Origin of the sequence: Helicobacter vulpis (assembly GCF_003660395.1) — a bacterium.
GTDB lineage: Bacteria > Campylobacterota > Campylobacteria > Campylobacterales > Helicobacteraceae > Helicobacter > Helicobacter vulpis.
Map to the genome: position 1 here is coordinate 1 of NZ_QXQT01000012.1, position 57,671 is coordinate 57,671.

At 47.7% G+C, this 57,671-nt stretch carries 55 protein-coding genes and 2 pseudogenes (1 of these 57 running past the window's edge); 14 read left to right on the forward strand and 43 right to left on the reverse strand.

Features of this window, described 5'->3' with window-relative positions; all coding sequences use genetic code 11:
• The 5 genes from EAO38_RS05125 to EAO38_RS05145 all read right to left on the reverse strand — a co-directional run.
• The coding region (locus EAO38_RS05125; protein ID WP_205588353.1) for a hypothetical protein at nt 1-241 on the reverse strand (241 nt) is incomplete at its 3' end.
• Between the two features lie 8 nt (nt 242-249).
• Nucleotides 250-1,314 carry a microcin C ABC transporter permease YejB gene (locus EAO38_RS05130; RefSeq protein ID WP_121021748.1) on the reverse strand — a complete coding sequence of 355 codons (1,065 nt, stop codon included), beginning with the start codon at nt 1,312-1,314 and terminating at the stop codon, nt 250-252.
• Nucleotides 1,315-3,063 carry an extracellular solute-binding protein gene (locus EAO38_RS05135; protein WP_121021750.1) on the reverse strand — a complete coding sequence of 583 codons (1,749 nt, stop codon included), beginning with the start codon at nt 3,061-3,063 and terminating at the stop codon, nt 1,315-1,317.
• A gap of 43 nt (nt 3,064-3,106) precedes the next feature.
• On the reverse strand, nt 3,107-4,087 hold the full coding sequence (trpS, locus tag EAO38_RS05140) for a tryptophan--tRNA ligase (protein ID WP_121021752.1): 981 nt from the start codon (nt 4,085-4,087) through the stop codon (nt 3,107-3,109).
• A complete protein-coding gene (locus EAO38_RS05145; protein ID WP_235852528.1) occupies nt 4,084-4,806 on the reverse strand; it encodes a methyltransferase domain-containing protein in 723 nt (240 codons plus the stop codon). The genes trpS and EAO38_RS05145 overlap by 4 nt, the downstream gene beginning before the upstream one ends.
• A gap of 55 nt (nt 4,807-4,861) precedes the next feature.
• Between EAO38_RS05145 and secG the strand changes: the two are divergent.
• The 4 genes and pseudogenes from secG to EAO38_RS05165 all read left to right on the forward strand — a co-directional run.
• Nucleotides 4,862-5,269 (forward strand): annotated as a pseudogene (gene secG, locus EAO38_RS05150) (preprotein translocase subunit SecG); the annotation flags it as partial.
• Between the two features lie 11 nt (nt 5,270-5,280).
• The gene (gene frr / locus EAO38_RS05155) at nt 5,281-5,838 is read left to right on the forward strand and encodes a ribosome recycling factor (protein WP_104751789.1); all 558 of its coding nucleotides are present in this window, start codon (nt 5,281-5,283) and stop codon (nt 5,836-5,838) included.
• Nucleotides 5,838-6,455, forward strand: a complete 618-nt coding sequence (gene pyrE / locus EAO38_RS05160; RefSeq protein WP_121021756.1) for an orotate phosphoribosyltransferase — start codon at nt 5,838-5,840, stop codon at nt 6,453-6,455. Before frr ends, pyrE begins: the two co-directional genes overlap by 1 nt.
• Nucleotides 6,445-6,867 (forward strand): RDD family protein, encoded by a 423-nt coding sequence (locus tag EAO38_RS05165; protein ID WP_121021759.1) that lies wholly within the window; start codon nt 6,445-6,447, stop codon nt 6,865-6,867. Before pyrE ends, EAO38_RS05165 begins: the two co-directional genes overlap by 11 nt.
• Here EAO38_RS05165 and EAO38_RS05170 read toward each other — a convergent pair.
• The 9 genes from EAO38_RS05170 to alaS form a co-directional block, all read right to left on the reverse strand.
• A complete protein-coding gene (locus EAO38_RS05170; protein ID WP_121021761.1) occupies nt 6,864-7,730 on the reverse strand; it encodes a rod shape-determining protein MreC in 867 nt (288 codons plus the stop codon). The genes EAO38_RS05165 and EAO38_RS05170 overlap by 4 nt on opposite strands.
• Nucleotides 7,731-7,737: 7 nt before the next feature.
• On the reverse strand, nt 7,738-8,775 hold the full coding sequence (locus EAO38_RS05175) for a rod shape-determining protein (RefSeq protein WP_120945904.1): 1,038 nt from the start codon (nt 8,773-8,775) through the stop codon (nt 7,738-7,740).
• 13 nt (nt 8,776-8,788) lie between these two features.
• Nucleotides 8,789-10,141, reverse strand: coding sequence for an ATP-dependent protease ATP-binding subunit ClpX (gene clpX, locus EAO38_RS05180; RefSeq protein WP_121021763.1), 1,353 nt, complete (start codon nt 10,139-10,141; stop codon nt 8,789-8,791).
• On the reverse strand, nt 10,138-10,938 hold the full coding sequence (lpxA, locus tag EAO38_RS05185) for an acyl-ACP--UDP-N-acetylglucosamine O-acyltransferase (protein ID WP_121021765.1): 801 nt from the start codon (nt 10,936-10,938) through the stop codon (nt 10,138-10,140). Before lpxA ends, clpX begins: the two co-directional genes overlap by 4 nt.
• Entirely contained in the window at nt 10,935-11,432 is a 498-nt protein-coding gene (gene fabZ / locus EAO38_RS05190; protein WP_121021767.1) for a 3-hydroxyacyl-ACP dehydratase FabZ, read from the reverse strand. The genes lpxA and fabZ overlap by 4 nt, the downstream gene beginning before the upstream one ends.
• Before the next feature lie 65 nt (nt 11,433-11,497).
• The gene (locus tag EAO38_RS05195) at nt 11,498-12,043 is read right to left on the reverse strand and encodes a YbhB/YbcL family Raf kinase inhibitor-like protein (RefSeq protein ID WP_121021844.1); all 546 of its coding nucleotides are present in this window, start codon (nt 12,041-12,043) and stop codon (nt 11,498-11,500) included.
• Between the two features lie 89 nt (nt 12,044-12,132).
• Nucleotides 12,133-13,089: an NAD(P)-binding domain-containing protein gene (locus tag EAO38_RS05200; RefSeq protein WP_121021769.1), complete on the reverse strand. Its 957-nt coding sequence runs from the start codon at nt 13,087-13,089 to the stop codon at nt 12,133-12,135.
• Between the two features lies 1 nt (nt 13,090).
• Complete coding sequence (ccoS, locus tag EAO38_RS05205; RefSeq protein WP_121021771.1) at nt 13,091-13,288, reverse strand: cbb3-type cytochrome oxidase assembly protein CcoS; 198 nt, start codon at nt 13,286-13,288, stop codon at nt 13,091-13,093.
• Nucleotides 13,288-15,909, reverse strand: a complete 2,622-nt coding sequence (gene alaS, locus EAO38_RS05210; RefSeq protein ID WP_121021773.1) for an alanine--tRNA ligase — start codon at nt 15,907-15,909, stop codon at nt 13,288-13,290. The genes ccoS and alaS overlap by 1 nt, the downstream gene beginning before the upstream one ends.
• Nucleotides 15,910-16,039: 130 nt before the next feature.
• Between alaS and EAO38_RS05215 the strand changes: the two genes are divergently transcribed.
• A complete protein-coding gene (locus EAO38_RS05215) occupies nt 16,040-16,399 on the forward strand; it encodes a hypothetical protein (protein ID WP_121021775.1) in 360 nt (119 codons plus the stop codon).
• On the opposite strand, the gene EAO38_RS05220 is transcribed toward EAO38_RS05215, so the two are convergent.
• From EAO38_RS05220 to EAO38_RS05245, 6 genes are read right to left on the reverse strand one after another with little or no spacing between them, the layout of a single operon-like run.
• On the reverse strand, nt 16,382-16,708 hold the full coding sequence (locus tag EAO38_RS05220; protein ID WP_121021777.1) for an SEL1-like repeat protein: 327 nt from the start codon (nt 16,706-16,708) through the stop codon (nt 16,382-16,384). The two genes, EAO38_RS05215 and EAO38_RS05220, sit on opposite strands and share 18 nt — an antisense overlap.
• A 9-nt stretch (nt 16,709-16,717) precedes the next feature.
• Complete coding sequence (locus EAO38_RS05225) at nt 16,718-17,215, reverse strand: SEL1-like repeat protein (RefSeq protein WP_121021779.1); 498 nt, start codon at nt 17,213-17,215, stop codon at nt 16,718-16,720.
• 35 nt (nt 17,216-17,250) lie between these two features.
• Nucleotides 17,251-18,534, reverse strand: coding sequence for an RNA polymerase factor sigma-54 (locus EAO38_RS05230; RefSeq protein ID WP_121021781.1), 1,284 nt, complete (start codon nt 18,532-18,534; stop codon nt 17,251-17,253).
• The gene (gene lptB, locus EAO38_RS05235) at nt 18,534-19,256 is read right to left on the reverse strand and encodes an LPS export ABC transporter ATP-binding protein (protein ID WP_104751568.1); all 723 of its coding nucleotides are present in this window, start codon (nt 19,254-19,256) and stop codon (nt 18,534-18,536) included. The genes EAO38_RS05230 and lptB overlap by 1 nt, the downstream gene beginning before the upstream one ends.
• Nucleotides 19,249-19,674: a tRNA (adenosine(37)-N6)-threonylcarbamoyltransferase complex ATPase subunit type 1 TsaE gene (gene tsaE / locus EAO38_RS05240; protein ID WP_121021783.1), complete on the reverse strand. Its 426-nt coding sequence runs from the start codon at nt 19,672-19,674 to the stop codon at nt 19,249-19,251. Before tsaE ends, lptB begins: the two co-directional genes overlap by 8 nt.
• Complete coding sequence (locus EAO38_RS05245) at nt 19,671-21,098, reverse strand: DNA polymerase III subunit gamma/tau (protein WP_121021785.1); 1,428 nt, start codon at nt 21,096-21,098, stop codon at nt 19,671-19,673. The genes tsaE and EAO38_RS05245 overlap by 4 nt, the downstream gene beginning before the upstream one ends.
• 99 nt (nt 21,099-21,197) lie before the next feature.
• Between EAO38_RS05245 and ggt the strand changes: the two genes are divergently transcribed.
• The 3 genes from ggt to coaE are packed head-to-tail and all read left to right on the forward strand — an operon-like array spanning nt 21,198 to nt 24,189.
• Complete coding sequence (ggt, locus tag EAO38_RS05250) at nt 21,198-22,880, forward strand: gamma-glutamyltransferase (RefSeq protein WP_121021787.1); 1,683 nt, start codon at nt 21,198-21,200, stop codon at nt 22,878-22,880.
• Nucleotides 22,880-23,599 (forward strand): spermine/spermidine synthase domain-containing protein, encoded by a 720-nt coding sequence (locus EAO38_RS05255; RefSeq protein WP_121021789.1) that lies wholly within the window; start codon nt 22,880-22,882, stop codon nt 23,597-23,599. The genes ggt and EAO38_RS05255 overlap by 1 nt, the downstream gene beginning before the upstream one ends.
• Entirely contained in the window at nt 23,596-24,189 is a 594-nt protein-coding gene (gene coaE, locus EAO38_RS05260) for a dephospho-CoA kinase (RefSeq protein WP_121021846.1), read from the forward strand. Before EAO38_RS05255 ends, coaE begins: the two co-directional genes overlap by 4 nt.
• 136 nt (nt 24,190-24,325) lie before the next feature.
• Here the strand turns inward: coaE and coaBC are convergent, their stop codons facing one another.
• From coaBC to EAO38_RS05285, 5 genes are read right to left on the reverse strand one after another with little or no spacing between them, the layout of a single operon-like run.
• Nucleotides 24,326-25,585: a bifunctional phosphopantothenoylcysteine decarboxylase/phosphopantothenate--cysteine ligase CoaBC gene (gene coaBC, locus EAO38_RS05265; protein WP_121021791.1), complete on the reverse strand. Its 1,260-nt coding sequence runs from the start codon at nt 25,583-25,585 to the stop codon at nt 24,326-24,328.
• Nucleotides 25,578-26,582, reverse strand: coding sequence for a UDP-N-acetylglucosamine 4,6-dehydratase (inverting) (gene pseB, locus EAO38_RS05270; protein WP_121021793.1), 1,005 nt, complete (start codon nt 26,580-26,582; stop codon nt 25,578-25,580). The genes coaBC and pseB overlap by 8 nt, the downstream gene beginning before the upstream one ends.
• Before the next feature lie 3 nt (nt 26,583-26,585).
• A complete protein-coding gene (locus EAO38_RS05275) occupies nt 26,586-27,668 on the reverse strand; it encodes a phospholipase A (protein WP_121021796.1) in 1,083 nt (360 codons plus the stop codon).
• Nucleotides 27,661-28,995, reverse strand: a complete 1,335-nt coding sequence (locus EAO38_RS05280; RefSeq protein WP_121021798.1) for a sodium-dependent transporter — start codon at nt 28,993-28,995, stop codon at nt 27,661-27,663. The genes EAO38_RS05275 and EAO38_RS05280 overlap by 8 nt, the downstream gene beginning before the upstream one ends.
• 1 nt (nt 28,996) lies before the next feature.
• Nucleotides 28,997-30,331 carry a sodium-dependent transporter gene (locus tag EAO38_RS05285; protein WP_121021800.1) on the reverse strand — a complete coding sequence of 445 codons (1,335 nt, stop codon included), beginning with the start codon at nt 30,329-30,331 and terminating at the stop codon, nt 28,997-28,999.
• Between the two features lie 107 nt (nt 30,332-30,438).
• Here EAO38_RS05285 and EAO38_RS05290 point away from each other — a divergent pair, with 107 nt between their 5' ends.
• Nucleotides 30,439-30,825 (forward strand): YbgC/FadM family acyl-CoA thioesterase, encoded by a 387-nt coding sequence (locus EAO38_RS05290; protein WP_121021802.1) that lies wholly within the window; start codon nt 30,439-30,441, stop codon nt 30,823-30,825.
• Here the strand turns inward: EAO38_RS05290 and EAO38_RS05295 are convergent.
• From EAO38_RS05295 to rplI, 10 genes are all read right to left on the reverse strand, one after another.
• Entirely contained in the window at nt 30,822-32,537 is a 1,716-nt protein-coding gene (locus EAO38_RS05295) for a disulfide bond formation protein B (RefSeq protein ID WP_121021804.1), read from the reverse strand. The genes EAO38_RS05290 and EAO38_RS05295 overlap by 4 nt on opposite strands.
• A gap of 8 nt (nt 32,538-32,545) precedes the next feature.
• Nucleotides 32,546-32,710, reverse strand: a complete 165-nt coding sequence (locus EAO38_RS08905) for a hypothetical protein (RefSeq protein ID WP_162982689.1) — start codon at nt 32,708-32,710, stop codon at nt 32,546-32,548.
• Nucleotides 32,711-33,443: 733 nt separating this feature from the next.
• Entirely contained in the window at nt 33,444-34,640 is a 1,197-nt protein-coding gene (locus tag EAO38_RS05310; RefSeq protein ID WP_121021810.1) for a TRM11 family methyltransferase, read from the reverse strand.
• Complete coding sequence (locus EAO38_RS05315) at nt 34,637-35,386, reverse strand: BsaWI family type II restriction enzyme (protein WP_121021812.1); 750 nt, start codon at nt 35,384-35,386, stop codon at nt 34,637-34,639. Before EAO38_RS05315 ends, EAO38_RS05310 begins: the two co-directional genes overlap by 4 nt.
• 64 nt (nt 35,387-35,450) lie before the next feature.
• Nucleotides 35,451-35,669 (reverse strand): ATP-binding protein, encoded by a 219-nt coding sequence (locus tag EAO38_RS05320; protein ID WP_121021814.1) that lies wholly within the window; start codon nt 35,667-35,669, stop codon nt 35,451-35,453.
• A gap of 98 nt (nt 35,670-35,767) precedes the next feature.
• On the reverse strand, nt 35,768-36,775 hold the full coding sequence (locus tag EAO38_RS05325; protein WP_205588354.1) for a L,D-transpeptidase family protein: 1,008 nt from the start codon (nt 36,773-36,775) through the stop codon (nt 35,768-35,770).
• Between the two features lie 31 nt (nt 36,776-36,806).
• Nucleotides 36,807-37,700, reverse strand: coding sequence for a GTPase Era (gene era, locus EAO38_RS05330; RefSeq protein ID WP_121021816.1), 894 nt, complete (start codon nt 37,698-37,700; stop codon nt 36,807-36,809).
• Nucleotides 37,700-39,016, reverse strand: coding sequence for an HslU--HslV peptidase ATPase subunit (hslU, locus tag EAO38_RS05335; protein ID WP_328588088.1), 1,317 nt, complete (start codon nt 39,014-39,016; stop codon nt 37,700-37,702). Before hslU ends, era begins: the two co-directional genes overlap by 1 nt.
• A 20-nt stretch (nt 39,017-39,036) precedes the next feature.
• On the reverse strand, nt 39,037-39,579 hold the full coding sequence (gene hslV / locus EAO38_RS05340; protein WP_121021850.1) for an ATP-dependent protease subunit HslV: 543 nt from the start codon (nt 39,577-39,579) through the stop codon (nt 39,037-39,039).
• Nucleotides 39,579-40,025: a 50S ribosomal protein L9 gene (rplI, locus tag EAO38_RS05345; protein ID WP_121021852.1), complete on the reverse strand. Its 447-nt coding sequence runs from the start codon at nt 40,023-40,025 to the stop codon at nt 39,579-39,581. The genes hslV and rplI overlap by 1 nt, the downstream gene beginning before the upstream one ends.
• A gap of 124 nt (nt 40,026-40,149) precedes the next feature.
• Here rplI and EAO38_RS05350 point away from each other — a divergent pair, with 124 nt between their 5' ends.
• Genes EAO38_RS05350 through EAO38_RS05360 form a run of 3 tightly spaced genes read left to right on the forward strand, consistent with a single transcriptional unit; the run spans nt 40,150 to nt 41,886 of the window.
• Nucleotides 40,150-41,037, forward strand: coding sequence for a class 1 fructose-bisphosphatase (locus EAO38_RS05350; RefSeq protein ID WP_121021822.1), 888 nt, complete (start codon nt 40,150-40,152; stop codon nt 41,035-41,037).
• Entirely contained in the window at nt 41,024-41,212 is a 189-nt protein-coding gene (locus EAO38_RS05355; protein WP_121021824.1) for a hypothetical protein, read from the forward strand. Before EAO38_RS05350 ends, EAO38_RS05355 begins: the two co-directional genes overlap by 14 nt.
• An 8-nt stretch (nt 41,213-41,220) precedes the next feature.
• On the forward strand, nt 41,221-41,886 hold the full coding sequence (locus EAO38_RS05360) for an outer membrane protein (RefSeq protein ID WP_121021826.1): 666 nt from the start codon (nt 41,221-41,223) through the stop codon (nt 41,884-41,886).
• Here the strand turns inward: EAO38_RS05360 and EAO38_RS05365 are convergent.
• The 6 genes from EAO38_RS05365 to rho all read right to left on the reverse strand — a co-directional run bounded on the left by EAO38_RS05365 (nt 41,883) and on the right by rho (nt 49,156).
• Nucleotides 41,883-42,734, reverse strand: a complete 852-nt coding sequence (locus EAO38_RS05365; protein WP_235852529.1) for a phosphoethanolamine transferase — start codon at nt 42,732-42,734, stop codon at nt 41,883-41,885. The two genes, EAO38_RS05360 and EAO38_RS05365, sit on opposite strands and share 4 nt — an antisense overlap.
• Nucleotides 42,731-43,558 carry a sulfatase-like hydrolase/transferase gene (locus tag EAO38_RS05370; RefSeq protein ID WP_121021828.1) on the reverse strand — a complete coding sequence of 276 codons (828 nt, stop codon included), beginning with the start codon at nt 43,556-43,558 and terminating at the stop codon, nt 42,731-42,733. The genes EAO38_RS05365 and EAO38_RS05370 overlap by 4 nt, the downstream gene beginning before the upstream one ends.
• A gap of 94 nt (nt 43,559-43,652) precedes the next feature.
• Nucleotides 43,653-44,654: a DNA adenine methylase gene (locus EAO38_RS05375; protein ID WP_121021830.1), complete on the reverse strand. Its 1,002-nt coding sequence runs from the start codon at nt 44,652-44,654 to the stop codon at nt 43,653-43,655.
• A gap of 57 nt (nt 44,655-44,711) precedes the next feature.
• The gene (gene gyrB / locus EAO38_RS05380) at nt 44,712-47,015 is read right to left on the reverse strand and encodes a DNA topoisomerase (ATP-hydrolyzing) subunit B (RefSeq protein ID WP_121021832.1); all 2,304 of its coding nucleotides are present in this window, start codon (nt 47,013-47,015) and stop codon (nt 44,712-44,714) included.
• A 78-nt stretch (nt 47,016-47,093) separates the two neighbouring features.
• A complete protein-coding gene (murI, locus tag EAO38_RS05385; protein ID WP_121021834.1) occupies nt 47,094-47,855 on the reverse strand; it encodes a glutamate racemase in 762 nt (253 codons plus the stop codon).
• The gene (rho, locus tag EAO38_RS05390; RefSeq protein ID WP_121021836.1) at nt 47,855-49,156 is read right to left on the reverse strand and encodes a transcription termination factor Rho; all 1,302 of its coding nucleotides are present in this window, start codon (nt 49,154-49,156) and stop codon (nt 47,855-47,857) included. The genes murI and rho overlap by 1 nt, the downstream gene beginning before the upstream one ends.
• A 130-nt stretch (nt 49,157-49,286) precedes the next feature.
• Here rho and EAO38_RS05395 point away from each other — a divergent pair, with 130 nt between their 5' ends.
• Entirely contained in the window at nt 49,287-50,504 is a 1,218-nt protein-coding gene (locus EAO38_RS05395) for an SLC5/6 family protein (protein WP_121021838.1), read from the forward strand.
• Here the strand turns inward: EAO38_RS05395 and EAO38_RS09510 are convergent.
• Both EAO38_RS09510 and EAO38_RS09210 read right to left on the reverse strand, forming a co-directional pair.
• A pseudogene (locus EAO38_RS09510) lies at nt 50,501-52,560 on the reverse strand (methyl-accepting chemotaxis protein). The gene EAO38_RS05395 and the pseudogene EAO38_RS09510 overlap by 4 nt on opposite strands.
• A gap of 109 nt (nt 52,561-52,669) precedes the next feature.
• Entirely contained in the window at nt 52,670-56,263 is a 3,594-nt protein-coding gene (locus EAO38_RS09210; protein ID WP_235852531.1) for an AAA family ATPase, read from the reverse strand.
• 379 nt (nt 56,264-56,642) lie between these two features.
• Here EAO38_RS09210 and EAO38_RS05415 point away from each other — a divergent pair, with 379 nt between their 5' ends.
• Nucleotides 56,643-57,671, forward strand: partial view of a methyl-accepting chemotaxis protein gene (locus tag EAO38_RS05415; protein ID WP_162982690.1) — the 5' portion only. The gene runs 645 nt beyond the window's last position; the window shows 1,029 of its 1,674 coding nt (coding positions 1-1,029); the start codon lies at nt 56,643-56,645; its stop codon lies beyond the right edge, outside the window.

Genomic DNA, 57,671 nt, shown 5'->3' on the forward strand with positions numbered 1-57,671 from the left:
GAGTTGTGGCGTGGCGACTTGGGGGGGGCTGTGGCGTGGTGGGTTCTAAACTCTGTGTTTCTGTCTTTGTGTGTGTTTCTGTCTTTGTGTCTAGGGGTATGGGGGCTTTGGGGGGAGGAGTTTGTTCTGCGTGGATCTGTACTGTGGGGCGCATTTTAAAAAACACCCCCACATACACCCCCAATGCCACAAGCACCCACAAGCACGCCAAGCCATAGAGTTTGAGCACCCTAAAACCCATTAAAGCTCCTATCTCTTTTCAAAATCAATTCTAGGATCAACAAGACTATAAGTCAGATCACTCACCAAATTCACCACCAAGCCCAATAGTGTAAAGATATACAAAGAGGCAAAGACCACCGGGTAATCCCGATTGACAATGCTCTCAAAGCCTAGCAAGCCTAGCCCATCTAGACTAAAGATGATCTCAATGAGCAAGCTCCCGCTAAAGAACACGCCCAAAAACGCGCTAGGGAAGCCTGCGATCACTAAGAGCATCGCGTTTCTAAAGACATGCCCATAGAAAATACGCCCCTCAGAACACCCCTTTGCGCGCGCGCACAGAATGTAGAGCTTGCCCATTTCATCTAAAAAGGAGTTTTTCACCAAGAGCGTCAAGGTGGCAAACCCCCCAATGCTCATGCACAACACCGGCAAAGCGATATGCCATAAATAATCTTTGATCTTGCCAAAGACGCTTAAACTTGCAAAATCCTCGCTCACCAGCCCCTTTAAGGGGAAGATCTGCCAATAAGTCCCTGAAGCAAAGAGCACGATGAGGATAATGGCAAATAAGAAGGAGGGGATGGCGTTTGCCACAATCACGGCGACACTGCTAGCGACATCAAAATGCGAATTATTATGGCGGGCTTTGTAAATGCCTAGGGGGATGGAGATAAGGTAAATGAGCAAGGTACTAAAGAAGCCTAGCGAAATGGAGACGGGGAGTTTTTCTTTGATGAGATCGATCACGCCAATTTGGCGGTAAAAACTCTGCCCAAAGTCAAAGACCAAGTATTTTTTGAGCATCTCCACATAGCGCGTCCAAAGGGGTTTGTCAAAGCCATAGAGCTTAGTCAGCTCAGCATAGAGGGCAGAATCCATGCCCTGCCCCCCCTTGTAACGGCTTTCGCTCAATTGTCTATCCTTGAGCGAGGTGCTGTTGGTTTCTTGATTGTTGATCCCACTGAGCCTAGCCATCATCTGCTCCACAGGTCCGCCCGGAGCGCTTTGGATGATGAAAAAATTGATGGTGATGATGCCTAACAAGGTGGGGATGATGAGCCAAAGGCGTTTGAGGATGTAGCGCGCCATTTAACGCTCCTTTTGCAGAGTTTTATCCCACCACAGCGTGGGCGAAAAACCATAGGGGGGTGAGATTTTGGGCATGCCCACCTTATCCCAAAAGGCGATACGAAAGCTCGAGCCATAGAATTGGGGCACGACATAAAACCCCCATAAGAGCACGCGATCGAGCGCGCGCACATAGGCGATTTGACTCTCCCGATTGGGCGCGCTAATCACCCCCTTGATGAGCTGATCGATCACCGGGTTAGAAATCCCAGAATAATTGCGACTCCCTGCTTGGTTGGCGCTCTTACTGCCCCAAAAATAGCGTTGCTCATTGCCCGGGAACAAAGATTCTCCAATCACCCCTGCAATCATGTCGTAGTCAAACTTTTTAACCCGGTTGGCGTATTGACTCAAATCCACCCTTTGCACACGCATTTCAATCCCCAAGATCTTGAGATCACGCGCGTACGCTAGGGCGAGGCGTTCAAACCCCGGGCTATTGAGCAAAATGGTGAAGGTGAAGGGTTGTTTGGTTTTGGCGTTGATGAGGCGGTTATGAGACACCACATAGCCCGCTTCTTTTAAGAGTTTTTGGGCGTATTTGAGATTTTCACGCAGATTCTGCCCGAGTTTGGGCGCGCCATCTGTGCGGGGCACGATATAGGGACTGGTGAAAATTCTAGGGTTATAAGCTTCTAACTGGGTTTTGTAGCGATCTAAAATTTGAAGTTCCATGCCCTGGGGCAGCCCACTGGAGGCAAAGACAGAGTTGCTAAAATAGCTAGGCGAGCGGGTGTATTGGGAGAAGAAGAGATTGCGATTAGCCCATTCAAAATCAAAGGCGTAAAAAAGCGCTTCGCGCACCCGCAAGTCTTTAAAAAGGGGTCTACGGGTGTTGATAAAAAAGCCCTGCATGCCTGCGGGCAGCTCGTGTTTCAAGAGTACCTTGTGGATCTTGCCCTGTTCAATGCCCTTGCCCACATAGCCCCGCGCCCACACCTTCGCCGTGCTTTCATAGCGCCAATCATAAGCCCCGCTTAAAAACGCCTGCAAGGCTACCGAGTCGTCTTTATAGTATTCATAGACGAGGCGATCAAAATTGTATTGCCCCTTGATGGGGGGCAGATCGCGCGCCCAATAGTTTTTATTGCGCACATAGGTGATGCGCTTGCCCACATCAAAGGATTCAACCATGTAAGGACCGCTAGACACCGGGACCAGCAAGGAGGTTTTCTCAAAGTCATGTTTTTCAAAGAAATGTTTGGGGATCACCTGTAATTGCCCCAAAATCAAGGGCAGTTCGGTGTTGGTGTTGGTTTTAAAGGTGAATTTGATGTGGTACTTGTCTAGGACAATGGCTTGCTTCACATCTTCATAATACTGCCTAAATACCGGGTTGCTCTTGGTGATGGTGTCAAAGCTGTATTTGACATCTTGGGCGGTGATAGACACGCCATCGCTAAATTTAGCCCGGGGATCAATGCCAAAGATCACATAGCTACGATCGGGAGCGACTTCAATGTCATTGGCGATCAGAGCGTATTCGCTAAAGGGTTCGTCCAAACTTTGGGTGAGCAAGGTGTCATAGACCAACTCCAAGCCACTCGCCTTATTGCCCTTGAGGGTGAAGGGATTGAGAGTGTCAAAAGTGCCAATGGCATGGCTTCTTAGCACCCCGCCCTTAGGGGCATCAGGGTTGGCATAATCAAAATGGGTGAAGTGCTGGGCGTATTTTACATGCCCCCCCAAAGAGATATAGGCGCGCCCCATAGAGGCAAGCACACAAGCAAGATCCCCAAAATGCCGCGCGCGTTCATAGCAAGCCCATTAAGGTTTTGGCGTGTTGGTAGGTTTGCGCGGCGATGGGCTGGATCGCCTCTAAGCCCTCTTGCAAGATGGATGCAACATACCCTCTTTGTGCTTGTAAGCGCGTATACGCCTCTCTAATTGGCTTAAAAGTTTCTGCCACAACTTCTATCAACGCCTTTTTAAAATCCCCATAGCCCTTCCCTTCAAACTGGGCTTCTACCTGTGCGCTCTCTTGTTGACTCAACAGGGCATAGATATTTAAAAGATTGTAAACCCCGGGGCGGGTGGGATCAAAGCGCAGAGTGCCTATTGAATCTGTGGTCGCCTTTTTGATTTTCTTGGCAATCAAGTCCGGCTCATCCAAGAGAAAGAGCGCGTGCAAAGCCCCCGGGTGCGACTTGCTCATCTTGACTGAGGGGTCGTCTAAGCCCATCACCCGCGCGCCCACATCGCCAATCAAGGGCTTGGGCACTTTAAAGCACTCCCCAAAATCCCGATTGAATTTGAGCGCGATATGGCGCGTGAGCTCTAGATGTTGCTTTTGATCTGCCCCCACCGGTACGCAATCTGTTTGGTAGAGTAAAATATCTGCTGCCATGAGCACGGGATAGGTGAAAAGTCCGGCTAGGGGGCTTTTCTCTTTAGTGCTCTTGTCCTTAAATTGGGTCATGCGCGCTAAATCTCCCATAGACACGCCACAACTGAGCAACCAGCACAGCGCCCCGTGCTCATTGACCTGACTTTGCATGAAGAGTTTGGATCGCTTAGGGTCAATCCCGCATGCCAACAATAGGGTTGCCATTTGCAAGCTTTGTTCTTGCAAGGCACTAGGGTTTTGGGGGGTGGTGAGCGCATGCGCATTCACCACGCAAAAAATGCTTTCATAGCGATCCTGCCAATCTACCCATTGCTTAATCGCCCCTAGATAATTGCCCAAATGCATCCCCCCTGTGGGTTGAATCCCTGAAAACACGCGCTCTTTCATGCCAGTCCTTTCTGCAAATGTCCTACCAAAAACACCACCTCATAACTCAAAGATTCATAGGGGGCTTGAAAGCGCAAGGCTTTAGCCCGTTTAAAATCCAGCCCCCCGCCCAACAAGCCCGCGTATTTGAGCTGGGCTAAAAAGGGCGCGCGCCCATCAAAGATCTGTTGAAAGCGCTCCACCCATAGACGCTTTTCAAAGCCTTCAAAACGCGCCTTTAAGATGTCTAAGACTTCTTCACACCCCCTTAGAGGCGAGTTTGTGCCTAAAAAGGTGTGCACCTCCTGCAAGCTCGCGCGCGTGTGGATGGCTAGGGCGATGTGGGTACAAGCGCGCGCCAACTTGGCACAAAGCCCGTCTAAATCCCGCGCCCATTGCAATGCTGAGGCGCTCACAAGCAAGCTACAGGGCAGAGTCTCCCAAGTTTCAAAATCTTGACAAATCAGGCGCACGCGATCCACCCTAGCGCACGCGCGCGGGTGTTCTTGCAACATCTCTAAGGCGCGATCCACCCCGATAAACTCGCCCACATGGATCTCAAAAAAGGGGAGGGCGTTGAGCACACTCCCCTGCCCACAACCCAAATCCACCATGCGCGCACAGCACTGGGGCGCGCACTCCTGTAAGAGGCGCGCGGCGATGCGTTGTTGCACCCCTGCATGGCGTGCATAGCTCTTTGCCCTTTTGCCAAAAGAATAAGGTTCGATCTCTCTTTGCACAGACGCATTTTAGTAAAAATTTGCTAAGATTGGCGTTTATGTTGATGGAGAATGTATGAGTAGCGTGTTGTTGGTGTTACAGATTGTCCTAGCTGTGGTGATTGTGATTGTGGTACTCTTGCAAAAGAGCTCAAGCATCGGGCTAGGGGCTTATAGTGGAAGCAATGAATCCCTCTTTGGAGCTAAGGGGCCGGCGAGCTTTTTAGCCAAGCTCACGATGGTTTTGGGCTTTTTATTTCTGAGCAACACCATCGCGTTGGGCTATCTTTACAATAAAGAGTACAATATCAGCGTGTTGGACAGCACGCCTAAAAACTCTCTAGTGCCCCTTGTGCCTCCCAGTGCACCCAGCACGCCTAGCACGCCCTCTAACCCCTTGAGCACCCCCCCGGCCAACCCTTTAAGCAACCCCTTACTCCAGAACGCGCCCACGCAAAACCCCCTCATCCCTAAAACCAACCCCTAAGGATCAGCATGTTAGATGGCATTTACAAACAAACCAGCGCGCAAATGCATAAGAGCTTGCAAGCGCTTTTAAAGGACTTCACCACCCTGCGTAGCGGCAAGGTGTCTATCAACTTAGTAGAAAATGTGCGCGTGGATTACTATGGCACACCCACCCCGCTCAACCAAGTTGGCTCCGTGATCGCCAGCGATGCGAGCACTTTGAGCATCACCCCTTGGGAGAAGAACCTTTTAAAAGACATTGAACGGGCGTTGCAAGAAGCCAATTTGGGCGTGAATCCCAATAATGATGGTGAGAGTGTGAAACTCTTCTTCCCTCCCATGACCTCTGAACAACGCAAGGAGATCGCCAAAGACGCTAAGGGCATGGGCGAAAAGGCGAAGGTGGCGGTACGCAATATCCGCCAAGACGCTAATAACCAGATCAAAAAGCTAGAAAAAGACAAAGAAATCAGCGAAGATCAGAGCAAAAAGGCGCTCGCTGAGGTGCAAAAGATCACCGACACAGCCATTAAAAAGATTGAAGACGCGCTCAAAGCTAAAGAAGAGGAGATTTTAAAACTCTAATGGATATTTTGCGCATATACCAAGATTGTGGCGCGCTCTTAGAGGGGCATTTTCTACTCAGCAGCGGGAATCACTCCAATTTTTACTTACAATCGGCTAAAGTCTTAGAAGAGCCTAAATTAGCCGCACAACTCGCCCAAGCCCTAGCCCAAGAGATCATGGGTGCGGGTATGCGCGTTGATGGCGTGTGTTCTCCGGCTTTGGGGGGGATTTTAGCCGGTTATGAGCTCGCGCGCGCGCTCAACACGCGCTTTATTTTCACCGAGCGCGTGAATGGGGCGATGACCCTTAGGCGCGGGTTTGAAGTCAGTCCCCAAGAAAAAATCCTCATCTGTGAGGACATCATCACCACGGGAGGTTCAGCCCTAGAAGCGGCTCATTGTGTGCAGGCGTTGGGCGCTCAGGTGATCGCCTTTGCCAGTTTGGCAAATCGGGGTTTTTGTGCGCGCACCAACGCCCCCGCCCCCACCAACACAGGGCATGCCTGCAAATTGCCCCCGGACATCCCCTTCTTTTCTTTAGCAGATTTTAATTTTGCCATGTACAAACCCGCGCATTGCCCTTTATGCGCCACCAGCGCGCCAGTCAAGCCGGGTAGCCGTGGGAATGAAAAATAACGCCCTAGAAACTTTCTCTTCTTTGCATGCGCGCGCGCGCTTAAAAGCCCTGTTGGTGGATATTTTCATGCTCTATACCCCCTTGCTTTACTTTAGCGCCTATGTGATCTTGGGCTCGGCGCAGAGTTTTAGAACCCATCAAGGCGTGATCTTTGCCTGTGTGGGGGTTTATGGGTTGATCAGCGCGCTCTTTGTGGCTGTAAGTGGGCAAACCCCCGGGTGGCGCTATGTGGGCTTAAAGCTTGTGGATTCTAAGAGTGGGGGTAGAGTGGGCTTTTGGCGGGCGTGGGGGCGTTTTGGGCTGTGGCTGGTGGTGGCTAGCACGCTTGTGGGGCTCTTCACACCCTTTTTCACGCGCCATAAACGCCTCTTGCACGATGTACTTTGTAGGACGGCGCTCACACAGGTTTAAGGCATGGTAACTAAGGTGGTGTAAAAGATCATGCCTGTTAAGTGCTTGATATTGAGCAAGGCTTTCTTGTAAGCGTAGTGATTTTCTACACTGGCGATGGTGCCCACAAAGATGCCCGCGCTAAAGATCCCATCTAAACCGCTGGTGAGCACCACATCGCCCTGTTTGACAGGGGCATAGGCGGGCAAATAGTCCACATAGGTTTTGAAATTTTGGTTGGTGATAAAGCCATAATAGATCTTCCCCCCACTTTGGATCATCACGCTATAAGTGGTGCGCGCGTCTCCATGCAAGAGTCCGATAAAACGCCCTTCTTTTTGCACGGCAATCCCGATGGCGCGATCAAAGGCCACCATGCCTAAAATCTTATCTTTAGGATAGGGTGTTTGGACATCTAAAAGCAATTCATAGGTGTTGTTGAGTTGTGCAAAGCCATAGACACGCGTGAGTGTGTAGATGGGGGGGGTGTAAAGAGTGGGGGGGGTGAGTTCTGAATCGGACGCGCAGGTGGGGGGAGAGTAAGTGGCAAAGGGGGTACTCGCATTAGGGGTTTTAGGAGGATTGGGTAAAGAGGCTTGCAAGTTGGCTAGATCGTGTACCTCTAGGGCCAAAGCTTGGTTGCGCGCGTTCAAATCGGCATAAGAAAACTGCAAACGCCGGTAGGATTCTAGCTCTTGTTGGTAGCGCGCGATGGTGTTTGCCTGATCAAAATGGCGTTGGTAGGCAGAGACCAAAGCGTCCTTGAGATTTAAAAAAGTGATCTTAACTTTGTCGCTGACAAAACTGCGCGACCCCCTAATATCTAGCACCCATAGCGCACACACGATCAAAATAAAAATGAGCACCGTGCGCTTGCTAATCATCCGCGCGCTACAAATCTCCCAAACTGCTCAATAGATCTAAATCCTCAATGGCGCGGCTAGTGCCCCTTGCCACTGCTAAAAGCGGTTCTTCACCCACAAAAACGGGCAATTTTACAATATTGCTCAGATATTTATCCAGCCCTCTGATGAGCGCCCCCCCACCGGTGAGCACCACGCCATTTTCTACAATGTCGCCGGCTAAATCGGGCTTGACCTCTTCTAAAACCGCTTTGAGCGCGTTGCTGATTTCACGAATCTGCTCCTTGATCGCCTCGCGCACATCCTCACTGCTCAAAGTGATGGTGTTTAAAATCCCGCTCACCTGATCGCGCCCGCTGACCTCCATTGTCAAGGGGGGGTTGAGCTCAATGGCTGAACCGATGGCGATCTTAATCTCTTCGCCCGTGCGCTCCCCAATTTGCAAGTTATAGGTTTTGCGTACATAATCCACAATGCTCGCGTCTAATTTATTCCCCGCCACGCGGATACTCTTGCTCACCACCAGCCCGCCTAGACTGATCACCCCAATTTCTGTTGTGCCCCCGCCGATGTCCACAATCAAGCTCCCCTGGGGGTCCTTCACGGGCAGGCCCGCCCCAATGGCAGCAGCCATGGGCTCTTCAATCAAGAAGACCTCGCGCGCGCCAGCACTCATGGCACTTTCTTTAACCGCCTTGCGCTCTACACTGGTCAAGCCATAGGGCACACAAACCATGATGCGGGGGCGAATCAAAGCCTTTCGTTGGTGGGCTTTCTCAATGAAATAGCGAATCATTTTCTCGGTGATGTCAAAATCTGCGATCACGCCATCTTTCATGGGGCGGATCGCCTGCACCCCAGCGGGGGTTTTGCCAATCATCTCCTTAGCCTCGCTCCCCACAGCGAGCACCTCCTCCATGCGATCGTATTTGTTCAACTTGACCGCTACAATGGAGGGTTCATTGATGATGATTCCCTGTCCTTTGACAGAGACCACAGTGTTGGCTGTCCCTAAATCAATGGCAACATCATGCGAGAAAACACCGATGAGTTTATCCAGTATCATAGACTTCTTTCTGTTAAGATGGCATGGGTAAAGGTTTATTTTTCTTGATATACAAGGGTTTTTCTTGTTGCAAGACGCATTCTTTAGTGATGATCACTTGATAATCTTTGAGGCTGGGCAGATCGAACATCACATCCATGCTAAAGCTTTCAATGATGGATCGCAGTCCTCGCGCGCCCACCTTGCGTTTGATGGCCAAATTGGCGATTTCTTCAATCGCGTTGGGTTCAAAGATCAATTCCACACCATCCATTTTAAACAACTGTTGGTATTGTTTGATGAGCGCGTTTTTGGGTTTGAGCAGAATGTCCACCATCGCCTCTTTAGAAATGGGTTTGAGCGTGGAGATGACGGGCAAACGCCCGATGAGCTCAGGGATCAAGCCATAACTGATGAGATCCTCGGGGCCCACCAAGTGTAGAATATCCTCTAATTGCTCCTTGGTTTTCTTCTCATTGCCAAAGCCTAGCACATTGCTATGGATTCGGCGTTTGATGATGTCAATAATACCATCAAACGCGCCGCCACAAATGAAGAGAATGTTGGTCGTGTCAATTTGGACAAAGTTTTCATTGGGGTGTTTGCGTCCGCCCTTAGGGCTGACATTCACCACACTCCCCTCAATGATCTTTAAAAGGGCTTGTTGCACCCCCTCCCCGGACACATCGCGCGTGATGGAGCGGTTCTCTGAGAGACGGGCGATTTTATCGATCTCATCAATGAAGACGATCCCGCGCTGGGCGCGTTCCACATCGCCATCGCTAGCCTGCAGTAGGCGCGTCAAGATGTTTTCTACATCTTCACCCACATAGCCCGCTTCTGTCAAGCTAGTCGCATCGCTGATTGCAATAGGAATGTTCAAGAAACGCGCTAAAGTTTGTGCCATCAAGGTCTTGCCACTGCCTGTAGGCCCCACAAGCAAGATATTAGACTTGGAGATTTCCACATCGTCTAAAGAGTTTTCAGCACTAAAGTCGGTGTTTTTGGTGTGTTGCTTTTGTCTTTGCTTTTCTTGGTGGTTTAGGCGCTTGTAGTGGTTGTACACAGCCACACTGAAAACCTTTTTAGCCTCTTCTTGCCCCACCACATAGTTATCCAAGCATTCCTTCAGCACGCTAGGAGAGGGTACAAGGGTTGCACCCACACTCTTGGTGGCCTTGGGCAATGTGTTCTCAATGAGCTCTAGACGGCCACCCTCTAGAACACCAGAATGTAAATCTGGATGGAGCTCCTTGTAAAGGTATTCAATGCAATACTCACACACATGAGTGTCCTTCCCAGATTTCTTAGAAGAAAACACTAGGCGGCGTTGGTAACCTAATGTACTCTCGGGTTTGTTACAAAAACTGCAATAACGGGTGTTCATGCATTCTCCTGAGTCAAATGTGCGGCTTTAAAGGCGACCCCGCGCTCACTCTCTAAGATGAAGCCACAAATCTTTTGGGCATGGGGGTTGTCTGGATGTTCTGCTAATAATTTCTTCGCATTGTCGCGGATGGAAGTGTTTTCACAGGCAAAGAGTTTTTTATAAAGGGCGTTGATGAAGTCAATTTCATGGCTTTGCAAGAGCTGGCGCATGCGGTGGCGGTTGATCCCCTTGATAAAAGCGCGATTGCCCTCTACAATGCAATAGGGGGGCACATCCTTACCCAGCGCGCTAGCCCCGGCCACCATGCAACCCCTAGCAATGCGCACAAATTGGTGGATAGCAGTAAGTCCGCCAATGTTGACATGATCGCCAATTTCAATATGCCCAGCCAAAGTAACCCCATTGGCTAAAATGCAATAATTTCCAATCTGGCAATCATGGGCGACATGCACATAGGCCATCAAGAGGTTATCATTGCCAATCCGTGTTATACCCCCCCCGCCTTGAGTGCCTGGATTAATCATGCAGTACTCGCGAATTAGATTGCGTTCCCCAATGAGCAACTGGGTTTGTTCGCCATGGTATTTCAAATCTTGAGGGATTGTACCCAAGGTGGCGTAAGGAAAGACAACCGTGTGTCTTTTAATGGTGGTACGCCCTAGCACGGTAACATTATTGTAAAGTTCCACGTCCTCTTCCAAAGTTACATCAGGCCCCACAACACAAAAATGTCCAACATGCGCGCCCGGAGCGATGCAGGCCTTGGGGTCGACAATGGCCGTGCTCGCGATCATGCCAGTTCTCCTGCGCCCCTTTTGCCACTCTCTCTATCTACAATCATTGCCTTGAGCTCTGCCTCCGCTGCAATTTTATCACCCACCTTAGCCACTCCGCCCACCTGCCAAATCATGCCCTTGTGTTTGAGCACTTCTAAATGGTAGTGGAGTTGATCGCCCGGGATAACAGGATTTCTAAATTTCACGCGATCGATGGTCATAAAGTACACCAGCTTGGTGCGCGCCACCTCCGGATTGACTCCAAATAAGCTTGCAAAGGCCAAAAGCCCGCCCGCCTGTGCCATGCCCTCTACGATGAGCACGCCCGGGTAAATGGGCTTGCTGGGGAAATGCCCTGTAAAAACCTCTTCGTTATAGGTGATGTTCTTATAAGCGTGCACCTGTTTATAAGTCTGCAAGCGCACCACGCGATCCACGAGCAAAAACGGGTAGCGATGGGGTAGAATCTGGGCGATGGCATGGATGTCCATGTCTAACACACAATCTTGCATTCTAAGGCCTTTGCGCGAAATTCAGATGAATTTTTAACTCTACCATGCGCAAGTTTAAAACTCCATTAGTGGCGCATTTTAGGGTATTTGAACTCCACACGCCCCAAGCCTAAGATATGCCCTCTAATGGCATCATGGAGATCCCCAATGAAGAAGGGGGGTTTTAAATCCACATGCGCCACATCTAGGGCATAGACTTGGATCAAGTAATGGTGATCACCATTGGGAGGCATGGGTCCAATATAGGTGCTATTGGCCAAATTAGAAGCATGTTTTTCCTCTGGACTCAAAGAGGAGCGCCAATATCCTTCTGTGAGCGAGTTAACCCCTTGGGCAATATGCTTGTTTTCCACAGAAGCGTTTTCAGCCAGCTTGGTGCCCGTGATATTGCCCACCACCCAGTGGATAAAGGACTTGCCCACCACAAAGGCCGCATCGTCATCCACGATTTCTAGGGCATAACCCTTGGCCCCGGGCACTGCCTCCCAACTGATTTCAGGCGATCGTTTGGGCAGACCATGCTCTAAGAATTGCGCTTGCGCATTGCCTCCAAATTTGAGGTCTAAAAATCCTTGATCATCGGTGTGCACAAAAACTTTAAAAAATTGCATCTGTTCTCCTTGCTGTTGTGTTGTTTGGCGTGGCTGGGAGCTTGCCACCCCCATCAAGACACAGGCTAGAAAAAGGGCTTTGAGTACACTCAAGCCAATCGCCCTTTGAGTACCTGAGCCACTTCAAAGCCCGCGTTGAGCCCTATACCAATACTGGCTCCAGATTTATAGACAATATCGCCCACGATGTACAGATTGGCAATACTGCTCTCATGCTCGGGGCTCACAAGGGGTAAATTGCTCTCGCCCAGCGCCACTTTACATTTTTTGAGAAACTCTAGGGGAGTCGATCCCCCAATAGCAAACAAGACGCGATCGTAGAATCCATACGATCCATCCTTGAAATGCACCTGCACCTTCCCCTCAACCCCACTCAAGCCTTCAATATCCACGCCCAATTTTTGACTCAAATTTTTGCTAAAGGCCTCTTCTAGGTTTTTCAAATTATCTTCATTCACACGGCTAAAGGTACTTTGGCGGTAGTTAAGAGTGGTGTTGTTGTTATTGGCCAGCGCGATGGCGTATTCCACGGCTGAATTCCCTCCGCCCACCACCAAGACCTCTTCTTTTTCCTTACAATCGTTGATGGTGTAAACCACCTGACGCATCACCTCTACAGGGATGGGATAAGAGGGGCGGTTGGGTTGCCCCATTTTGCCAATGGCGATCACCACACTTTTAGCTTTAAACACCTGATTGGACCCGCTCACCACTTCAAAGATGTCTTCTTTCTTTAACACGCTTTCAATCCCCATGTTGTAGGCGGCCTCAATATGGTGCTCTTGCAAGGCTTTTTCCATGACCTCTAGCGCGCCCTCTTTATCGGTGTCGCTAAAGGGGATATGCCCCTTGATGTCCACAACCTGTTTGCGATAATCTTTATCTACGCGCTTATTGGCCTTATAATACTTGCGTATCATCCCGCAGCTCTGCGCCTCTTTCTCACATAACAACACTTTGGGGATTCCATTGAGCTTACACTCTACGGCGGTGGCGATCCCACTAGGTCCTGCACCCACTATCACTACATCGTAAATCTCACCCATGCTATCCTTTCTTTTTAGACTTGAGTTCTTCTTGTTTGGCGGTGCGCAGATCGCTAGGGCTATCGTAGAGCAAAACCTCTAACATCTTTTTCTCATCGTTAAATTGTTTGCCTTTAAGTCCCCATAAAAAGATCAACAAGCCCACTAAACCTAACACTAGCGAAACAAAGAGCATCAGAAAGAGCGTGTTGGTGTGCATTAGCCGGCCATAAACTCTAAAGTACTTTGCTTGAGTGCTTCAACAAGGTTTTGAATTTCTTCGGGGGCAAGCATAGCCTGAGATTTACACACCAGTAGAGAAACAAAATCGCGCTTCCCCCCGCCCTTATTCTCATAGCCCAGCCCCTCAAGGCGGTGTTTCAAATGCGCTAGCAAGGCTAGCATGTCCTCACTCCCCACCGACTTAAGCGACAACTCTAAGCCGTGTTTTTGGGGATTGGGGCAGAGAAACAGCGCGACCAAGTTTTTTTGTTGTTTTTTATGCGCATCCACGAGTGCGAAAAACTCTTTGAGATGTTCCTTTTGGGCGTGCAAAAGGGCAAGTTGCTTATCTTGAATGGGATACCACTGCACAAGGTGGGTGCAATCCTGCTTGGAGGTGGGGCGTTGGGCTTTAGTGTCTAAGCCCTTGAGAATGTCATGGGTTTTTAATTTTTGGCGCGCTTGTCTGAGTGTGGCGCGCTCTTGGGCGATGAATTGGTAATACGCTTTTCCACACACCGCCTCAATGCGCCTCACCCCCGCGCTCACGCTCAAACTCTTGGTAATGGCAAAGCCTCCAATATGCGCGCTATCACGCACATGCACCCCCCCGCATGCCTCTAGGCTGTCTGCAATGCGCACCACGCGCACCTCTTCTAAATACTTGTCTTCAAACAACATCACCGCCCCGCTTTGTTTGGCGGCCTCCGCTTCCATGTGCTGGACATGCGTGCTGGATCCCATGCTAACTTGGGCGTTCACGAAAGCCTCAATCGCGTCTATTTCTGCATCGCTTAAGGCACGGTAAAAACTAAAGTCAAAGCGTAGGCGTTGGGCTTCTATATGGCTTCCCTTTTGCTGGATTTGGGCAATCTTGCCTTCAGCGCGCGCAGCTTCACCCAAAACTTTTCTAAGGGCTAGATGTAAAAGATGGGTCGCGCTGTGGTGTTTGGCGATCTCAGCACGCTCGATCACCTGCGCAATCACACCATCCCCTATGCGCGCGGGCGCGACAAATTCTACAAAACTGATATTGATCGCCCCCACCTTTTGCGTGTCTAGCACATGGGCTAGGGGATTGTGTTGCAAATCTAACAACACGCCCTTATCCCCGATGGGCCCCCCGCCTTGAGGATAAAAAGGGGTTTTATCCAAGACGACATAGGCTTTTGTGCCTGCGTGCACCTCCTTAGAATAGACTAATTCTCCTTGTACATCGGGCGCATAGAGCGCGTTAATCTTGGCATGCAATCTTTCATGCGTGTAGCCCTCAAAGGTATTGGGTTCTAGCATGCTCAAATCCAACGCCCTTAATCCCTCTTTTGTGCTTGTTTGTTTGAAATGTTGCGAGCGTTGTTTTTGCTCCTGCATGCACGCCTCATAGCCGGCTAGATCAACTTCAATCCCCTTATCTCTGAGCATGTCCATGGTCAAATCCAAGGGGAAACCATAGGTGTCATAAAGCTTGAACGCCACCGCGCCGCTAAAAATTTCATTGCTCTGCGCGAGCGCGCTCTCAAAAAGGTGCATGCCCTTCTCTAGGGTGTCCAAAAACAACTCTTCCTCTGCCTTGCATTCGGCTTGTAAACTCTGCTGGTGTTCTTGTAAAATGGGGTAATCGTGCATGGAGGCGCACACACTCCCTAGAATTTTATAGAAAAAGGGTTGGTTAAGTTCGTGCCCCTTGGCATGCTCGAGCAGGTAGCCATGCCTTAGTGCGCGGCGCAAAATCCGCCTGAGCACATAGCCCCGCCCTGTGTTGTCAAAATACACCCCCATAGCTAGCAAAAACGCCACGCTCCTAGCGTGATCGGCGAGCACTCTAAAGGATTCTTTATGCGCGCTATAGGGCAGGTCAAAAACCTCTTCAATACACGCCATCAAGGGCTTGAATAAAGAAGAATCAAAATTGTTTTGCACCCCTTCTAACAGGGCTTGCACCCTCTCTAGCCCCATGCCCGTATCAATGCAGGGCTGGCTTAAAGGGGTGAGCACCCCTTCTTTAGAGCGATCGTATTGCATGAACACCAAATTCCAAATCTCTAAAAAGCGATCCCCCTCGCCCCCAAAATAATCCTGATCAGAATGGAAAGCCTGCGCGCCTTGATCGATGTAGATCTCACTGCAATACCCACAAGGTCCTGTATCTGCCATCTGCCAAAAATTATCCTTATCGCCCATTGTCTTGATATGGCTCTTGGGTACAAATTTTTGCCATAGCTGGTAGGCTTGCGCGTCCTTTTCATGCACGCTAATATAAATGTCTTTGTTTTGAAAGCCTAGAGTTTTATGCACAAAACTATAGGCATAGGCGATCGCCTCCTCTTTGAAATAGTCAAAGAAAGAGAAATTCCCCAACATCTCAAAAAGGGTATGGTGGCGGTTGGTGTAGCCCACATTCTCTAAATCATTGTGTTTGCCCCCTGCGCGCATACACAGCTGGGCGCTTGTGGCGCGGGGCGCGAAGGGCGCGACCTTGCCTAAAAAAATGTCTTTGAATTGCACCATGCCCGCATTGGTGAAGAGCAAGCTGGAATCATCGGGCACAAGGCTAGAACTGGGTACGCGCACATGGTTTAGGTGTTCAAAATGTTGCAAAAAAGCATTCTTAATGTCCATAGTTTCTCCACGATCGTATGGGCGCATTATAGCATATTGCTTTGGGGTTGTGGTTAGGTGTTGGTTGTTTTTTTTCGATTAAGGTAGAGTGGCTTGAGGCTAAACTCGAGCTAAACTCAAAGGAGATTGTATGGATTTGTTGATCCGAAATATCAAACAAGACGATTTAGGAAGTTTTCAGGAACTCGCGACTCGCTTAGGGGTTTCATTGGAAGTGTTGCCTGTGCATGCCCCCGGCGATCACACGCATGCCCCTCGCAACCACTTGGAGGTTTTTGCGAGCACGCCCACAGATGGCGCGACAATCGCCCTCTTGGAGGGTTCTCAGCAAGAACCCAGTGCCTATGGGCAGCCCCCTAGAGTGTGCAATTCCTATTACAACCCTCTTAATACCCACCAGCGGGACCACAGGGCGCATGACGAATGCGAGCGCGAGCGCACTCATCGTTACAAAAGAGACCACAATGGCACATCAGAGCCATTTCTCTAGGAGGCGCATCGCCTCTAGGTGTTTTTCTTCATCGCCCTCATACACCTGGTAATGTTTGATTGCCTCTGTGTAAAGGGCTTGGGCTTTGGGGGTGTCTTGGGGCACGCCCAAACCCTCCTCATAAGCCTTTCCTAACGCGTAAAACTCGTAACCAAAATCTGTTTCTCCTAGCGCGATGCGTTTGAAGTACCCAAAGGCATCCAGATAGGCACGCACTAGGTGGGGCGCGCCCAACGGGGCGCTTTGGTTATAGTGGTTAAAAAGGGTGAGGAGAGCGTCATCGCTCAAGTTGGCTAGTCTATCTGGCATACATGTCCTTTAATATGAAATCTTCTTGGGTTTCTTGGGTGCGCGCTTCTTGAAATACAGGCGCAACGCCCTGCCCATCATCGCGGACTTGCTCTCCTGCAGTTTGCCTTTATACTCTAGAGCCTTCTGCGTGTCTTGAGGCACGCCCCATGTACCCATCTCATAGGCATAAATCAGTTTATTGAGCGCATTAATATAAATCCATTGGGTGATGGGGCTGTGTTGTACAATTCCTTCATAGCAATCCAAAGCCTTGCGTTCGTCTTGGCACACCCCCTCCCCTCTCTCATACATTTGGGCTAGGCGATAAAACACCTTTCCATGAGCGCAATGCCCCAAGATGATTTGTTTGTAAAACTGGAAAGCCTTCAAATAGCCCTGCAACCTATGGGGGGCGAGTTGATCGCAGGAAGTGGCGTTGTACAGATTAAACATTTCCAAGAGGGCATCATCGCTCAGGTTATGGTGGTTGGCACGCGTTCTACTGCTGTGCTGTGTGAATGCCATATGCGTCCTTTAGGAGTATTCTAGCACGCCTAGGCTTAATGCTTGGCGCGCATGCCATAGAGTTTTTTGCGCTCCGAAGAGCTGGCGATATTTAAAAGCTTGCGGTATTTGGTGATGGTACGCCGCACCATTTTGAGGTGAAATTTAGCCTCTACGAGTTCTAAGATTTTGAGATCGCTCAAGGGTTTGATCGGATCTTCAGCTTTGATACACCCCAAAATAAAATCCTTGATCGACGCGTTGGAGATGTCGCCCTCTAGAGCGGTGGTAAAGAAACTCTTGATGGGGAAAATCCCGCGCGTACACTCTAAATACTTGTTGGAAATGGCTCTAGAGATTGTGCTAGGCGAATAGCCAAATTCATTAGCAATGTCCACCAAGCGCATGGGCTTGATCTCCTTGCCCTTGAAGAAATCATACTGGTATTCTACCAACATCAGCCCGATCTTTAAGATTGTCTGTTGGCGCATTTGCAAGGCATCCACTAAATCCCGCGCCTCTTTGAGTTTTTCTTTGAGGTAATCGTTGGATTCTTTGATTTTGGGCTCTTCAATGATCACTTTAGGGTAGTAACTATCGTTGAGTTGTACCGAAATTTCACCCTGCTCTTCGAGCACTAAAATATCGGGGATCACGAGGGGCGAGGGGTCGTGAAAATCCAAGGCGGGAGGGTTTTTAAAAGAAGTGATAATTTTCATCGCTTGGGCATAACCCGGGGTGTGGCTATGTTCTTTGTGCTGTTCTAAATTGTCCAAAATTTTGGCGCACAGCTCATAGGTCTGTGTATCCAACTCGCTATGTTGGACAAGCTGAAAAAAAAAGCTCTCCTGTACATCGCGCGCGCCCACACCCGGGGGGTCTAGGTAGGCAAAGCGCTGGCGCACCTTTTCATAGTCTTGCGCCTCCACACCCAGCCCCCCAGCCAGCGCGTGCACATCGCCTTCAAAATAGCCTTCATGATTGAGGTTCTCAATGATGTCTTGGGCAATCTGCAAAGACATCTCTGTGGGAAAAAGAGGGGGGAGGAGTTGTTGGTTGAGTGTTTCATAAAGGGTGGATTTACGCACGCTCAAACTCTCAATCTTGTCGCTCATGGCGTTTTTAAGGCTGGGCGCGTTGGGGCGGGGGGGTTTGTGGAATTGGCATGCGCTAAAATCTGTGCTCAACGCGCTTTGTACATGCACGCAAGGGTTGTCTTGCGCGTAAGTTTGCAGGGTTTCTTCTATTTCTAAGGGGCCGCTCTGCAAAATAGGTAGCCAGCTCTTGAGCGTGGCTGAAAGCTTGCCTTTGGGGGTGGGGGTGGGGCGTAAAATAGCCATCATGCCTTAAAATGCTCGCCCAAATAGTGTTTTCTGACCAATTCGTTGTCATAAATTTGATCGCTGCTGCCACTAGCTAGCAGAGTGCCACTCTTGATCACATACGCGCGGTGGCACACGCTCAAGGTTTCACGCACATTGTGATCGGTGATGAGCACCCCAATATTCATCTCTACCAGCCTCTCGATAATCTTTTGAATATCTAACACCGCGATAGGGTCTACCCCAGCAAAGGGTTCATCAAGCAAGATAAATTTAGGGCTTTTGATCAAGGCTCTAGCGATCTCCACACGCCGCCGCTCTCCCCCGCTCAAAGACATGCCCTTGCGCTTTTGAATCGCTTGGATATTAAAGGCTTCTAGCATCTCTTCAATGCGTTGCATCGCCTCTTTGGAGCTTTTAAAGGTGGTTTGGGCAGCCAACATCAAATTATCCAACACGCTTAAATCTCTAAAAATGCTCGATTCTTGGGGCAGATACCCAATGCCTAGATTGGATCGCTTGTGCAAGGGGTAATTGGAGAGATCGATCTCATTGAGCGCTACACTCCCTCCGCTAGGGCGCAACAACCCGCAAATCATATAAAAGGTCGTGGTTTTGCCCGCTCCATTGGGTCCTAGCAAGCCCACCACCTGCCCGCTTTGCACCTCTAAAGACACATCGTGTACAATCATGGTCTTTTTGATCTGTTTGCTCAAGTGAATCGCGCTGAGTTTATCCATCACTAAACCTATAAATGCGCGCCTCTTGATGGGCTTGCAATTCAAGCGTGAGCACACTAAAGCCTAGTTTGATTAACATCTCTTTAAGCGCGTCAGAACCCCACTCTACAAAATGCACCCCCTTGCATTCTAAAGACTCCAACACGCCCATTTCTAAGAGCTCGTGGATCTCTTTGAGATAAAAATCGTAGTGGTAAATGCAAAAGTCCTCAGCCGGGTAGGTGTGCATCACGCTGAAAGTGGGCGAGGTGGCTTGTGGGGCGCGGTGGGCTTGGCAAAAGCGTTGCACTAAAGTGGTTTTACCACTGCCCAACTCCCCTTGTAAGAGAATGACGATGGGTAAAGTGTGGCATCTCACCCAGCCATCTAGGCGATCCAAGATGGGGGTTAAATGCGCTAAATGCGCCACAATGCTCATGATTTTTCTACCTTGATCTGCACAATCCCTAAATGTTCTTGTACCGCCCCTACAATATCTTGCTCTCCTTGTGCCAATTGTGCGGGCGCGCTAGGGGGTGCGATCTTGACTGCTTGAATCTCCACCCCACTCCCATAAATTTCTTGCACACTCTGGAGGATGATGGGATAGTGTGTTTTCAAAACCTCCCTAGTGTCGGGAGGCGCGTCCGATTGCCATTGTAGGATTTTGTTCTGAAAATTATGAAAGCGTATGTGCTTTTCAAAGAGCGCGCCTAATTCTTGTTGGTGCGCATAGAGTTTAGCGATGAGCTGGCTAAACAACTCTTTGGGAGTGGGGTTTGTCTGGGTTGCTTTTGGCGTGGGCAATTGGGGGGTTGGGGGTTGCAGGGTGCGCTCTGTGGAGGCTTTAGAGGGGGCTTGAGGAGTTTGTGTTGCCTGCATTTTGAGCGCGCTCAAGGCGAGCACAAAATCCCCATCTGCACCCGTGTATAAGAGACTCTTGGCTTGGGCTAAAATGCCCATCCAGCGATCCAGTAGAGGAATGGAAAATCTCTCTTCTAAGAGCGCGTCTTTGAGAAAGATCGCCATTTCCTCTAAGATCATTTGAGGATCGTAGCTACTCAGTGTTTGCAAAAGCGCGCGCACGCGTGCCGGATCGCTCTCTATGGCTTGAAAAAAATCATTCAAGACCTTGCTATCCACCATGCCTAGCATTTGCGCGGTGGCTTCTAGGGTTAAATTGGCGTTGCAGTAACTGATCGCCTGTTCTGTGAGCGTGAGGGTGTCGCGCAAACTCCCCTGTGCGCTTCTAGCCAACATCTCCAACACCCCCTCTTGGTAGATCACCCCTTCGGCTTCTAAGACTTTTTGCAAATGCGCCACAATGGCTTTAGGCGCGATCTTTTTAAAACGAAAATGCTGGGTGCGGCTTAAAATCGTGGCGGGTAATTTGAGCGCATCGGTGGTGGCTAAGATGAATTTCACATGCGCGGGGGGCTCTTCTAAAGTCTTTAAAAGCGCGTTAAAGGCTTCTTTAGTGAGCATGTGGGCTTCATCAATGATAAAGATTTTAAAAGCGCCCATACCGGGTTTATACTTGGTCTGTTCGATGAGTTCGCGCACATCCTCAATACGCCGATGAGACGCGCCGTCCATTTCAACAATGTCCATGTGTTTGTTCTGCAAAGCGTCTACACAATTGATACAAACATCGCAAGGGGTGCTAGTGGGGGCTTTGCTACACTGCAAGGCGCGCGCAAAAATGCGTGCGCTGGAGGTCTTGCCAGAGCCTCTAAGTCCGCTAAATAGATACGCATGCGCCAAACGCCCCTGTTCTAAAGCCAAGCTGAGGGTCTGGGACACGCTTTCTTGCCCCACCAAATCCTTAAAATGCTGGGGGCGGTATTTGAGAGCCAAGACCACAAGCGTCCTTTGTCAGTTTGGCATATTATAGCCTAATTGTGCTGGCTGTAAGTCTAGTCATGTTAAAATCGCCCATTACATTATGTTAGGAGTTTTTTTATGTTCAAAATAAAGCATGCGTTCGTAGCGCTGTGGGTGAGTGTGGGGTTTGCTAGTAGTGCCATTGCAGCGAGCTTGCCTCCCATTAAAGGCAAGGCACTAGCCCTCTCTAGCCACCCTCTAGCCGATAAAATCGCCCAGCGCGTGTTAGATGAAGGCGGAAATGCCATTGATGCAGCCGTGGCGATGGGTTATGCGCTAGCAGTGGTGCACCCGGCTGCGGGCAATTTGGGCGGAGGGGGCTTTGCGGTGATTCACTTGGCTAATGGGGAGAATATCACTTTGGATTTTAGAGAAAAAGCCCCTTTGAAAGCCACTAGAAACATGTACCTAGATAAAGAGGGTAAGGTGATCCCCAAGTTGAGCACAGATGGCTATTTGGCTGCCGGGGTGCCCGGCACTGTAGCAGGATTGGATGCGATGTTGAAAAAATACGGCACACGCAAGCTATCTAGCTTGATTCAACCCGCCATCGATCTCGCCCAAAGGGGTTTTAGACTCACCCAAAGACAGGGGGAGACCATGCTAGATGCCAAACCCCGTTTTGCCAAATACGCCAGTAGCCGTAAATACTTTTTGAAAAGGGGCATGGTGGCTTATAGTGCGGGGGATCTTTTGGTGCAAAAAGATTTGGCTAAAACCCTAACTTTGATCAAAAACGAGGGCGCAAAAGCGTTCTATAAGGGCGCGATCGCAGATTTGATCGCAGCAGACATGAAGAAGAACGGAGGGATCATCACTAAAGAAGATCTAGCCCAGTACAAAGTCGTGTGGCGTAAACCCATTGAGGGCAGTTATAGGGGCTATAAGATCATTTCTATGGCACCTCCTAGCTCAGGGGGTACGCACATTATCCAAATCCTCAACACCATGGAGAACGCCGACATTGGCGCGCTAGGCTTTGGCTCTAGCCAAACAATCCACATCATGGCAGAAGCGATGCGCCAAGCCTATGCGGATCGCTCGGTTTTTATGGGAGATCCCGATTTTATCACTGTCCCCACTGAAAAGCTCACCAGCAAGGCATATGCCAAGAAAATCTATGAAAACATCTTGCCCAACAAAGCCACAGATAGCGCGAAAGTGCGCCCGGGGCTAGGGCAGATCCATGAAGGCAAGAACACCACGCATTATTCTGTTGCGGACAAATGGGGCAATGCGGTGAGTATCACCTACACCGTGAATGACTATTATGGCAGCGCAGCAGCCATCAATGGGGCGGGCTTCTTGCTCAATAATGAAATGGACGATTTTTCTATCAAACCGGGCGTGCCCAATCTCTATGGTTTGATTGGGGGCGATGCCAACGCCATTGAGCCGGGCAAACGCCCCTTGAGCTCCATGTCGCCCACCATTGTGCTCAAACACAATAAGGTCTTTATGGTGGTGGGCAGTCCCGGAGGCGCGCGCATTATCACTACAGTGTTGCAAGTGATTAGCAATGTGATCGATCATGGCATGAACATTTCTCAAGCTGTGAGCGCGCCGCGTTTCCACATGCAATGGTTGCCCGATGAAATCCGCACAGAACCCTTTGGCATGGTCAAAGATGTGCAACAGAATTTAGAGAAAATGGGCTATAAGATCGTAATCAAGCCCGTTATGGGCGATGTGAACGCCATCGTGGTTGACAACAAAGCCCACGTTATGTATGGGGCACAAGACCCGCGTAAAGAGTTTTAATGACACACCATTTAGAAATTGTTGGAACAGATTGTGCCCAAATGGGCATTGTGCGCAATAACACGCAAGAGTGGATGTTTTTTCAAAGTTATCCTTTTATCCAAAGCGAGTTATTAGCACATGTGAGCGCGTGCGTACACCCCAGCCCTAAGCGCGCCCTCATCACCGGAGGGTTTGACACCCAAATTGCCTTTGAGTTGCTCAAGTATGAGGGCTTGCATGTGGATTTTGTGCAAGAAGATCGCGCGATGTTGGAGAATCTGCATGCCTTTTTGCCCCAATTTGCAGAAACCAAATCCCATGCCCGCTTCAAGCTCTATGATAAAATCCTCGATCTAGACTTGCAACCCTATGACATCATCATTTCTCTAAGCACCCCCAATGCCCACCAAGTGGACGGCTTGCAACGCATGGTAAACCCTAAGGGGTTGATGTTGTTAAGTGTCCCTAACCCCTTGTTGGAACAAGAAGCTTTCAAGGGCGCGCTGACGAGCTTGCAGGGTTGCGCACAAATCCTCATGCCCTTTAACACTCCTTATGCCCCCACTCCTCAAGTTTATCTCTTTGCTTCTAAGTGCTACCACCCTCTAGCTGACATGTTGCTCCAAAAGATTGACATGCTCGATGGCTTGCGCTATTACAACGCCGAAATCCACCACGCCGCCTTTGCCCAGCCCCAGTGGCTTAAGGGGGCGTGCGCGCGTCTGCTCAAAAATTGAGCTTAAAACACGCCTTTGTGCTCACCGGGGGGATTGGCACGGGCAAGAGCACGGCGGCTAATCTCTTGAGTTTGCATGGCTATAGCGTGTTAGATGCCGATAAGATCGCCCATGAACTCTTTGACACGCATAACGCACAAATCGCCCATCTCTTCGCTGAGGTGGCGACTCATAACACTATCACCCGCCAAGCCCTAGCCCCCCTTATCTTTAGTGACTCAAACGCACGCGCCAAGCTGGAAGCCTTGATCCACCCCAAAGTGCGCGCGCGTCTGCTAGAACAAGCCCAACAGCTAGAAGCCCACCACCAACCCTATTTCTTAGACATTCCCCTCTTCTATGAAATTGAGGGGGTGAAAAGCTATGGGATTTCTCAGGTGGTACTGATCTATGCGCCTAGAAATTTGCAAATTACCCGCCTACAAGCGCGCGATCATTTAAGCCTAGAACAAATAGAGCAGCGCCTCAACGCCCAAATGGACATTGAGATCAAAAAATCTTTGAGTCCCTTTGTGTTGGACAATTCTAAGGATTTAAAACATTTGCAAGCGGAGATAGACAGATTGCTAGCCCAGATCAAGGGGAGTTAATACGTTAATAAGGCAATGCCTGTTCTGGCAAAATTGGGGCTTTTGTAGCAAAAATAAACCTATAAGAAAATTTGTATAACTTTGTAGAATTTTATATGGTTTATCTTGCTGTTTCTAGCCCCATTAAACAACGCCATCAAGGATCGCCCTGTATTTGTTCCTGCACAAAGTCCAAAATTTCAAAACTCAAGCGGAGTTTGTCGGTGCGCGCGCTGTGGCGACACGCCCGCGCGCTCAAAAAGTACATCTGGTTTTCTAGCGCCCCAAAGGGGCTTTGCTCTAAGGTATTCAGACACACCACAGCGCACCCCTTCCCCCCCTCTTGCACACTCTCTAAGAGTTTTTGGGCGTTGTGCAAGCCTTGATCTAGATTTTCTTCTGCCTTGAAGGCGACTTTATGATACCCCTGCAGGGCGCATAAAATGTCTACATTTTGCACACACTCCAAAGACCAGCGCGCGCCTAGCGCGTGTTTCTTGAGTTTGCCCGCATGGGTTTGAGCGGGTTTGTAATCGCTAATGGCAGCGAGCATGAATAAAAAAGGGGGATTTTGGAGGTTTTGCCTAGCTTGCAAGGCTTTTAAATATTCTTGCGCGCTTTTAAGGGCGATGGATTCTATGCTAGCGGGCAAGGCTAGGGGAAAGACGCTAGAAATCAAGCGCACCCGCGCGCCCTTGAAGTAAAGCACCAAAGCTAGCGCGCTAGCCTGCAAGCCGCTAGAATGATTGGAGATACAACGCACCGCATCAATATTCTCCACACTCCCCCCCCCTGTAACCACAGCTTCCTTGTCCTGCCAAAAGGGCGTGCGCTCCAACGCGCGCACCCCTGCACACACGATCTCTAAAACTTGCGCCATCGCGCCCTTGCCTGTGGTGTTGCACGCGAGCAAATCCACCCTAGGCTCTACAATCTCACAGCCCAAAGCCTTTAGACGCTTTAAGTTCTCTTGAGTGGGGGGAGCTAGCCACATCTGGGTATTCATGCTAGGGGCTAGAATTTTGGGCGCACAACTAGCTAGAAATGTGCTACACAGCACATTGTCTGCCAAACCACAGGCAAGTTTAGCTAAGGTGTTCGCACTAGCCGGGGCGACCACCACCAAATCCGCCCATGTGGCGTAGCTGATGTGATTTGCACACAGCCCCTCTTGCAAATTCCAACGCTCACTGCTGGGCGTGAGCACGCTTGCCTGACTCAACGCTTCAAAACTCAAAGGCTGGACAAATTGGCACGCGCCCGCGCTCATCACCACGCGCACTTGCGCGCCCATTTTCATAAAAGCGCGCACCAAGTCCAAAGACTTATAGACCGCAATAGACCCGCTCACCAATAATAAAATCCGTTTGCCCTGTAGGGGTGTGGTGGCATAAAGCCAATCTAAAGTCTCAAGCATGGCGATCCAAGCCTGCGATCATGTTTAAAAGAGTGGGCGCGTCTAGTTTGTCTGGATTGTCTAGGCTATTGTAACTAAAGCCCTCAGACACCTCCACCCCACATTCTCCTAATAGGGTTTTGCGATAATCTATAGGGGTTTGAAAGGAGATAGCCGGCTCTAAAATGTAGAAATGCGCAAATTCTAGGGCTTTGTCATCAGAGCTAATCATCACTTCGTGCAATTTCTCCCCGGGGCGCACCCCTATAATCTCTAAGGGCAAGTGGGGGGCAAGGGCTTTAGCCAACTGCACAATCTCCATGCTAGGGATTTTGGGCACGAAGATCTCCCCCCCGTGCATGCGCTCCAAACTCTTGAGCACGAAATTCACCCCCTTTTCTAGGGTGATCCAAAAACGGGTCATGCGCGTGTCGGTGATGGGGATACTCTGCGCGCCCTGTGCCACAAGCGATTTAAAAAAGGGCACCACACTCCCCCTACTCCCCACGACATTCCCATAACGCACCACGCTAAATTTTGTGCGCGCCTTGCCCTTCATGTTGTTAGCGCTGGTAAAGAGTTTGTCGCTGCAGAGTTTGGTCGCGCCATAGAGGTTGATCGGGTTGCTCGCTTTATCCGTGCTCAAAGCAATGACATGCCCTACTTGCGCCTGTAAGCACGCCTCAATCACATAGCTCCCGCCTAGGATATTGGTTTTGATGCACTCTAGGGGGTTGTATTCGGCAATGGGGACATGTTTGAGCGCGGCGGCATGGATACAGACATCTACCCCCTGCATCGCCGCGCAGAGTCGATCTTTATCGCGCACATCGCCTAGAAAAAAGCGCATTCTAGGGTCGTTATAGCGTTGCGCCATTTGGTATTGTTTGAGCTCATCACGGCTATAGATGATCACTTTTTTAGGGTTGTGCGCGCACAAAAGCGCGCGCGTGCACGCCTTCCCAAAACTCCCCGTGCCCCCGGTGATGAGCACGCTTTTATGATCCAAAAACCCCATGAACTACCTTATGTTAGGGACTAAGCCGAATGCCATCCCAAAGCGGTTAGAAAACACATCGTATTCGTAGAGCCCATCGCCATAACCGTTAAAATACTGCATATAAAAGCCTACAAAGGGATTGATTCTAAAAGTATAGGCCAAACGCACCGCGCCATGCCAACGCTTGTATCTCCAATACTGCGTGAAGAGATCGTAGATGCGCATTTCAAAGTGGTGTCTCCCACGCCGGTACTCCATAAAGGCGTTCCCATAACCCATATAGGCGATCAAATTGGGGTTGGATTGGTTATAGGGGATATAGGGCCAGTAGGCGACATTGAGTTTAAAACCCCCCTTTTGCCACACCAGGTGAAAAACCGGGCGTTGCCCCGCGCTCACTGAGCGACAACCCCCATCAAGCCCCCCCTGCTGAACAATTATTTGCTTATTCTCTTCTGTAATGTGAACGGGTGTTCCAGGAAAGGCATCAGTGGGATTCCCATTGCGGAAGGGCTGGTAACACTGCCTGCCTCCAATGCCATTGGAAATATGTTGCCAACCGATCCAAAATTCGCTCAGCGTACCCAATTTGCCATGCCAAATAGGGAGCTTGAGGGGGTAAATGTAGATGAGCTCGGGCATGTAGTTGACCATGCGCATGGGCGCGCTCTGGGGGTTGTTGTAAATTTGAAACCAGTTGGTTTGGGTGTAGGCTAAATAGAGCGTGCCTGCGGTGAAGAGAAAACGCCTGAATGCTGGGACTTTGAAGCTGACTTGGAATTTAAACTCCGTGCTTTGGTAGCGGTTGATGTCGGGGTGGTACCATTGGTAAATGGGTGTGAAGCTATGGTAATAGGGCATGAAATAAGTGCCCCTATAGTCCATGATCTCTAGGTATTTCTTGGCAAATTCTAAAAAGGGGTGGGATTTTTTGGGTTTTGTAGGGGCGATCTCCCAAGCGTCCCTAAGGCTGTAAAAGTCCGGCTTATAGAAACTCTCATAGGGGGTGTCTGAGATATAGCCCCTGTTTTTGAGCTGAAAAGAGCTCAATTCTGTGCCCTTAAGCAGGAGGGAGGTACATAGAATTAAAAGAACGCTACGCATTTTTGAAAAACGGCAGTAGCAAAATGAGGAGCACCACCACAGGCGCGACAAAACGCACGCCAAAAAACCACACCAAAAAAGCAGGACGGCTTAAAAAGCGTGCGCTGGCCTTGTAGATACGTTTTTTGCGCATAAACCAACCCAAGAAAATCAGAGAGAATAACCCCCCCAAGGGCATCAATACCGAAGAAGTGATGAAATCCGCCCAGTCAAAGACGCTTTTATGGAAGAAAGTGAGGGCTTTAGAATAGTCCTTGTGGATGGAGAGAATCACCAACAAACCCAAAAGAAAAATCCCCAAGCCCACCAAGTAGGACGCTTTAAAGCGACTCCATTTTAGGCGGTGCATCAAATAGAGAATGGCTGGCTCTATGAGAGAAACCGTGGAGGTGATCCCTGCAAAGATCAAGGCTAAAAAGAATAAAAAGGCGATGAAAGACCCGGTTGCGCCCATGCTATGGAAGATCAAGGGCAAGGAGATAAAGACCAACCCCACGCCCTGGGAAGGTTCGCCATGGAAATTGAAGATAAAGGTGAAGATCATCAAGCCCGCTATTAAAGAAATCCCAATGCCGGGCAAGACAACCCAAAGCGAACTCCCTAGGAGATTTTCATTGGAGCGCGTGAAGGCCGCATAAGTGGTGATCGTGCCCACCCCCAAACTCAAAGAAAAGAACATCTGCCCCAGGGCTTTTAAGAGCACTTTAAAGGTGATCTTGCTCGTATCAAAGCTAAACATATACGCAAGCGCTTGAGAAAAACTAGGCAAGGTCATGGCATAAAGGAGCAGGCCAATAAAGACCAAAAACAACAAGGGCATGAGCCACAAACTGAGCCGCTCGATCCCCTCTTTAATCCCCTTAGAGACAATCCACACCGTGAGCCACAGCCACAGACTAAAGCCAGCCACTTCCCACACCAGATCGCTTGAGCTCAAGGTCTCAAAGGTTTTTTGCGCCACTTCTAGGGAGGGGGGTAAATGGAAACTCACCTTGAGCAAGTAATAGAGAATCCAACCCAATACCACGGCATAAAAGGACATGATAATGGGCCCACTCAAGAGCAAAAACGCGCTCCAAGCCCATACTTTCTTATGTTCAGTGTTGAGGTGCTCATAGCAAGAAACCACATCCTTGCGCCCCAAATTGCCAATGATCATATCCACCAAGAGCATGGCCACTCCCAAAGTAAGGGTGAGCCCCAAATAGAGCAGAACAAAGGCCCCTCCCCCATTGCTCCCAGCCATGTAGGGGAAACGCCAAATATGCCCCAGCCCAATGGAGCTTCCCAGAGTGGCTAAAATAAAGCCTAGTCTAGAAAAACCCATACTAATCCTGTAGGATTTTCACAGCCCAGATCACCAAAATCACGACAGGCGCGATGAATTTGAGCAAAAACACCCACACGGAAAACATCCACTTGTTTAAAAAGTGCAGGCTCACCGCGTAAAGTTTGGTTCTGCTCACCACCCAACCCACAAAGAGCACAGAAACCAGCCCCCAAAAAGGCATTAAAATGGAGGTAGAGAAAAAATCTGCTAAATCAAAGAGATTTTTCCCAAAGAAGGTCAAATACGCGCCGTACTTGGCGTTCAACGAAAACACCAGCACCACACCCACGACAAAAACAACTCCCGTAAGTGCCCATGTCGCTTTGAAGCGCGAATAATTCTTATCCACCAAGTACTGCACGGGCGGTTCTAAGAGAGCGATGGTAGAAGTTAGCCCTGCAAAGGCTAGAGCGCATAGAAACAAGACAGAAACCACGCTCCCCATCACCCCCATTTTTGAAAACACTACGGGCAGAGACACAAAGATAAGCCCGGCCCCTTGAGAGGGGTTAGCCCCGTATTCAAAGACAAAGGTAAAGATCATCAAACCTGCCATCAAGGAAATGGCAATCCCGGGCAAGACAATCCAGATTGCGCTTTTGAGCAAATCTTGCCTATAATGCGTAGAAGAGGCGTAGGCGATATTGATCCCTATGCCTAAACTCAGCGCAAAGAAAACCTGCCCGAGCGCGCTCACAAAAACTTTTTGGTTGAACTCAGCCAAGCGAATCCCAAACATGAAATCTAGGGCTTTGTGGAAAGAGCTTTGAGTTGAGGCATAGATGAGCAAGCCAATAAAGATAATGAACAACAAGGGCATTAAGATGAAATTGAGCTTTTCAATCCCATCTTTGACCCCCCTAGAGACCACCCACGCGCTCAGCAAGAGCACCACAGCCAGCCCAATAACCTGCGTCCCAATCGAATCGCTCAAAAGGGTGGTGAGAATTTGTTCAGACGCTTTGACATCGGTGGGCAGATTGAAACTCACCACCGCTAAATAATAAAATACCCAGCCCAACACAATGCCATAAAAAGTTAAAATGATGGGGCCCGTAAAGAGCATTAGTCCGGCATAACGCCAAGTTTTGCGCTCCGGGTGGGGGTCTAACTCCACAAAGGCGCAGGCGATATCTTTTTGCGTGCTCTGGCCTATCACCATTTCTGCAATCAACATGACGAGCCCTATGGTGAGTGAGAGGATCAAGAAGAGGATCACAAAGCCACCCCCGCCACTGGTGCCGGCCATGTAGGGAAAACGCCAGATGTGTCCTAATCCTATGGAACTCCCTAAAGCGGCCAAAACAAAGCCTAACTTGGAGAAGTTGTTCACTTAAGGCTCCTTTCTATTGGAATAAAAAAAACTGCATGCTAGCATAGTAAGAATTAATATTTACTTTATTTAGATAAAATTCTGCCTTTTATACTATTTGGATCACTATGCGTTACCGGGTTTATTACGAAGACACAGATTGTGGTGGAATCGTCTACCACGCCAATTATTTTAAATATTGCGAACGGGCTAGAAGTGAGGTTTTCTTTGCAAACCATCTTAGCCCCCACGATCAACAGGGCTTTTTTGTGGTGCAATCTCTGCAGGCGCAATTTTTGGCCCCGGGCAAATTGGGCGACACTTTAGAGGTTTTTACAAGATTAAAAGAACTTAAAAAAGTGAGCGTGATCTTGGAGCAAGAGGTGTTAAGAGTTGCCCCCCAAAGCACGCGCCTCTTTTGCATGCAGGTCAAACTAGGCTTTATCTCCCAAACCACCCACACCCCCGCGCCCATTAGCCCAAATTTTGTATCTCTGCTAAAGAGCTTGCTTTAGCAGCCTTGAGAGCGCAATTGGGGGGCTTTTGGGGCTTGGTTCACAAGGGGGGTCATGTTGGGGGCAAAGGCGCTTAAATCTAGGGTGTAAAAGGCATTTTGCCCCCCTTCATAGCCCACCACCACCAACGCATCGTCCACTAAAGCGAGCGCGCTAGGGTTGTGAATTTGGCTAGGCAGACCATAGGCATCTAGTATCTGTGCGCTAGCTGGGTCGATCACAAGCAAGGTGTTAAAGGCCTTACTCAGGGCCAATAATTTGCCTTGATAGAGGGCTAGTCCGGTGATGTAAAACTCGCCCAAGCTGCGCTGAGGCTTTAGGGGGGTGTTTTGGGTGGCTTGCACCGCGCGCTCAAAGTCCAAGCCCAAATCTTGATCCAACATGCCCACCAGGATCAAATCCTTATAGCGGGCATTGGGCACACTGAGCATGTAAGTGCGCACCCCATCGCTGCGTGCGCTGAGGACATAGTGTGCAGAAGCCCGGCTCGTGCGTAGGCGGTTGCGCCCTAATTCTTCAAAGCGATCCGCTCCCTGCAAAAATTGCGCAAAATTATCCCCGCTCTTGGGATTGTAACGCACATCCGCACTGCTCTTATTTTGCCCCATCACTCTAATCACATTGCCCACCATGTTCACGCCCACAAAATTCTCTATCGTGGCAGAATAGTATTTGTCTAGCACGAAATGCGCCAAGATTTGATCTAGGTTCTTATTGACCACATAAAAGCCCTCTTTTTGCGTACCGATAAGGAAGGTATTTTTCAATAGCGCATTATCCCCGGCAAAAGTGTCGGGAGAAAAATAAAAATTGCTAACCTTAGGGGCTGGGGTACAACCATCAGAGACAACGCGCATGGCTAGGGGGTTGCTAGGCGTGCTAATGGGGGGCGTGCTAGGCGCGTTTAAGAATAAAAGATCGCTAATGGGGGCGTTTAGGGCCAAAGAGTTGCTCTTTTGGGATTGTAGGGGGAGTGTTTTATGGATTTGCAGGGGGGCGTTATGATAATCACGATCCCATGCGTGTTTGTCATCGGCTAAAATGGGAGGTTCTATGATTCTCTTGCCCCAAGCTCTAGGAAAGCCCATGTGCTTCCAGTTTTGTGTACTCCACACATTTTCTTTTAAATGCCAAGAAAAGCGGATGGGATCGCCCTGTCCTAGATAGGGAAAGGGACCTGTGGAGATGAAGGCTTGTACCATGTTGGTGATGGCAATCCCCCCCACGATGAGAAAGGCCCAAGTGTTGGCCTTGCTCAAGTCGCGATAGGCGCGCCTGCTCCCTGCATAACCCCCCTCTTGAGCCAAGATCTCAAAACTGGGCGCAAAGAGCAACAAACCCCCTAGTACCAACACCACCGCCCAAAAGACGACATGCGCCCAAAATTGCGTGTGCAATCCCAAAATAGAGAGCGCAAAGCCCTGCCCCACATCTTCTAGCGCGTGGTTACCATAATGGTAAAAACTTTGATACAAGCCCCCGGCCACCACCAAGAGCAGAATCGCTAGGTATTTGGGTTTCAGGCCATAGCGCAAGACAAACAGCCCGGCCAAGCCCACATACACCATGCTTTGGCGCTCCGCCCAACACTGGATACAGGGCGAATCCCCATAAATAAAGCCCAGTACAAGATTGCCAATCCCCACGGGCAAAGAAACGATGCCTATAATGGCCAAAGAAAAGAGGAAGTAAAATTTACGGGTTTGCTGCATAACCCCCCCTACAAATTCACATTGGGGAAGAAATTAGAGGTGTGGGCGACAAACATCACCAGCTCTACCAACCACGCCACCACAAAGATCCCAAAAGCTAACCTCTCATACGCTGGTTTGAAAAACAGCAGACAGACCACTACAAAAACCGCCCCAAAACCTAGAAACTCCAACGCATGCCCCTTTAAACATCATTGCTTAAAACTCCCCTGAGAACACGGAGTATAGCACAAAAAACACGCGATAAAGATCGAAGTGGCATGCTAACTAGCAAGGAAAACCCGTATGCCTAGAGTATTTGAAAAAAGCGATAGAATTTGGGAATAAAGATGCGGTTTTAGCGTTAGAGAAGCTAGAAAAGTTACACTAACGGGGCGCATACGTTTAGACATTTTAAAATGGGGTTTGTTGTTAGGTTATGTTGCTATTAGGTGTCCTAAAAACTGAATCTGGGGGCACCCCATCAATTGATCTAATGGAGGCAGGCATTGTTTTTGCGAATAAAGACTACAAGAAAGCCCTGCAGCTCTACCACGCTCTGAATAAAGCGCGTAGTGTAGAGGTAGCTGAGACATTGGGAAATTTTTATTTAAATGGAGATACGGAGCTAAGATACGATTATCTCAAAGTCAATCTTACTACGAGCGGGCTGTCTTAAATTTTATGGGTTCCACTCCCCAAGTTTACATGATGAGGAATGGTTGTGCAATTTTTAGCAAACGCCGTTTGTATTTCTTTCATGCGCCCAAGCAGATCGCAGATTTGCATTAAAGCTTTATTGTTCTTGATTTTGTTAAAGAGGGCTTTGATTTGGGCGAGGTTTAAACACGTGGGGTTAGTCCCCTGCAAAGAAAAGCCCTTTTGCTCTTGTTATTTGCCCCCCTGCTCTAACTCTACTAACGCTTTTTACTTTTTTTGGCACACAACGATTTTCTCTGTATCCATTGTTTTGCTCTTAAGTCCGGTGCGGTTGGTGGGCGAATTTTTAAGGGGCATGGATTTATTAGAAATTTTGCGCTCAAGCGTACTCAAGTGTTTGCACCCGCACGCACACAACACTTCTACAATAAAACGATCTGTGGGCAATATAAAGTTTTTAACACGCCGATTCCCCACCACAAAAAAGATCAAAGCTTTGTGAGCTAGGGAGGGCATAATATTTTGAATGCTACGCTCTAGGTCATCATAAAAACTTGAAACTTCTAAAGCCCGTCTTGCATCCAATTTTGCGATTTCTTGGATCACATTTCCAACACCCCCCTTGGTGTAAAGTGTTTTAGCTTTCAAGCCTCCCAAGAGTTGAGAATCTAATTTCCGCGCGTTTTCAAAGCCTAACCACTCGTTAATGAAGGCGCTAAATTGCCCATAAGCCACAGTGGTTTTAGAATCTCCATAGGGCGGGCTAGTGAGCAGAGTATCAAAAGTCCGCTGGCTTGCTTGAAAACCAGAGTTGCAGAGATCAAAGACGATATTTTTTGTATGGCGTTGGTAAAAACGCAAATAGTGCTTAGTAATGGTTTCTATCTTGTGGTAAAAAACTCCATAGGTGTTGGGCTTGTAGTTTTGGTAGTCTTTCATTCTAAAAAGCTTAAATTCATTGTTACGCGTGTAACTGACTTCCCTTAAGGTTTCACTAAAGGCTAGCAAAAAAAGAGTTTTGGCTTCGCTTTGCACCCGGCTAATATGATAAAAAATGTTGCTTAAATCTTGTTGCGCTTGTTCTTCTATCCAAAAATGGGCATTTGTGATGGGAGCATTTTCAATTCTAAAACGCTGTGTCATCGACTCCAATAAGCGTTCTTTTTTATCTAAAAGCTCCGTTTTGTCTATGTAACTCAATTTTGCCCTGCTGATAAGAATGGCTAAAGGATTGAGATCAAAACCGCTTAGGTCCTTGATCCCATATTCTAAAGCACTGATAAAACTACTCCCGCTCCCACAATAAGGGTCTAGTAGATTGGTTTTTTGCGCTCCAAACTCTTGGAGTAATTCTAAACCAATTTGGGGCAACATCGTTGCCGGGTATTTATGCAAATTGGGGTAAAAAGAGGCATAACTTTGTCCTACAAAATCGTATTTTTGATTATAGACGCTCGCGATCATAGTCGCTTTTCAACGTATGTTATGAGATAGCTCAAAGGTTTAATAAAATCTCTATCATAAATGGGCTTTCCAATAAAAGCGCAATCAAAAAACTTAAACATGCCTCTTTGCTGGGGGCGATCAATTTCATTATAAAAGTTGATGGTTGCAAAACACACTAAGGGCATAATGGGAGGGTTATACACAATGTCGTACTTTTCTTTCAGCTTAGAGTCTGAGTTAGCGATCTCCATCAAGAGTTTCCATTTATAAGTTTGTGCCACTCTTTCACGCAAAGAAGTTTTAAGGGATAAAATGAGGCAATTTTTCAACTCACCCACAGAGTCAAGGCTATAAACCACTAAATCCACATCGGGCTTTTGAGTCTTCTCTCCTATTTGGATTTGAAATAGCTCTTGAAAATGGGGGACTTGTGCGGGCTTTGCGCTGATAAAAATATGGGGCGCAATCGCTCCCCCTATTTTATTCTTGAGAAAAGTATAAATAATCAGACTTGAAAAAGCATTCCCGGCAATACTCTTTCTAGCCTGGTTAGCGTCTCTAATTTCTCCATCACTGACCCGCTTTTCAATCAAGGCATTCACAGCAGATCTGGACTCCATCATATAGTGGTGGAGACAATCAAAAATCCCAAACCATGTCATTTTTGTGGAGTCTATATCCTTATTAATCAGCTCTAAGATAGGCTGTAAGTAATACTTAGATTCTATCTCTTTTAATGTTTTGATTTCTTCTTTGTTAAGCATTTTGGCAGTTTAGCGTAAATTTTCAAAAATAACCGGTGTTGCGCACTAAGCGGTTTTGTTTGAGTTACCCGATGTCAAGGGGACCAAAAATATCTTCAGGTGTGCCAAAGGCAAGGCTGACTTTTCTAGCGATCATGGATTTTGCCGTGCCGGGCGGTCCATATAAAAAGATCGCTTTGCCTGCAAATATCGCTAACAACACTAAGCGCGCGCATTTCTCGCGCTCAAAGAGATTGTTCTCTAGATGGGTGATCAAGGCTTTCACTCCACCCTTATAATCCATGGGACTCCTTGCAATAAATATCCCCACACCCCCAGCAATTGTAGGTCTATGCTGATCTCAATCTGTTAGGAATGAAGCCATGCACATCCCCAAAAGGGCTATTTTTCCATAATGATGTGCATCTGGTTGTCTTTGAGTTCTACGTAGAGTTCTTTAAGGCCTTGAGAGGAGTAAGAGAGCTTGTTCTTTTTATAGGCCTTGTAGTCTTGGTTGAACGCCACTCTAAAAAGGCGGCGGTGTTCTGTGTTGGGGTAGGGGGTGATATTCACTCCTGAGAAGCGGATTGTCTTGGTTTCGTTTTTGGTAAAAACGCGGGTCTTAAACTTCTCATAGGTCTTAAAATTCATTCCGCTGGCGTGCTTAAAATCCGGACTATAAAAATTCATATAGCCCACGAGATCGTTATTAGCCCATGCGCTCCGCCAACTGTAAAGCGCGCTTAAAATCGTGGCCAATTCATCCTTAGTGGCGTATTTGAGTGCGCCCTCATAGACGATGAGCAGGGCTTTCTTTCCCTTAATGCGTTGTTCGTAATCTTTCAAGATCGCATTTTCAATGGCCACACAGCCCTTTGTGTTGAGTTCATCGCGTTTTCCACTCAAGGGCAAGCCATGAATCCAGATCCCATGTCCGGTACGTTTAAAGGCGATGTCTAGAGGGTTGGGGTAATTGGTCTCTAGGGCAAAGGGGCCATAGTAAGCACTCAAACCCGTGAGTTTTTTGAGGATCTGATAAACCCCAATGGGGGTTGCTTTATCGCCCTCGCTTTTCTTATCCCCCCCCTTAGAGCCCACAAGCGCTTTAGTTTGATTGACCTTGACGATCTTCTCACCCTCTAAGGCATAGAGCGCGAGCTTGGGGTCGGCCTTGTCAATCACAAAGAGATAGTCCATGTTTTCGTAATAGCCAAAGCTGATGTCGCGGTTCTCTAGCACATCTTCCCAAAACTCCCTTTGGGTCAAATAAGATTGCAAGAGTCGCTCAATGGAATCGATCCCCTTTTCTTGATAGGCTTTTACAAATCCCATTAAGGTATCTGCATGCAAACCCATCATGCCTATAAAAACAAACGACAACGCCCCCGACCATACCTTCTTGACGCGCATCCAACACCTCTTAAATATTACAAAACTAGAGCTATTCTACCACATAACCCATGTTTTTAAGTTGATCTTTTTCTCGACTCCAATTTTTGCACACCACCACTTCTAAGCGCAAAAACACCTTTTTTCCTCCAAAGGTTTCCATTTTCAAGCGGGCCTGTTTACCAATCTTTTTAATCACCCATGCCCCCTTGCCCACTACCATTTTTTGCTGGCTTGTCTTTTCTACGACAATTTTGGCTTCGATGCGATCTAAGCGCGCTTCTTCTTGAAAATGGGTGAGGATCACATCGCTCACATAGGGTATCTCTTCACTCAAGTGTATAAAAAGTTGTTCGCGAATCATTTCCCTATAGAGCTCCTTAGTCTGCGTGTCGCTAAGGAGTTGTTGATCGTAGTAAAAGGGTGCTGAGGGCAAGAGTTTAGCGATCTCTTCTAGCAGAACATCTAGGTTTTTCTGCTTGAGTGCGCTCAAGGGTACTAATGCCTTAAAAATATCGTTGTAGACCTGATAGGGTTGGATTTTGGCCAAGAGTTGGGGGGGGCTAAGAGTGTCTATCTTATTAAGAGCTATGATGTGGGGTTTAGAACCATAGTGCGCTAAAAAATCTCTATAGGCTTGCACATCTGTACGCGCGCTAGCCACAAACACCGCTAGGTCGCACTCTTGCAAAGCGCGCACGCTTTGCAATTGCATAGCCTGATCGAGAAGTTTTTTAGGGGATGCCAATCCGGGGGTATCTAAAAATACCAACTGGCAATCTACCCCCTGCTTATCTCTAAAGGGTACAATGGCCTTTAAAGTCTTGCGTGTGGCATGTGCCTTGTGCGAGACTAGAGCGATTTTCTCTCCTAAGAGCGCGTTGATCAAGGTGCTTTTGCCCGCATTGGGCAAGCCTACAAGCGCGATAAAACCGGCTCGAGTCATTAGAGAATAAAGCGCGCCAAATCTACATTATCCACGAGATTCTGCAATTTTTGACTCACCTGTTCTTTAGTGATCACCACGCTTTGTCCCTTGTAATTAGACGCGTTGAAGCTGAGGTCTTCTAATACCTTTTCAATGGTGGTGTGCAAACGGCGCGCTCCGATATCCTCCGTGTTTTGATTGGCTAAGTAAGAGAGTTTAGCCAGCTCGCGCAACGCCTCCGGCTCAAAGCCCAAATGTACCCCCTCCACTTCTAAGAGTGCTTGGTATTGGCGGATAATCGAACTTTTTGTGCGCGTGAGAATGGCATACATGATTTCCTCAGAGAGGCTTTCTAATTCCACGCGCAAGGGGAAACGCCCTTGTAGTTCTGGGATCAAATCGCTAGGCTTGCTCAAATGGAAAGCCCCAGCAGCGATAAAGAGAATGTGATCGGTAGCCACGGGCCCGTATTTGGTGTTCACCACGCTCCCCTCTACAATGGGAAGCAAATCGCGCTGTACTCCCTCTTTGCTAGGGTCTTGCCGCGCACCCTCCTTGACCCCCACAGCGATCTTATCAATCTCATCAATGAAGATCACTCCCGATTGCGCAGCGCGTTGCACCCCTTCCATTTGTACCCCCTCCTTATCTAAGATTGTTTGTGAGACATCATGACGCAGGGCTTCCTTAGCTTCCTTGATGGTCATCTCCTTACTGACTTTTTGTTCCTCTCTGTTAAGTACTTTGATGATGCTTTCTTGCACCTTGATGATTTCTGGGGGAACATTGAAATCCCCCTCCACCTGTCTTTTATGTAACTCAATTTCGATCTTGACATGATCTAAGGCCGTGCTTCTGACCTTTTCCTTAGTTTTTGCAAAATTCAACGCGTATTCTTCCTTTTTGACCTCACTCACCCCGTTAGGCAAGGGAGGTAATAACTTCTTGGTGATTTTCTCTACAATCAATTCTTCAATTTTCTCTTTATTCTTTTCCTTGTGTTCACTTTCCACGAGGTTAATGCTAGTGGCCACCAAATCGCGCACCATCGATTCCACATCGCGCCCCACAAAACCCACCTCAGTGTACTTGCTCGCCTCCACTTTGATAAAAGGCAAACCCATCATCTTGGCCATGCGTCTTGCAATCTCTGTCTTGCCCACCCCAGTTGAGCCAATCATCAAAATATTCTTGGGCATCACCTCCTCTTGGAGCTCCTTACTGAGTTGCAAACGCCGCCAGCGGTTGCGCAACGCGATGGCGATCATTTTCTTGGCATCTTGCTGTTCTATAATGTAGTCGTCCAAATAGGCGACAATCTCTTGGGGAGTCATGTTTAGTTTATCCGCGTGCATTAGAGCTCCAAGATTTTAATGTGTTGGTTGGTGTAGATACATAGCTCTCCAGCGATCTCAAGCGATTTTTCTACAAGACTCTTTGGGGGTAAGTGGGCGCATTGATCGAGAGCGCGCGCCGCACTCAGGGCATAATTCCCTCCGCTCCCAATAGCGGCGATCTTGCCATCTTCAGGTTCGACCACATCGCCCGTCCCGCTTAAAATGAAAATGGCCTGTTTGTTGAGTACGATCATCATCGCCTCCAAACGGCGTAGAAACTTATCCTTGCGCCATTCTTTACTAAAGTCCACCACACTTTTAAACAGATCCCCCTTTTTGCCCTCCAAAATGCGCTCAAACATGTCAAATAGGCTAAAAGCGTCTGCGGTGCTCCCGGCAAACCCGCTTAGAATCTGGTTGTGGTGCAAGGTGCGAATCTTTGTTGCATTCCCCTTGACCACACAATTGCCCAAGGTAACCTGCCCATCACCCCCGATGATGGCATAATCCCTACCCTCAAAATGCGTTCTATACCCTAAAATGGTCGTGGCGTGAAACATCACTCAGCAATCACATCGATTTTAAGCACGCCGATCACCCCATGGCCTAGTTTGACATCGATCTCATAAATTCCCGTACTTTTAATGGGAGTTTTAAGTTCTAAGGTTTTCTTGTCCAATTCCAAAGCGTGTGCCCCCAGCAGGGCTTCTACCACCTCCTCTTTGGTGATTGAACCAAATAGCGCGCCATTGGCCCCGACTTTTTTAACAATCTGTAAGGTGATCGCTTCTAGCTTTTGGGCAACTTCTTGTTTAGCGGCCAATTCTTGGGCCTCTAGCTCTGCGCGCTTTTTTTGGACGGCCTTGTATTTATTCAGGGCCTCTTTAGTGGCAAGCTGGGCAAATTTCTTGGCGATGAGAAAATTATTGCCATAGCCATCCTTGACTTCGCAAACATCCCCCGCCTTACCCAAGTTTTTAACATCTTGTAATAACAACACCTTCACTTTAACCTCCTTGTGGCTAAAAGCCCCCATTTTAGCCCATTTAGGTTTAAGATGTCTTAAAGGCACCGGGCTGACTTAAACGCTTCTGTGCTAGAATAGGCGTTTTACATCCCAAAGGAGTTTTATGGACACCGCAACGCAACACGTATTCTTAGAAGCGCTACAACACATCGCTACACAAGTGTATCAAAACATTAAAAGCGGAGACGTGCACTATACTGCCCATCTAAACCCCACGGCGGATATGCAATTAGAACTAGATGTGCAAGTGGATCGCCTGATTTTTGAGTATTGTTTAGAATTAGAAAATGTGGGGGGAGTGATGAGTGAGGAACAGGAGAAAGCGCGTTATACAGAGTGTCAACAGGGCTATTTGATCGCCTTTGATCCCCTCGATGGTTCGAGTGTGGTGGGGGCAAATTTCTTAGTGGGGAGTATTTTTGGGATTTATGCGCATAACCCCAAGGGTTTTGAAGACGCAGACATCGCCAAGTCTATAGAGATGGGGGCTTATATCCTCTATGGCGCAAAGTTAGAATTGGTGGTTGCCACACGTGCGCGCGTGGCGCATTATCTTTACAATGAAATCCAAAAGGCATGGACATCTCAAGAAGATTTGTCCTTGAAGCCACAGGGCAAGAACATTGCACCTGGAGGGAGCTGGCAACACTTTAGTCCAAAATACAGGGCTTTTTTAGATCACTTCTTCAATCAAGGGTATCGTTTGCGCTATAGTGGGAGCATGGTCGCAGACGCGCACCATCTCTTGCACAAACAGGGCGGCCTATTTTGCTACCCAGCCACTCAAGATGCGCCTAAGGGCAAGCTACGCAAGCTCTTTGAGGTCTATCCTATGGCGTTCGTGGTGGAGTGTGCAGGAGGGCTGGCTTTGGATGGACAAGGGCAACGCTTATTAGATACCCCCTTAGAGAGCCTGCATGATAAAAGCGCATGTTTTTTAGGTTCACAAGTAGAAATGCAAGCGCTCAAGGAGCAATATGCCAACAGATGATTTTGATCAGGAGTTGCAAACCCAGTGCCAAAAGGTACTCGCTTGTCAAGAACGTAAAGGGGTGGGTTCGTGCCTGAAGTGCAGCATTGTACTCGAGTGCACGCTACGCCAAGCCTATGTACAAAGCGTGTATTTGAGTATGAATAAAGGTAAACAGGGCAATTTTGATTTTTAGGAGAAGTGATGCATTGGAAAACAATAGGGGTGATAGCGGTGTTGGCCGGCTTGGCCGGGAACTTAGAGGCTGAGAAAAATGGATTTTATGCAAGTGCAGGGTTTCAATACAGTTTGGTAAAGACCACCATCACGGGGAGTTTTGGGGTACCTGCGGGTTTGGGGATTGTGGGGGGGCAAAGCAACATGTACGGCCTCTCCTTACAGGGGGGGTATAAGTACTTCTTTGGTAAGGGAGAAAGACGGCATGGGGTGCGGGGTTACGCGTTTTACAGCTATGGCTATGATAACCCTACCTTTAATGGGATTCGTCTTAACAATAATGTTTATGGGGTGGGTGCGGATTATCTTTTTGATTTTATAGACAATGTGCGCCTTCAAGCGGGCTTTTTTGTAGGGCTGGCCTTTGCAGGGAGTTCGTGGAGCACCAGCCAAGCGGCTGCTTTTAAAAACCTATTGCGCTATCCTAACACAATCATGAACCCTAGCTACTTCCAAGTGCCTCTCCAATGGGGCCTTAGAGTCAACACCAACAAACATCATGGATTTGAGGTGGGCATGAAAATTCCTTTTGTGCGCAACTATTACTTTAAAACCCTAGTCAATGGGGGCGTGAGCGGTCTCACCTTCCAAAGAAGCTTAGTTTTTTACATCCACTATGTCTATAATTTCTAGTGGGAATGTGATCTCTTAAAATACTCTACCCCAGCGCACACCTTGCGCACCCGTGTGGTATCAAACCTAGAACTTAATAAATCCTTACTTTCTAAATTATCCTTTGTGTGAATCCCCACTAGTGGTAAAAGAGTGTGGATGAGATCATCACTCATAAAGGGTTTATGCACAGCTTGGGCGAGTTGTTTGAGCTTTTCAGGATGTTTTTGTTTGAAGAGATCGCTAACATAGATCACAAAGGGAATCTCTACTCCAAAGCTAGAACAACGATGTCCATAAGTCTGATTGCTCTCAAAGATGTCTTGAGCATGATCGGAGAGGTAAATGATGACCGCGTCTTTATTCTCAAAGAGTTTAAAAATCTCGCTCAGAATATAATCGGTGTAATACAAAGAATTGACATAATCTGCCACAATCTGCTTGTCTTTCTCATCTTGGACATGCAAACCTTGATAGGGAATGTCTGCAGGGGTGAACTTGGCAAAGGCTTTGGGGAAGCGTTCTGCATAGCCCAAGTGGTTGCCAATCAGGTGGAATAAAATAAAATTCTTATTGCTAAGGCGGGGTTGGACCTTTTCTTTAAAAAGATCAATGAGCAGGCTATCGTATGTGTGGTAGGGAGCGCTTGTGTAAAAGGCATGGGTAAAGATGTGCGAAGAGAGCGCGAAGACATCTGAGCGAGAGGCGCGTTCTTGGTTATCTAACCAAAAGGTGCGATAACCCGCATGGTTGAAAATTAAACCCAAATTTTTATGTTGGTACCATGGGGTATTTTGTTGGTTTTCAAGGTCTCCATAGTTTAACAGAGTTTGAAACACCTCGCCTGTTCCTGCAAAGGCAGAGATCACATCCTCAAAGACAAATAAATTTTGCGATCTCTCTCTCTCTCTACTAAGCTACTCAGAAAGGGCGTATTGGGTACAGGGTAACCATAGACTCCCATGAAGTTTTTAGACGCGCTTTCGCCCACAATTAGCACCACATTGGGTACGCTGTTGCTCTCCACGGTAAGATAGCCCTTGGGGAGGGGTTGTTTGAAGCTTGAGATCATGGCGCTGATTTGTGTACGATGGTAAAGGCTGGATGCAAACATAACGAATTCGCGCACAATGGGCATGACTTGTTGGGGAATATTGGGGTCTTTTAGCACAGTTTTAGGACCAAAGAGATAAAAGGCGCGGGCGGTATGCAGGCAAAACACCAAACCCAAACACGCTAAAATCCACTTGTTTTGCCTAGGGTTAATTGCCCATCGAAATGGCAGTAGAAAAACTAGCAAGCAACAAACAAAGACATACCCAAGAATGAGGGGCAAATGGGGGAGTACCATATTAGAAAAGAATTCTTGCGTCTCTTCAAGGCTAGTTGCAAAAATCGTATCCATGATAGAGGGTGTGAATCGCATTTCAAAGTAATGGGCGAGGTAAAAATGGACAAAGGCAAAGAAAAGGCTCAAACCCGTAAGCGTGTTTTTTATCCCTTCCACCCAGCGCGCAGACTTTAGTAGACTGCTGGCTAAATAACATAAGTAAAAAAAGGCAAAGCCATAGAAGGCAACTTTGATAGGAAACCCCCCAAGATAAAACCAGCCGCCTGTCAGTCTATCCACAGAGAAAAAACTCGCCACCACAGGGGCTAGCCACATCAAAAAAAAGCGGTTATCCAAATACACAGCCTGCCTTTATCAACACAAACACCTTGATGCATAAACTAAAAGTGGCATTGTAGCACATTTGATTTTTACTAGCTTCTTTTGCCCCCTAAAACTAAGACTTCTCTAGGACATGTAAATACTCAATGGTGGTTGTCAGAGACGGGGAGTAGACATTGGTTTTAAAGCGGGTGTGTTGGTGGCTTCTTAGGCTGTATTTCCCATGTTTATTAAAGATTTGTGCAATCTGCTTTGGACTTAGCAAACCTTCATTGTTGTAACTTAAGAAAATAAATTGGGCTTGGGCACTGGCAAGTAGCATGTCTAGGGTTTCTGCCACGCTATTTTTCTTACACCATGCCGATTTTTGGTAATCTCTCAACCCTGTTTTGCCCTGAGGGGTGAAGTCATCATACAAAGCGATAGAGTTTAGCAGGTGGTAATTTGCCCCGTATTCTCGAGCATTATAGGGGGGGTCTAGGTAGAGAATGTGGGCGGGGACATGGGCGATTAACTCTTGTGCGTCCTTGTGGTAGGCGTAGTGGGGATTGGGGCTCAAATCAAAATGTGCAGGAGATACGCATAAATCTTTTTGGGCGCTTTTTTTCAGCGATTTTAAAAAAGCCCCATAGACACATGCTGTATTGGCAACCTTGTCGCTAGATTCTAGTAAGGAGGCTAGCAAGAAATAAAACTCATTTTCAGAAATGCTTTTCTGCGCGTTCCAGTGTGCGAGTTGAGCGCGCACCGCATCAATTTTCATCGCATTCGCATCGCTGAAATACTGCCGATTTTGCCCCCCACCCAAAGCGTAATGGGTGTAGATTTTACCCCTTAGGGGGGGGAGCTTCTCTAGCTCCCTTAGGAGTTTTGTACCACGTTGCAAGGGGGTGGTGTTTTCAATATAATTTTTAGCCAGTACAAAGCTGTAAAACTCTTGATCATTGCTAATGACTTGTTTGACGCGATTTTTAAACAATCTGCCCACCGCGCAAGTGCCCGCAAAGGCATCTACAAAAATACAATCTGAAAGCACTACCCCGCGCGCTTCCAAGACCCCGCTTATGCTCTTTAGTAAAAAGGGCGCAAGACTCAACTTAGAGCCAATGTAGTTCATAGGTTCACTTGCGCCCAAGGCATCCTTATTGGGGATGGGCTAGGGGTGAGATGGGTCTCACACATCTAGATGTTTCACATCCTTAGCATGCGTGTGGATGTATTCACGTCTAGGTTCGACCTCATCGCCCATGAGCAAGTTAAACGCCGCATCAGCCCTTGCTTCGTCCTCTAAGCAAACCCGCAAGAGAGCGCGGTTTTCTAGCGCCATCGTGGTTTCCCAAAGTTGATCGGGATTCATTTCCCCTAAGCCCTTGTAGCGTTGGATATACGCCCCTGTTTTAGCACTCTGCTCGACCTTATCTAAAAAGTCCAAGGCATCCATGCCCAAAGCCTCCATGTCAATTTCTTGAATGCGTGTGAATAAGGCTTTTGCCTCTAAAAATAGCGGGTCCTGCAAGAGCGCGTGATCCACCCCCACCTCCACAAGCCCCAAGGGAGTTTGTACAAAGAAATGCGCGCCCTGTTCTGAGACTTGTTGGGTCAAGATACGATAGCCCAACCCTTTGAAAAGACCCTCTAGGCGCGCTGCGATCGCCTCAAAGCCCAAGCCCTCTATGCGATGTTCTACCAAGTCGCGCAACACTTCAATCAATACAGAGCGTTTTGCCAATTCTTGCAAGATCGAGCGATAGGTACTCAAAGTCTTGAGCAAGTCCAAGAGATCATTGCGCCCCATGCCCTCAATCTCCATGCTATCAATCCCATGTTCGATCAAGAAGTGGTTCAACTCCCGTTCATCGCGCAAATAACGCTCGATCTTCTTCTTTTTAAAGCGGTACAAAGGGGGTTGGGCGATGTAGACATGCCCATGTTCGATCAAGGGCTTTAAATGGCGAAAAAAGAAGGTCATCAGCAAAGTTTGGATATGACTCCCATCCACATCCGCATCGGTCATGATGATGATCTTATGGTAGCGCAACTTCTCTAAATTAAATTCCTTGCCCACCCCACACCCAAAGGCGGTGATCATGTTCTTGATCTCTTCGGATTTGAGAATCTTGCCCAAATGGGCTTTTTCTACATTGAGGATTTTGCCCCGTAAGGGTAAGATCGCCTGAAAGGTGCGATCTCTCCCCTGTTTGGCTGACCCCCCCGCGCTATCCCCCTCCACCAAATAAAGCTCAGATTCTCTAGGGTCTTTGCTTTGGCAATCAGCCAGTTTGCCCGGCAATGTCCCCACGCTTAAAGCGTCTTTTTTACGCGTGATCTCACGCGCTTTTTTAGCCGCCTCACGCCCTCGCGCGGCGAGCAAGACTTTTTGTACAACCGCCTTAGCGATGCTAGGATTCTCCTCAAAGTATTTTGCTACCTTCTCATAGACGAGCTTAGCCACAATGGGGCGCACAAAAGAGCTCCCTAGTTTGGCTTTGGTCTGCCCCTCAAATTGGGGGTCTAACATTTTAAGCGAGATGATGGCAGACAAACCCTCTTTGACATCTTCTTGAATCACACTAGCCCCCTCCCTAGAGGAGCTGCTCTCTTGGATATAATTTAAGAGCGCCTTGCTCAAGCCCATCTTAAACCCGCTCTCATGCGTGCCCCCCTCTGTGGTGCGGATATTATTCACAAAGCTAAAGGTTTGTTCTTCATAGCTTTCATTATAAGCTAGAGCTACTTCTACCTCCATACCCTCCACCTGTGCGCTAAAAGCGATGATCTCAGAGATGAGCGGAGTTGTTTGCTTGTCTAAGATGAATTGCTTTAAGCCGTCTTGATAGTGGTAGCTTTCATGTATTTGAGCGGGTTGGTCGTGAAACTCTAGAGTGATTTTATTGTTCAAATAAGCCATTTCTTGAAAACGGCGTTTGAGTATCGCGCTATCAAATGCCACCACCTCCATAATGCTAGGATCAGGGAAAAACTCAATGGTCGTCCCGCGCTTTTTAGTTGTGCCCACTACCTCTAGGGGGGTGGTCGCAATCCCCTTTTCAAATTCTTGGCGGTAAATCTGCCCGTCCCGATAGATAGTCATGATGAGCTTGATAGAGAGCGCGTTGACCACACTCACCCCCACCCCATGCAACCCCCCTGAAACCTTGTAACTCTCCTGATCGAATTTGCCCCCGGCATGCAAGATAGTCAGTACCACCGTGGCAGCAGGGATGCCCTCTGTGGGGTGGATATCCACAGGGATACCCCGCCCATTGTCCTCCACAATGCATGATCCATATTGACTTAAGGTTACTTTGATGTGATCGCAATACCCGGCCATGCTCTCATCCACCGCGTTGTCCACCACTTCATAAACCATGTGGTGTAGCCCATTGACTCCTGTATCGCCAATATACATGCCCGGGCGTTTTCTGACCGCTTCTAGCCCTTTGAGAACTTTTATTTTATCGCCCATGTAAGAATGCATGCACGCCCTTGTCTTGAGAAAATTGTGATCTATGTGTGCGGGAATTATACCATTTTCCCACTTCTTTAAAGGTTTGATTTAAGAAATCACACCTAACCCCAACCACGCCTGCGCTTGGGCTTTGAGCCCCTCCACATCTGCGCTAGCAAAAAAGCGCACTTTAGAGGGGTGCTTAAGGGGGCTTAGGCGGTAGCTTTCTTGTAAATAATGCACAATCGCATCGCCACAATGCACCAATGTGCAATCTGTGCGATCTTTAAAATAGTTTTTTAAGGCCGGGGCAATCCAAGGAAAGTGGGTACAGCCTAGTACCACTACGCTAGGGGTGCTACTAAGATCGTTAAAATAATGGCGCATGCATGCATGCAAAAGGGGACCTTCTAAAATCCCCTCTTCAATCAAGGGCACAAATAACCCCGTGGCTAGGCTTTGTACATGGGAGTAGCCATGGGCATGCAACTCCTTAGCATAACGCCCCGAGGCGATGGTGGCTTTTGTGCCCAGTACCAAAATAGGAGCGTCCTTAGGGGTGTCTTTAGTAATGGCTAAAATCCCAGGCTCAATCACCCCCACAATGGGGATTTTAGAGCGCGCACGCATTTGGGGCAGTGCCCACGCGCTCACGCTATTGCAAGCCACAATGAGCATTTCTATGCGGTGGCGTTTGAAAAAATCTAGGGCTTCTAGGGCAAAGCGCGCGATCGTTTGGGGGTCTTTGGTCCCATAGGGCACGCGCGCAGTGTCGCCATAGTAGATAATCTCTGCAAACAAGCGCGCCTGCAACACGCTTTTAAGCACACTAAGCCCCCCCACCCCGCTATCAAAAATCCCCACACGCACTAAGAACCTTGATTCATCAAATCCAAAAACTCGGCGTTGTCCTTCGTGGTTTGCATTTTAGAGTAAATGAAGTTGAGCGCTTCTACATCGTCCATTTGTTGCATCACATTGCGCAAGACCCACACTTTGGTGAGTTTGTCTTTACCTAGCAAGATATTATCCTTGCGCGTGCCGGATTTGAGCACATCAAAGGCGGGGTAAATACGCCGATCGGAGATGCTGCGCGCTAGTACAATTTCGCTATTGCCCGTGCCCTTAAACTCCTCAAAGATCACCTCATCCATGCGCGATCCGGTTTCAATTAAGGCGGTGGCAATAATGCTCAAACTCCCCCCCTCTTCAATGTTGCGCGCCGCGCCAAAAAAGCGTTTGGGGCGGTGCAAGGCGTGCGCGTCCACCCCCCCGCTTAAGACTTTGCCACTAGAAGGGGTGATCGCGTTGTACGCGCGCGCTAGGCGGGTGATCGAATCTAGTAAAATAACCACATCCTTACCCATTTCTACGCGCCTTTTAGCCCGCTCTAGCACCAACTCGGCAATGCGTACATGGTTGTGTGAGGGCAGATCAAAGGTAGAGCTAAAGACTTGGGCGCGCACACTTCTTTGCATGTCCGTAACCTCTTCGGGGCGTTCATCTACCAGTAGAATGATGAGCTCCATCTCCGGGTGGTTAGCCGTGATCCCATGGGCTAGCTCTTTCATCAGTTCGGTTTTACCCGTGCGGGGTGGGGCGACAATGAGGGCGCGTTGCCCCTTGCCAATGGGGCTAAAGAGATCGAGCATGCGCCCGGTTACCTTTGTGGGTTCGTATTCTAGCTTGATTTGCTCGGTGGGGAAGAGGGGGGTTAGGTTGTCAAAGAGGGGGCGGTGGCGGATTTCATCTAGAGGGAGGTAATTGACCGCCTCAATCTTTAAAAGGGCGTAGTATTTCTCTTGATCCTTAGGGGAGCGCACTTGCCCGGTTACAATGTCGCCATTGCGCAAAGCAAAGCGCTTGATTTGGGACTGACTCACATAGGTGTCGTTTTGGTTGTCTGAAAAGCTCCCATCCATCCCTCTTAAAAAGCCATATCCTTCATTGGACATCTCCAAAATGCCCGTGAAGAGAATATAGCCCCCCTGAGAGACTTGGTTTTTGAGGATTTCAAACATCAAATCTTGGCGTTTGTACTCTTGAGGGTTTTCTACCTTGAGTTCGTTGGCGATCTCTAGGAGTTTTTCGGTGGGTTTTGCGCGCAATTCTTCAATGCGATACCCACTCACAGGGGTATGGGTTCTTTGTTTATGGGGTTCGTAAGCCATTAGGGTCCTTAAGGGCGGATGAGGTCAAGCCAAACCTACGCTGATATTTAAATTAGGGAAGCGATAAAAAAGCTTACTCTAACATGGCTAAAATTACAATACGCTTATTTTGAGGGGATAAAGGACATCTATGCAACAAAAACAAGCGCGCGCCTTTGATCGCAGTTGGATTCTATCCCTATTTGGCGTGGCCGTGGGGGCGGGGATTTTATTTTTGCCCATCAATGCTGGGTTAGGGGGCTTTTGGATTGTGGTGTTGCTGTGTGTGATCGTTTTTCCCATGGTCTTTTTTGCCCACCGCGCTTTGAGTTATTTTGTCCTGAGCGCTAAAGAGCCCAATGCAGACATTACCCATGTGGTCAGAGAGCATTTTGGGGAGAATTTGGGCAAGTGGATGACCTTTTTATACTTTTTTGCCATTTATCCGGCCTGTTTGATCTATGGGGTGGGGATCACCAACACCCTAGAGAATTTCATGCGCATGCAATTGCATGTACAACCCCCTCATCGCCTCTTGTTGGCATGGGGCTTGATCACCTTGATGGTCTTAGCCTTGATCTTTGGAGAGAAGATCATGCTCAAAATCACCCAAGCATTAGTCTATCCCCTCATTATTATTTTAGCCCTCTTTTCTCTCTACCTCATCCCCTATTGGAAATTAGACATGCTCTTGATCTTCCCTAGTTTTAACAACGCGTTAGGGATTGTCTACACCACCTTACCCGTGCTGGTTTTTGCCTTTGACTATTCCCCAGCCATTTCTAATTATTCTTTGAGTATCCGTAGGGCTTATGGGGCGCAAGCCTTTAGCAAAACCAGCGCGATTCTTTGGCGCACTTCTATGTTGCTCTTTATCTTTGTGATGTTCTTTGTCTTCTCTTGTATCCTCTGTGTGGATCCGGCACAGTTGCAAGCGGCCAAGGCGCAAAACATCTCCATTCTCTCTTATTTTGCCGACAAATTTAACGACCCCCTCATCGCCTACAGCGCGCCCCTCATCGCCTTTTTAGCTATCATGACCTCCTTTTTAGGGCATTATATCGGGGCTAGGGAGGGCTTGAGCGGTTTGGTGGCGCAACTCCTGGGCAAACAGGGCAAGCGCGCACAGGCGGGCGTGCATGGGTTTTTGTATCTCTCAATGGTGCTAGTGGCCTATGCTAACCCTAGCGTGCTAGATTTCATTGAAAATCTAGGCGGTCCCATCATCGCCTTAATGCTCTTCATCTTGCCCATGTATGCGATGTATAAAATCCCCGCCCTGCAACCCTTTCAAAACAAAATCAGCGACACCTTTCTCATCGCTCTAGGCCTGCTCACCCTCTCGGCTGTGGTGCGTGGCTTGTTTTAAAACTTCTTGCGCTCCACATCTGCCAAAATCTCTTGAGAAATGCGGTTAATATCTTGGGAGGCCCCTAAAGAATCGCGCGCGATAGCGATGTTATTTTCTGTATCCTTTTTGAATTCTTCTAGGGATTTGTTGATAGACTCCACGGCTTTAGCTTGGTTTTGGATGCTCGCTGAGGTGTCTGAAATGCTTTGCACCAAGACATTGATATTAGTTTCAATCTCGCTCAAGGATTTTTGGGTGCGCTCGGCAAGTTTGCGCACTTCATCGGCCACCACGGCAAAGCCACGCCCATGCTCGCCCGCCCGGGCGGCTTCAATGGCGGCATTCAAGGCAAGCAAATTGGTTTGATCAGCGATGTCGCGGATGATCTCCACGATGTTTTTAATGTCCTGTCCTTGTTGGATCATTCCCTCGCTCTTGTGCGCCACTTCTGTGATTCCGCTGGTGATCCCCCCAATGCTCCCAATGGTCTTGTCTAAACTATTGTTCTGACTTGTGGCGACTTCATTGAGTCGATCCACGCAACCATTGAGCACGCCCACCTTACTATCTAATTCTTTGGCAAACTCCGCAGAGGTGCTTAACATCCGCCTCGTTTCAATGGCTAGCCCATCTAGCACCACCTCAATATGCCCGTTGGCATTGGGAATCCCCTGTCTGAAGTCGTATTGGGCGTAGCGTTCAAAGGCTTCGTTAATGGTTTTCATGTGCATCCCAATATTCTTTTGCATGTACAAGATGATGTTGTTAATATTCTTCTTGAGCTCTATTAAGGAGGGATTGTTAGGATCCGCACTGATGGTTTGGCTAAAATCCCCCATCTCCACTCTAGAAGCGACATCAATGCTATTTTGTACCGCCTTTTCATCCTGCAATAAGGTTTGTTGGACTCGTTGGATATTCTCGTTGATCGAGCTTTGGATTTTCCCCAAATCGTCCGCACTGGTGGCAGGGATGAGCTTAATATGATCGGCAGAGACCTCATGGCGCAGAATTTTAAAGAAATTTTCTAGGTTTCTAGCCACATTTCCGATACGCTTGCTCATCAAGACATAGAGCAACCAATAGATGATCCCAATCACCACGATCAAACCAATCGCTCCAGTAATACGCACCGTTGTCTTGATCGAGTCAATATCCCTAAACACCCGCTTTTCACTGCGTACCCCCACAACGGCCCAATGGAATCTCTTCTCAGGGCTTTTGAAAACGGAAAAAGAGTAGATCGCCCCATAGGAGGATTCCCCACTCACTATAGAATGCACCCGTAACACGCTCTTATCCCCATTTTGGATGATGGGCAAAGCCCGGTCATTAAAATTGACATTAAAGTCCCTCCAAGGACGGTTACGCCATTGCTTGTGGTCGGCAACCACAAGCAAAGTGCCATCTTGGGCGATCAGGTTAAACTTGGTGTCCCCCACTCCATAAGATTTAAGCACGTAGTCAAAGCGATCGATATTAATAAAGACCAAGACAACCCCCTTGACCACATGTTTACTATCCTGTAGTGGGTAGGCAATATCCACCCCATAAATAGTGCTCCCATCCTGCATCTTACGAAAATAGGGCTTGCCTAGGACGAAGTCTTTCCTCTGTCTAGCAGCGATGTATAGAGGGTGCTTGTAGAGATCGGGCGCAGGGGTGATCTCAACCTTGCCTGCCCCGGTTAGGCTATTAGGATTGTCCTCTCCATTCGTGATTTTGTCAAATGTCAAGGCGTTTTTATGATCATCCTCATCGCGATGGAAAGCGCGAAGACACCTCTCGTGTAATGGACGTATTCGCTCAAAATGGCTTTATCGAAGGCTGAATCAGACGAATCTTTTAACAGGGCAGATCTCAGAATATGCAAACGCACCAGCGAACGGGTGATGCTATCTTGCACCCCCTGCCCCGCGTTACGCACTTGGGCTTTTAAACGATTAAGAGCCTCTGCCTCTAAAAGTTTTTCCACTTTAAAAGAAACGACATAGGTCATCACCAGCACCAACACCACCAACGCCGATCCAATGGCAAGAACCATTTTATTGCGTAAGGCCATATTCTTCAACATCGCTTTCCTTTTTTAAGATCGATTAAAAGCCCTTAGTTTAACACAACTAACCCTTGAGTATTGGAAAATTTAGCAAAACGCACGCACAAAGAAAATAAACATAGAACTACTATGAAGGCGGCTTGGTGTTATCAAGCAATTCTATCATCCGTACGCACCCGCTCTTAAGAAGGTTGTGCCCGATCAGGCATTTAAACCCTCTGTAAGTCTCAATATCAAAACGCAAGGGCATGAGTATCTCGTGCAATTTCTGATCTAGTGCGCTCATGCCTACACCTTCATGTAATGCCTCTTCTACTAAAATGCGCTTGGCTTCTTGGGTAAATTCCAACGCGCTCCCCTCTTTAGCAAATTCCTCCTGAAAAGGTTTTAAACGGCGATCTAAAAGCTGCGTGAGCATGTCTAAATCCACCGGTTCAAAGACCACCCGCACGCAAAAACGGCGCAAAAATTCGCGCTTCATCCCGCATTCTATCAAATCCTCATTGCTGAATTTGGGGAGTTTTTGATGGGGAGTTTTGAGTTGGTTATTTTTCCACAATTTTTCAAAATGCCCCAAGACGATGAAGAGCATGTGATCGGTTTGCAAGGTGATGGTTTCCCCATTAGCTCTACCCCCGTATTCAAAAGACACGATCCCCTTTTCAATCACCTTTAAGAGTTCATTTTGCACCCCCTGGCGCCATTCTTTATCATGCCAGCTCCCCTGCCCTAGTTTATCAATCTCATCTAGGACCAACACCCCTTTTTGGGCTTTTTCTATGTCTTTATCCGCATTGTTATAGAGTGTGGCAAACATTTGGTTGGTTTCATTACCTAGATAGCCCGTAGGGGTGAAAGAAGCCGCATTGGCGATACAATAGGGGATGTCTAAATACTTTGTCGCCATTTCGATCAAAAAGGTCTTGCCACTGCCTGAGGGGCCTATGCAAATGGCGTTGGCTTTTTCTAAGCCCGATTGGCCATTGATGCGTTTGTAATGATCGCTAAAAACCAAGCTCATGCCCTTTTTAGCGTCTTCTTGGCCGATGACAAATTGATCTAAATAGGCCTTAATGGCCTTGGGGGAGTATTTGTCTTGGGTTGGGGGCTGTTTGGGGTTGGGGTTGGGGGCTGTTTGGGAGATGGTGGGCATTGGGTAGGGCTTGTCTATGCTAGGATCGCTTTTGAAAAACCGCTCTTGCATGGCAAGCATCTTTCTAATGAAGGCTTCCTTGTCGTCAAAAAATAGTTCTTCTAGCTCTGCATCCCTCAATTGATCCGCACACCAGTTAGCGAATTCATTCTCAAGCATGCCCTTTTCTTTAAAAAACTGGCCATGTGCTTCTAGAATTTTTCTTAAAAAAGTCTTTTTATCCTCACTTTCATCCCAATGATCTATATACCAAGTACTGAAAGCTTCTTCCCAAATGGCGTTCCCTTTAAGAAACTGGTTTTGCATTTTGAAGATTTTTTTCATGAACGCTTGTTTGTCGTCAAAAAACAAGCCCTCCGTATCCACATCTATAGAATCCGCGCACCAGCTAGCGAATTTCTTTTCCATCCTACTTTTTTTGAGAAATTGGTTTTGCGCTTTTAGCACCTTCTTCACAAAGACCTTTATATCCTCACAGAATATGGCCCGGATGTTTTCACCCAAACAATCTGAATATTGCGCAAAATTCTCTTCCCAAATGGCGTTTTCTTTAAGAAACTGGTGTTGCGCCTTGAGAAACTCCCTCATAAAAGCCTCTTTGTCGTCAAAAAACAAGCCCTCCATTTCTGTATCTACAAGTTCTGCCCACCACTTGACAAAACCCCCTTCTAGAGCTGTCTTTTCCTTAAAAAACCCATTGAGCGTCTCAAGGATTTTCTTCATAAACGCCTGTCTGTCCTCCACAAACAAAGCTTCTGTATGTGTATCTACAAGTTCTGCCCACCACTTGGCAAAATCTTCTGCTAAAGTTGGGCTTTCGTTGAGAAACTGGCGTTGCAACTCCAAAATCTTTTTGGCAAAAGCCTCTTTGTCATCAAAAAACAAAGATTCTGTATGCACATCTACAATCTCTGCCCACCACTTGGCAAAATCTTCTGCTAAAGTTGGGGGTAAAAGAGGCAATTTTGGCGGAGTGAGGTCTTGGGGTGGGGGTGTGGGGGGGGTATAGGTGGGGATGTAATCACGATAGGTTTGTAAGATTTCTTGGACATTCTCTTCATCTTTCACCCTCCCAAAAAAGAATAAAATGCGTAAGATATTATTATCATGCGCGCCATCGTTCAAAAATACAGCGGGTTTAAAATTGAGATTTTTGGCAATGATGAGTTCATTTTCATATTGGAATACGGCAAGCGGAAATGCCAAATGGTGGATGAGACTCCATACAAGGGGATTTTGTTTATCTTCAATGTTTTCATAGAAGGCTTGCTCAAATTCTTGTGCTTGCTCCGGGCTTAGACGGGCTAAAAGTTGATCGCGGACTTCTCGAGTTTCTAAAGAACCGTTAAAAATCTCCAACAGGCGTTGCCAAGCCCAAACCCATAAAGCTTGCTCCATGTAGTAATGCTTTTGACCATCTACAAAAAAACGCCGGAGAGCGAAATATGTGCTTTCTTCAGGAATGGTGATTCGATCCTTAGAGCTTGGGAAATTTTTAGCAATATACTCATTGGCAACCGCCTTGATCGCCGCAGGGTCTTCAGGATCGTGGAGTTTGAAGTGTTCGATATAATCCGGTGTGATCAAACCGCAATGTTGTTTGAAACAGAGTTTGGCAAGTTGCTTGCGCACCTTGCGTTTGAATTTGGGTTTTCTTTGGGGTGGCACCAAGTTGTCCATGCATTCTTCTAAGTGTTCTTGCCATAACCTGAGGGATTCAGATAAATTTGCCCGTAAAATTTCGGGATCGAACTTGGGCAAATTAGCCGGGGAGCTGTAGGTGGTTTGGAAGACATAGGCATCATCATGGCGGTATTTTTCTAGGAGAGGAGAGAGAGCTTTTGGGAAAAAGGGGAGGGATGAAAGGGGGATTTTTAGCCCAGAGGGGGTTTCAAGACCAATTTTCTTAAGGGTATTTTCAAAAGAATGAGACCAAGATTGCAAGGCCTGATCATATAGGTATTGGGCGCGATTTTTTTCTTTCTCTACCTCCAAATCCAAATTGACCATTGTTTGGTGCTTAGAAAATTTGGGATCAAAATGGGCATAGGGTTTATAGAGATTGAGTAGAAAATCTAGCACCTCTGCGCTGTCTTTGAAGATAATTTCGCGTTGGGCGGTCTGCCTTTCCTTGCAAATATCCCCGAAAAAATAATAGACCCTATAGGGGTATTTTTGCAACCATTCCACTTCCTCCACCCCCTCCAAAGTATAAGAATCTTGATCCTCTGTGAGGGCATCCCACTTAATGCGCGCGCCTTGCGCTTGGTGGAGCGGCTTTAAGGCCACCCAGCCAAAATTTTGATAAGCGTGATCGGCCATCCAAGTAAGACAGCCTGCCCGCTGGAGGATCAAAAATCTTTTTAACTCACAAAAATCCATTGATCTCTTAGATTTTCCCATGCATGCTCCTTTGTCGGGTTGATTGGGGATGTTATCCTCCCTGTCTTGTGGGTTGGTGTCTGCATCCTGTGGGGCTTGTTCTGCTGTAATGTGGCTGTTTTCCACAGATTTTTCTAAATCTTTGAGGGTAATTCTGTCTTTTTGGGCTTTGGGTTTGCTAAACATGTCCAATATGTTTATGACAATGCTCTTGCAAAGATCAAAAGCGAGGGCAATTACAAATATAGCCAAGATCAACGCAACTTCAACACCAAGCCAAATCAAAATGCCATAGAAAATGTAGTGCATGCGATTCACTTTATCATTTAATTTATAAATTGTCCCAATGGGAATAAATTCTCAAACACTTGGTTCTTAGTTGTTTGCGTTTTTACCCACACACAATTTAACGCATCCTTTTAGCCACTCTTAGAGTAACGACATTTCTAACTTAACCTCCTTGGGTGCTATAATCAGAGTAAGAGAGGTTGTCACCATGAAAACATTTAATATTGGTAGAAAGATTTTGTATCTCTTGCTGGTTAACACCGTGGTTTTTAGTATCATGTTATTTTTGTTTTTGCAAAGCAATAACGCCCAGATCAAGCATGCTGAAGATATATTCACGCAGAATTTTATAGAAAGTGTAAAAGATAGAATTAAGTTACCCACAGATGCAATGGCGCAGACTCTAGGCAATTTTTTAAAGACGGCAACAACGCTAGAAGAAAAGCAGAAGATAATCACCACGGCTGTACACAATTTTAGATATGAAGACGATAGGTCTGGTTATTTTATTGTGTATAACAAATACGTAGGGGTGTTTAATGTCTACAAAAAATTAATTGGAGCTGATATTGAGAATATCAAAGATAAAAACGGGAAGTATTTTGTGCAAGACCTGTATAAGGCTTCGTTAAACGGCGGGGGTTTTGTGTATTACACTTTTAACAAGCCCTTGCTTGATGGCCGCATTATCAGTGCTGAAAAAATTGCTTATTCTCAAGCGATTCCTGGTCAAAAAGGTTGGTGGATTTCTACAGGTGTGTACATAGACAACATTAATTCAAAGACTAATAAAGTTGTTGATAAAATTGAAGCTGCGCTATCAAAGAAATTTTATTTATATTCGGCTATATGCATTGCACTGATCATGTTCTTAGTTGTTCCTTTATATTACATTTTTTATAAAAATGTTACTACTTCAATTAAGACCCTTAAATATGGCTTAGATGAATTCTTCGCCTTCATAAATCACGAAAGCGCAACAATTCCAACAATAAGAATAGACACAAAAGACGAGCTAGGTCAGATGGCAAAACAAATAAACACCAACATACAAAAAGCAAAAGACTTCATACAACGGGATAAACAGGCCATCAATGAACTCACAGCAGTGTCTAAACAAATTGAAAAAGGCAATTTACAAGCAAGAGTAGTGAGCAATCCAGCAAGTCCGCAATTAGTAGAGCTAAAAGATGTGTTGAACTCCACTCTTGGCATATTGCAAAAGAAAATAGGTGCAGACTTGAATACTATAGAAGACCTACTATCCTTATACAAGGCGTTAGATTTCAGGAACACCATACCAAGG

Coding starts and splice junctions, on each gene's coding strand:
- EAO38_RS05130 (WP_121021748.1), bottom strand. CDS start 1,314: ATGGCGCGCTACATCCTCAAACGCCTTTGGCTCATCATCCCCACCTTG.
- EAO38_RS05135 (WP_121021750.1), bottom strand. CDS start 3,063: ATGGGGCGCGCCTATATCTCTTTGGGGGGGCATGTAAAATACGCCCAG.
- trpS (WP_121021752.1), bottom strand. CDS start 4,087: ATGAAAGAGCGCGTGTTTTCAGGGATTCAACCCACAGGGGGGATGCAT.
- frr (WP_104751789.1), top strand. CDS start 5,281: ATGTTAGATGGCATTTACAAACAAACCAGCGCGCAAATGCATAAGAGC.
- pyrE (WP_121021756.1), top strand. CDS start 5,838: ATGGATATTTTGCGCATATACCAAGATTGTGGCGCGCTCTTAGAGGGG.
- EAO38_RS05165 (WP_121021759.1), top strand. CDS start 6,445: ATGAAAAATAACGCCCTAGAAACTTTCTCTTCTTTGCATGCGCGCGCG.
- EAO38_RS05170 (WP_121021761.1), bottom strand. CDS start 7,730: ATGATTAGCAAGCGCACGGTGCTCATTTTTATTTTGATCGTGTGTGCG.
- EAO38_RS05175 (WP_120945904.1), bottom strand. CDS start 8,775: ATGATACTGGATAAACTCATCGGTGTTTTCTCGCATGATGTTGCCATT.
- clpX (WP_121021763.1), bottom strand. CDS start 10,141: ATGAACACCCGTTATTGCAGTTTTTGTAACAAACCCGAGAGTACATTA.
- lpxA (WP_121021765.1), bottom strand. CDS start 10,938: ATGATCGCGAGCACGGCCATTGTCGACCCCAAGGCCTGCATCGCTCCG.
- fabZ (WP_121021767.1), bottom strand. CDS start 11,432: ATGCAAGATTGTGTGTTAGACATGGACATCCATGCCATCGCCCAGATT.
- EAO38_RS05195 (WP_121021844.1), bottom strand. CDS start 12,043: ATGCAATTTTTTAAAGTTTTTGTGCACACCGATGATCAAGGATTTTTA.
- EAO38_RS05200 (WP_121021769.1), bottom strand. CDS start 13,089: ATGGGTGAGATTTACGATGTAGTGATAGTGGGTGCAGGACCTAGTGGG.
- ccoS (WP_121021771.1), bottom strand. CDS start 13,288: ATGCACACCAACACGCTCTTTCTGATGCTCTTTGTTTCGCTAGTGTTA.
- alaS (WP_121021773.1), bottom strand. CDS start 15,909: ATGGACATTAAGAATGCTTTTTTGCAACATTTTGAACACCTAAACCAT.
- EAO38_RS05215 (WP_121021775.1), top strand. CDS start 16,040: ATGGATTTGTTGATCCGAAATATCAAACAAGACGATTTAGGAAGTTTT.
- EAO38_RS05220 (WP_121021777.1), bottom strand. CDS start 16,708: ATGCCAGATAGACTAGCCAACTTGAGCGATGACGCTCTCCTCACCCTT.
- EAO38_RS05225 (WP_121021779.1), bottom strand. CDS start 17,215: ATGGCATTCACACAGCACAGCAGTAGAACGCGTGCCAACCACCATAAC.
- EAO38_RS05230 (WP_121021781.1), bottom strand. CDS start 18,534: ATGGCTATTTTACGCCCCACCCCCACCCCCAAAGGCAAGCTTTCAGCC.
- lptB (WP_104751568.1), bottom strand. CDS start 19,256: ATGGATAAACTCAGCGCGATTCACTTGAGCAAACAGATCAAAAAGACC.
- tsaE (WP_121021783.1), bottom strand. CDS start 19,674: ATGAGCATTGTGGCGCATTTAGCGCATTTAACCCCCATCTTGGATCGC.
- ggt (WP_121021787.1), top strand. CDS start 21,198: ATGTTCAAAATAAAGCATGCGTTCGTAGCGCTGTGGGTGAGTGTGGGG.
- EAO38_RS05255 (WP_121021789.1), top strand. CDS start 22,880: ATGACACACCATTTAGAAATTGTTGGAACAGATTGTGCCCAAATGGGC.
- coaBC (WP_121021791.1), bottom strand. CDS start 25,585: ATGCTTGAGACTTTAGATTGGCTTTATGCCACCACACCCCTACAGGGC.
- pseB (WP_121021793.1), bottom strand. CDS start 26,582: ATGGGGTTTTTGGATCATAAAAGCGTGCTCATCACCGGGGGCACGGGG.
- EAO38_RS05275 (WP_121021796.1), bottom strand. CDS start 27,668: ATGCGTAGCGTTCTTTTAATTCTATGTACCTCCCTCCTGCTTAAGGGC.
- EAO38_RS05280 (WP_121021798.1), bottom strand. CDS start 28,995: ATGGGTTTTTCTAGACTAGGCTTTATTTTAGCCACTCTGGGAAGCTCC.
- EAO38_RS05290 (WP_121021802.1), top strand. CDS start 30,439: ATGCGTTACCGGGTTTATTACGAAGACACAGATTGTGGTGGAATCGTC.
- EAO38_RS05295 (WP_121021804.1), bottom strand. CDS start 32,537: ATGCAGCAAACCCGTAAATTTTACTTCCTCTTTTCTTTGGCCATTATA.
- EAO38_RS05310 (WP_121021810.1), bottom strand. CDS start 34,640: ATGATCGCGAGCGTCTATAATCAAAAATACGATTTTGTAGGACAAAGT.
- EAO38_RS05315 (WP_121021812.1), bottom strand. CDS start 35,386: ATGCTTAACAAAGAAGAAATCAAAACATTAAAAGAGATAGAATCTAAG.
- EAO38_RS05320 (WP_121021814.1), bottom strand. CDS start 35,669: ATGGATTATAAGGGTGGAGTGAAAGCCTTGATCACCCATCTAGAGAAC.
- EAO38_RS05325 (WP_205588354.1), bottom strand. CDS start 36,775: ATGCGCGTCAAGAAGGTATGGTCGGGGGCGTTGTCGTTTGTTTTTATA.
- era (WP_121021816.1), bottom strand. CDS start 37,700: ATGACTCGAGCCGGTTTTATCGCGCTTGTAGGCTTGCCCAATGCGGGC.
- hslU (WP_328588088.1), bottom strand. CDS start 39,016: ATGACTCCCCAAGAGATTGTCGCCTATTTGGACGACTACATTATAGAA.
- hslV (WP_121021850.1), bottom strand. CDS start 39,579: ATGTTTCACGCCACGACCATTTTAGGGTATAGAACGCATTTTGAGGGT.
- EAO38_RS05350 (WP_121021822.1), top strand. CDS start 40,150: ATGGACACCGCAACGCAACACGTATTCTTAGAAGCGCTACAACACATC.
- EAO38_RS05355 (WP_121021824.1), top strand. CDS start 41,024: ATGCCAACAGATGATTTTGATCAGGAGTTGCAAACCCAGTGCCAAAAG.
- EAO38_RS05360 (WP_121021826.1), top strand. CDS start 41,221: ATGCATTGGAAAACAATAGGGGTGATAGCGGTGTTGGCCGGCTTGGCC.
- EAO38_RS05375 (WP_121021830.1), bottom strand. CDS start 44,654: ATGAACTACATTGGCTCTAAGTTGAGTCTTGCGCCCTTTTTACTAAAG.
- gyrB (WP_121021832.1), bottom strand. CDS start 47,015: ATGCATTCTTACATGGGCGATAAAATAAAAGTTCTCAAAGGGCTAGAA.
- rho (WP_121021836.1), bottom strand. CDS start 49,156: ATGGCTTACGAACCCCATAAACAAAGAACCCATACCCCTGTGAGTGGG.
- EAO38_RS05395 (WP_121021838.1), top strand. CDS start 49,287: ATGCAACAAAAACAAGCGCGCGCCTTTGATCGCAGTTGGATTCTATCC.
- EAO38_RS09210 (WP_235852531.1), bottom strand. CDS start 56,263: ATGTTTAGCAAACCCAAAGCCCAAAAAGACAGAATTACCCTCAAAGAT.